Source organism: Thalassotalea algicola (assembly GCF_012932965.1).
Taxonomy (GTDB): Bacteria; Pseudomonadota; Gammaproteobacteria; order Enterobacterales; family Alteromonadaceae; genus Thalassotalea_F; species Thalassotalea_F algicola.
Map to the genome: position 1 here is coordinate 458,623 of NZ_JABBXH010000002.1, position 57,671 is coordinate 516,293.

Here is a 57,671-nt window from a genome sequence, read left to right on the forward strand (position 1 = left end):
CTCGCTAGTGCTGGTGACAGCGCAGCAGAGCCAGAAGTAGACAGTGCGGTTGATGCTATTGAAGATGGCGCGGATGTCACTGACCCAGATGATATCGATGCATTACTCGCTAGTGCTGGTGACAGCGCAGCAGAGCCAGAACTAGACAGTGCGGTTGATGCTATTGAAGATGACGCGGATGTCACTGACCCCGACGATATTGATGCCTTACTAGATAGTGTAGGTGCAGTGCCAGAAGTAGACAGTGCGGCTGATGCTATTGAAGATGGCGCGGATGTCACCGACCCCGACGATATTGATGCTTTATTAGATAGTGTAGGTGCAGAACCAGAGTCAGAAAATGCGGCTGATGCTATTGAAGATGGCGCGGATGTCACTGACCCAGATGATATTGATGCCTTACTAGATAGTGTAGGTGCAGAGCCAGAAGTAGACAGTGCGGCTGATGCTATTGAAGATGGCACGAATGTCACCGACCCCGACGATATTGATGCCTTATTAGATAGTGTGAGTGCAGAGCCAGAAAGTGCGGCTGATGCCATAGAAGACGGTGCCGATGTTACAGATCCGGATGATATTGATGCATTGTTGGCTAGTGTAGGGGGAGCAGAAGAAACTAAACCAGACGATGCCGCTAGTGATGACAATATGGAAATCACAGATCCTGATGATATTGATGCATTGCTCGATAGCATTGGCGTCAATGATGATGACGATATCGGTCAAACCAGCGATGTTGAAGGAGAAATTTCGGCAGCTGATGAGCTTGATGAAACGAGTGAAATTACGGACGCCGCAGACATTGATGCATTATTATCTGAAGCTGAAAACAGTGATGATGAAACTCAAGAAGCTGAGCATAAGGAGCAAATTGAAGCGTTTACCGAAGATTACGTAGCGCCATTTCTTTCTGCCGATTTTAGCGACATTACTAATGAGGCACCAGACAATGCATCAGAGAGTGCATCAGAAGATACTGATACAATTGAAGTAGACATTGAAGAAGCCTCTGAAGAAGAAATAGAAGATATTATTGACGAAGCACAAATTGATATTGATCAAATCGAAGATCGTGGAGAATCTGAACAAAACTCTCTGGGGCATCCAGAGATTGACGAGATGCTGTCTTCAGGTATAGACGAAAATGACTTGTCTGATGAAATTGATATTGATTCTTTGATTGATGATGTTCAAGAAGGAGCGTCAGAAGAGTTACTTGATATTGGTGATGATATTTTAGGCGGATTTGAAGAACCTGAAGAAACCGAGGTATCGGAAGATATTCTCGCCGGTATTGATAGTGAATTTGACGAATCAACATTATCTGAATTATTGAATGATGAAAAAGAAACTGAGACAGCGGTAGAGCTCTCTCCTGATTTTACCGATAGCAATGTTTTAGCGGACTTACTTGCCGAAGGCGAATCAGAGCGTAAAGAAGTAGCAGAAGCAAACGAAATAGATGACATTCAAGAGCTTGATAGTTTAGATTTTGATGAACTACTGGCTAACATTGAAGAAGAATCAAGCACATCAAGTGATGAAGAGGGTTTTGACCTTACTGATGAATTAGATATTGGTGATGATGTATTAGAGGTACCTGAGTTATCAATTACGCCTGAAAATACGCAAGAGCAAGATCAGGTAGAGGACTTTGTTTCAGTTGATTCGTTATTGTCCGATAGTTTAGATACGCCAAATCAAGAAGAACCTTATGAGCATGCGAATATCGATGTCGGGTTAGGCGAATTCCCTGAATTTACATCAGATGGCAATGACGTCGATGTTGATGACGATGACAATGGCGTAGCTGCTAAATTAGATTTAGCTAAAGTCTATTTAGAAATTGGTGACAAAGAAAATGCCGAAGTTATTTTAAATGATGTAGTGCAAATGGGTGATGCGCAACAGCAATTTGAAGCGCAACAATTACTCGACAATTTATAGTAAAGGTAGTGTTTTAAAAAACGTCGCTTATAGCGGCGTTTTTTTATGCCTACAGTTCTCAGGTAAAGCGTTGTGGTATTCAATGTAAAAATTTAGGATAATGCGCGCCTTAATCGCTGGAGGTATAAATGCGTTACGCATTAGGAATTGAATACGACGGTAAAAATTACTGTGGTTGGCAAAAGCAAAATCATTCCCCAAGTGTCCAAGAAACACTTGAAAAAGCTTTGTCGAAAATTGCAGATGAGCCAATAGAAGTAGTCTGTGCTGGGCGCACAGATACAGGCGTGAATGCAACTAACCAGATTATTCATTTTGATACTGACAAACAACGTAAAGATGTTGCTTGGACGTTAGGCGTAAATACTAACCTCCCTAAGGACATTGCTGTTCGTTGGGTAAAGCAAGTAAATGATGATTTTCATGCTAGGTTTAGTGCAACAGCAAGGCGGTATCGCTATGTCATATACAACGCCCGTTTAAGGCCTGCGATTCTAAATAGTGGTATGACGTTCTATCAACACCCTCTTAATGAGAAAGATATGCACCAAGCCGCCCAGGTTTTGGTTGGAGAGAATGATTTTACTTCATTTCGCACAGTGCATTGCCAAGCTCATTCTCCAATTAGAACATTGTCACATTGTAATGTTACTCGTTCAGGTGATTATTTAGTGTTAGATGTTAAAGGAAACGCCTTTTTACATCATATGATTAGAAACATAGCGGGTAGTCTAATGAGAGTCGGCCGAGGAATTGAAACAATTGACTGGGTTGCTGAAGTTTTAGCCGCTAAAAATCGCTGTGTAGCAGGAATGACGGCACCAGCGGCTGGGTTATATTTTGTCGATGTTGATTATCCTGAGCAATTTTCTATTCCTAAGTGCCCATTGGGTCCGCTATTTTTACCTGATTAAGCTGCTAATAGATAACAACACAGACCAGTTTTTTGTAACCCATGTACTGTAAATTATGGTTTAATTCGCCGTTATATTTGTTTTCACTAGTTATTTAGCGAAGGTTGATGCAAAATTGAGCACTTGACCTTCCTGATTTTTGCAATAGGCATTTTATATTTATGAGCTGGATAGAAAAAATTCTCCCGAAAGCAAAAGGGACACAAAAACGTAATATCCCTGAAGGTGTATGGACTAAATGTGGTTCATGTAACGCAATGCTATACAAAGCGGAAGTAGAGCGCCAAATTTATGTTTGTCCAAAATGTGATCATCATATGCGTGTTTCTGCTCGTAATCGCATCGAAATGTTTTTAGATCAGGGTGAACGGTTAGAAATTGGTGGTGATCTAGAGCCACAAGATATTTTGAAATTTAAAGACTCAAAACGTTATAAAGATCGTATTTCGTCAGCGCAAAAAGTAACAGGCGAAAAAGATGCGTTAGTTGTAATGAAAGGTGAACTTAACGGCATGCCAATTGTGGCTGCTGCATTTGAATTTTCTTTTTTAGGCGGTTCAATGGCATCGGTAGTAGGTGCTCGATTCGTTCAAGCTGTGGAACATTGTTTAGAACATAACTTACCGTTTGTTTGTTTTTCTGCAAGTGGCGGCGCTCGAATGCAAGAGGCTTTGTTCTCACTAATGCAAATGGCTAAAACCAGTGCGGCTTTAGCGAAAATGAGTGAAAAAGGCTTACCATATATTTCAGTGTTAACCGATCCTACAATGGGTGGTGTTTCTGCGAGTTTAGCTATGTTAGGTGATATTAATGTGGCAGAGCCAAAAGCATTAATCGGCTTTGCCGGTCCTCGCGTTATAGAACAAACAGTAAGAGAGAAGCTACCTGAAGGATTTCAGCGCAGTGAATTCTTGTTAGAGAAAGGCGCTATTGACCTTATTGTTGATCGTCGTGAAATGCGTGCTACTTTATCTCGTTTGTTGTCTAAGTTTATGGCTGTACCTAGCTTAGAAGCGGCTAACTCAAACTAATATTAAAAGAAGGTTTAACAATTACTTAAATGAGTAAACTACCTTTAGAAAGCCATTGTGATGATTGGTCATTATCACAATGGCTTTGTTATTTAGAAACTATACATACTCAAGAAATAGACTTGGGGTTAGATAGGATTAATCGAGTAGCTAAGTCAATGTCGATTTCATTAGACTTTGCCAAAGTTCTTACGGTTGCAGGTACTAATGGTAAAGGCACGACTTGTGCGTTTATTGAAAATTACTTACTTAGTCGAAATAAAACAGTTTCAGTATACTCTTCCCCTCACATAGAACGCTTTAATGAACGTTTAAGAACAAATCGAGTCGAGGTTGAAGACAAATATTGGATAGCGGCCTTATCAAAAGTTGAAAGGGCTCGCCAATCAACATCTTTAACTTATTATGAATTTACTACATTAGCTGCATTTGTCATTTTAGCTGAACTATCTCCTGAATATATCATTTTAGAAGTTGGTTTAGGGGGGAGGTTAGATGCAACCAATATTATCAACCCTGATATTGCGGTACTCACTAGTGTCGCGCTAGATCATCAAGCATTTCTAGGTAACACACGAGAAGCTATTGGTTATGAGAAAGCTGGAATTTTTCGTTCTGGTATTCCCGCGGTCATTGGTGAGAAAGATACACCAACTACAGTACTTAATCATGCCGAAAATATTGGTGCTCGGGTTATTCAACGTGAATACGATTTTAAAGTAGTGGACGACGAAAATAGTCAACTATGGAACTGGCAGTCAGGCGATATTAAACTGAATGGGCTAGTTACTCCGTTTATACCTAAAGATAATGTTGCAACCGCTATAGCGGTCATATCGAACTTGGGTTTTGAGTTAACTCAATCACAGCTAAATTCGGTAATATCTGAAACCAAAGTGCCTGGTCGAACTGAGTTATTTCACGATAAGTGTGATGTTATGTTAGATGTTGGCCACAATCCTCATGCTGTTAATTATCTAGCGGGCGTACTAAAGCGTCTTAACTACTCTAAAGTGCATGCCGTTGTTGGTATGCTAAAAGATAAAGATATAACCGCTACGTTAAGTACAATTAGCGAGACGGTTGATTACTGGTACTTTGCATCTTTACCTACAGAGCGCGCAGCAACATCGGAAGAAATAAGCCAACTTGCTAAAGTTAATAGTAATTGTTTTGACAATGTTAAACAGGCCTATACAATGGCAAAAAATAATGCATGCTCCGATGAGCTAGTGTTGGTTTTTGGTTCTTTTTTTACCGTTGCTGAAATTAGGCCAATACTGTTGTCAGATTAACCAGTAATTGCGAGGGAATTTCGCTTGTCTACACCGTTCCAGAATCGTTTAGTAGGTACTATTATAGTTGCCGCCGCTGTCGTTATTTTTTTACCTGATATTTTAGACGGCGAAAAAGAAAGTTATCAGGCAGACTTTGAAGCAATTCCTCAAGCGCCAGCGTTTGAAGGTAGTAAAGAGCACAAAAAATTCCCTACTGAAAAGCTTAAAGAAATTCCACAGCAAACCTTAAGTGATGAAACTGCCGCTGATGATCTACTTGTGGCTCAAAACGCTGATAAAGAAAAAGATGCTAATGCATTAGCTAAAGCTACCCCACAAGAAACTGAAAACGTTACTAAAGAACCAGCAGCTAAACCTGCAGCGCAAAAAGTTGATAGCACAAAGGTTAATAAAACCCAGCCTGCTGTTAGTAAAGACAAGTATGCTTGGGTTATTCATCTGGGGAGTTTTAAGCATCAAAAGAATGTTGATGAATTGATGCGTAAATTAAAAAAAGGTGGATATACAGCTTTTACTCAGCCAATTAAAACGAAGAAGGGTGCGTTAACTAAAGTAATTGTCGGCCCTAATTTACATAAATCTGATCTTGAGAAAAAACTTAGTGAATTGAAAGCACTAACAAAAGTACAAGGTAGAATTGCTCGTTTTAAAGTAACAAAATAATAAAAAATCTAGGATAGCGCTCTAGCTTCTGTTAGAATGCGCGCCACTAATTTCTTGAGAATACTCAGTATATGGTTTGGATAGATTATGCCATTTTAACAGTGATCGGCATATCAACCTTAATTAGTTTAGTTCGTGGTTTTGTTAAAGAAGCAGTGTCTCTAGTTGTCTGGATCGGTGCCTTTTTTATCGCGAGCTCATTTTATCCAAATTTGGCTGCTCTGCTTACTAATATCTCTGATCATTTCCTGCGAAATGCCGCAGCAATTGCTATCCTTTTTATCACTACGTTAATTCTTGGCGCTCTGGTTAATTATGTTATTGGCCAACTTGTTCAGAAAACCGGACTGTCCGGCACTGATCGCGTTTTAGGTTTGGCATTTGGTGCGTTAAGAGGTGTGTTAATTGTAAGTGCCTTGCTGTTCTTTATGGACGCATTTACCGCGAGTGCTTCAACGCACTGGTGGCAAGGCTCTACTTTGATCCCAGAGTTTAAGTTAGTGATAGAGTGGTTTTTTGAGTACCTTAAGCAAACTTCAAGCTTTTTAACTTAAGCACATTCGGCGGGGAATAGGTTTATGTGTGGTATTGTTGGCATTGTAGGTAATACATCTGTCGCTCAGTCTATATATGATGGTTTAACGGTTCTACAGCATCGTGGTCAAGACGCAGCTGGTATCGTAACCATAAATGACAATACGTTTCGATTACGTAAGGCTAATGGTCTAGTTAAAGATGTGTTTCACACGCGTCATATGCTTAGATTGCAAGGCAACATTGGGATAGGTCATATTCGCTACCCGACTGCAGGAACATCAAGTTCATCAGAAGCACAGCCATTCTATGCTAACTCACCTTTTGGTCTTGCTTTAGCGCATAACGGTAACTTAACCAATTATGCCGAATTAAAGCAATGGCTATTTGAATCTGCTCGTCGTCATGTAAATACGACTTCAGATTCTGAATTATTACTTAATATTTTAGGTCATGAGCTGGCGCAAACTGAGCATTTAAATTTAACACCCGACGATGTGTTTACATCTATTGCTAACGTACATAAGCGCGTACGTGGTGGTTATGCTACGGTTGCCATGATTATTGGCCACGGTATGGTAGCGTTTCGTGACCCTAACGGTATTCGCCCGCTAGTATTTGGTAAACGAGAAACTGATAAAGGTGCTGAATATATGGTGGCATCAGAGTCAGTAGCTTTAGATGCTTGTGACTTTGAGTTTGTGCGTGATGTAGCGCCTGGAGAAGCTATTTATTTTACAGAAGATGGTAAAATCCATAGTCAGCAATGTGCAGAAGCGCCAAGTTATAGCCCTTGTATATTTGAATTTGTATATTTTGCTCGTCCGGATTCAACGATAGATAAAATGTCGGTATACGGCTCGCGTGTTGAAATGGGTAAAAAGCTTGGTGAAAAAATTGCCAAAGAATGGGATGACTTAGATATTGATGTGGTGATTCCTATTCCTGAAACATCTTGTGATATCGCATTACAAATTGCTCATCAATTAGATATTCCATATCGCCAAGGTTTTGTTAAAAACCGTTATATTGGCCGCACATTTATTATGCCCGGACAGGAAATGCGTAAAAAGTCTGTTCGTCGTAAACTAAATGCGATTGGTGCAGAGTTCAAAGGTAAGAATGTTCTACTTGTTGATGACTCTGTTGTTCGCGGTACAACGTCTGAGCAAATTATTGAAATGGCGCGTGCTGCTGGGGCAAAGAAAGTTTACTTTGCATCTGCAGCGCCAGAAATTCGTTTCCCTAATGTTTACGGTATCGACATGCCAAGTGCAAACGAGCTAATTGCTCATGGTCGTGAGGTTGAAGATATTTGTGAAATTATCGGTGCTGATGAACTGATCTTCCAAGATATTGAAGATTTAGTGGCGGCAGTGCGTATATCAAACCCTGAAATCAAGCGTTTTGAAACATCAGTATTTGACGGTGTTTATATTACCAACGACATTGATCAAGGTTATTTAGAAGAACTTGATGCGGCTCGTAACAATGAATCTAAAGAGCAAACTGATAAGAATGCAGATTCGATTATTGACCTTCACAATGAAGGGGCATAACTCTTAGTTAAAGAGTTAGTATCAGGCATAAAAAAGCACCTTAAGGTGCTTTTTTTGTTTTAAATGTTTGCCTATGTATTTGTTTATTTCTAATAAAAGATATTAAGAAATATATTCAGGACCTAAGCCTAAGCTCCAAAGAATAGCCGTAGCTGCCATAATGCTTACAAGAAGTACTAAGCCGCAAGTAACTACTGAACTTGCATAAATAAACCCCTTTTCTTCAGGAATATTCATCATAATAGGAACCCCTGAATAAAGCAGGTATACCGAATAAGCAATAGCTGCTAAGCCTGCTGAAACGACAAACCATAGCACAGGGAATAGTGCCGTAATGCCCACCATTAATAAAGGTGTTGCAGTATAAGCTGCTAGTTCCAATGATTGAGTAAAGTTAGGTGATGAATCAAATGTTTTTGCCATCCAATGTATTAAATACGCCAATGCAAACACGCCAGCTATCATTGATGCATACATGCCGATAGACATAATCATGGCGCTATTTTGTGTTAACTTTATCGGATCGCCTGCGCCGATTGACCAACCGACATGTGCAGCAGCGTAATAACCGCATATTGAAGGTATTAATGCCACTATCAGTATATGAGCTAAGCTGTACATCAAGCTCTCATGACGTTTCTCTATTGTTTGCCACTCTTCTCGTGGGTGGGCATACAAACCCCAGATATGATTTAGGATCATAGTATTATCCTCTCGCTGTCCCCGATTAATGGTACGGTATTGTTATTTTTGTTCGCCGTACTGCTTAACGTCGGTTATATATTTTTTTAATGCCGACTATTTATTTATGTAATATGGTTAAGCATTCGTCAAGAATAGAATGAAAATTAAGCGAAAAAGATCGGATAATTCTAAATATACGGTCAAAAAGTGTACGATCAGGCGACTTTTACTCTGACAACATTCATCACTTCAATGTCAAAACCCGCGACATTTTCTGTCGTTGGATAATAAGTTAGGTTTACTCGTTGGCCTTTTAAGTTTTGGTAGCGTTTTTTGCGTTTATATTTAAATGGCGCACTAACATCTTCCAACATTAAGGTGTTAATAATCCATTCTCCATCTTCACGCTGAACATGTGAAACAACTTTTACTTCGATTGAATGAGTTAGATTTTTGTGACTCTTTAATAGTTTATCTACGTCAGTTTTCATTTATATGTATATTCTTTTTAATATTCGGTTTTACATAAGGGCGAAGCTTAGGTGGAAACTTAGCAAATATTCATCTTATTTTAAGGTAATTATTGTATAAAACATACTTATCTTCTTTATGTGGTAGCTCCGCGTTTATATGATGAAACGAAAAATCTTATGTTTGTATTGTTAATTACTACCCTGATTTACCAACTTTATTCACATTATGTTGTATGTACATAAGTTTTTGTCTATATGGAATTTTCTAATAAAACAATATGTAAGTACTTCCATAACTTAACAATTTTAGCTAAATTGGTAAACGATATTCATCAAAGGTTTATTGAGCTGATTTTTAAGCATATTTTATGCTAAATATCGCACTTATAATAAAAATAACAGGTGTACTTGAATGTTGAGATTGGTTTTTGTATTTGTAGCAGGTTTAGTAGTACAGCCTTTAATTGTAGGCGCTAAAGGATTTAATTTTCCTGATAATATTTGTACTTCTGATGTGTGCGATGAGAATGGTGATTGTACGAAGGTAAATCAATGTTTATACCTTGATGCAACAGCTGAACACTGTCAAGTTTCCGTTAATAATATACAGGTTAGTTGCGCAGACATTCAAAGCCGAAAACAATTAACTGCAACAGGGCAATGTCAAGACTTAGGTGTAGGTACTTTGGACTCCCCTTGGTGTACAGTCGCGCAAGCTGCTTCCTATGCAACTGCAGGAAGCTTGGTATTAATCGCTCCAGGAAAATATTTAACGCCAGGAGGTACTCATGGTTTACATGATTTTAATTCCGAAGGAACTGAAGTCGCTCCTATAGTGTTTCGTAACGCTACTTTTGATCCATCAAAGCCATCTATACCACAAGAGGAAGTTGTAATAACTCCTTTTACAAGCGTTAGTGGTTGGGCACAGCTTGATGCGGGTGAAGATTATTTAATATGTGAACATAATGGTTTAGTTAACGACTCAACGACGTTTAATGGTATTTCGACAAATATAAAATCTTTGGGAAACGACAAACCTTTCATGAAATTATTTAGTGAACAATGTGGCACAAGAACAAACGCTGATGCGCTAAATTATTTAAAAGATTTGTCATGGTTGCCAAAAACCAGGAAAAATGATCAAGGATATTTCGTTCAAGTTTGGAATGAAGGCATTATAAAAGGAAGTTCCAATTGTCCTGCTTTGAATTCAAGCGAAGGTGGCTCTACAGTTGTTCGAGTAAATAAAACTGAAAATGTCCAGCATTGCAGTGACTTGAGCTTACAAACCACCGGTGTTGGACATACTGTTCATTTACAATCTACGGGGGATATTTGCGGCGATCTAGAAGAAATTTTGTCTCGACAAGGCCTAGATTCTGCGGATGTTAGCTATACTGACGATGAGGCTGATCATATTCGGTTTGAAGGATTAACAATTGATGCAGCGAATTATGGTTTAACGATAGAAACTGATCATATCGATTTATTTTATTCTAAAATTCAGGGCAGTTATAAAGATGCAGTGAAAGCGATTGGCAACGAAGCTTGGGATCATAGAAGACCAAATCATTGTTCAAGAGCCGAGGTTTCTCCTGTCTTAGGTGAGCCAGCCGCCGAATTACAAGACTTAATTAATTATTGTAAAGGTATTTCTGGAGGTAGCTTACTAGTAGGGGATTTGATTTCACCACCTAGTTGTACAGGAAGTACCTTGGATACATTTAGCTTGGAGCCTGACTATTTCTACTGGGATCTTCCTTTAGAGCAAGGTAAGGCGGCAATGTTGGCAGCAAGAGACAGTCAGTCGGACGAGTATTGTGTTGGTAATGAGTGCGTAACTCAAACTAGCGGTACATTCAGCAAGTACTGTAATGAAGTTGTCCCTACATTTAAAGTCGAAGAAAATGGTACTGCAAAGACTATCCCCGATAACTGCAATGATTTCTATTATTTTAATGCCGAAAATGTGAATTTACTTCACAATGAAATTCGATATTTTGGTGAAGATGCTATTGATATTACTGGAGGAGATTATTGGAAAGTATTTGGAAATACTATTCATAGCAGTATTATAACCCATGGTGCTTCTCAAATGCCTTCAGGTGTATTGACGAAAAATCATTCAACTGGAAATAGTATCGAAGAAAATCTATTTTTTAACATTCACCATAGTATTACCGGCATTATTAGCTTAGGTGGCGCCCCCTCAGAAAAAGGATCAGCGTCTGATGCATTAGCAATGAACAATGTAATGATTAGTGTTTCTGGAAACAATATCCTACACGTTCCTAGTTGCGACGGTTGTCTAGTCGCTCATAACTTAATGATGGATGTTACAATCGGAGAAGAGGGAAGTAGAAGCCGCGGTTTTATACATGTTGGTGGAAATAGAAAGAGTTGTCTATCGGCTAATGGAGATAAAATCGATTGCAGTACTGAAAAAAGAGGTGCAGCATACCAAGGTAAAGGTAATTCTATTGTTAATAACGTGGTGGAGTTGATTAAGTGGCGTGATACTGACTCATATAGGTTATTGAGTTTTGGTGGCTTTAAATCAGATGAACAATTAGGCTATGTTTATAATGGTGATAATGAACTCTGTGTTTCATCAAATAATATCAGCGCTGGTGCAGGGATTACATCAGTAACAACGCATGTCACTGATTCAGAAGTGAAAAACTTAGCATGTAAAATAACATCAAGCCAACAATCAAAACCTATTGTATTTCAGAATGTACGTATTAATGAATGTGTAAATAATCAAAAAGTAAATCAAGCGGGTATAAATGAAAATTCATTGTATGAATGTCTACAATACTCGTCTGAAGAAATTTCAGGAAATCCTGTAATCCTAAAGGCTACTTCGATATTCAATGATATTGGTTTTGATTACAATAACGCCGATATTAAATTGGTGGGAAGCTGTTCTGATAGCGGTTCTAATTGTACTAAAGATAGTCAATGTAGTGCTGGGTTTTGTGCTATTGAGCCGAGCTATATTGAACGCTGTAAATTAGGCCCTTTAAATTCAATATCTTCACCTGATCCTGTATGTAGGGACTTATTGGAGGCTCCATTGTCGCCAAATAATTATACCGGAAATGCATATCCTGAATTTACGTGGAGAAATGTTGAAAATGACCTAGAGTACCAATTTTTATTGTATCGCTTTCATCCTGATGGTGGAGTTAATGATGCTGCGTGGTCAGAATTGCTTTCTTACGACAATATAAAATTGACTCAATGTAATCAAAGTGGAATTTGCTCTCATAGAGCTAAAAACCTTTTAACAGACGGTACTTATACTTGGAAATTGAAGCGAAGAGCTAATAGTGGATGGGGAAGTTGGTCAACAACACAAGTATTTAGTGTTTTAGAGCCAGATAGAAAGGGGCATACTCTAAGTTTACCTACAGGGCAAATTTATCCTAAACACGGCGAGCATGTTGGATCTGACCCTAAACTTAATTGGCAATATGATCCTTATGCAAATGCATACTCCATTTTATTTTATCGATATACAGGAAGTTATGAGCTAATGGTCAATTTAAAACTTAACTCTGATCAACTAGCTTGCGATTATCAAACTGGATGTAAGATTTTGGTCAGCAAATTATTGTCGTTGATGAATAGTGACGAATCGGAATTAACCTCTGGCACATATACTTGGAAGACCAAAAAATGGACCAACGGAGAGGCAAGCTCATGGAATAACCCTACTTCGGTACTTTATGTCGATTAGAGGTTTAAGGAGTGTGAATTTGATGATGGCTGTAGACTTATATGTTAAAATTTTTTGATTTTCTAATGAAGAATTTTAATTAATGTCTACAGAACAACTTTTAGCACCGATTAAAAGCTTTCTACAATGCGATACACCACAAGCTTGGATAGATAAAGCAAAACAACCAGAGCAGTTGGAAATTTTGCTAATTGACCATATGATCTGTGAGCTTAAAGCGGCGCAAACCGCTATGTACTTGATCCGAAAGTATGCTGTTGATAAAGAAAGTGGCGATGCGCTTTTAGCGTGGCTTGCGCCATATGAAGAGTTTATTTATCGAAAAAATGGTTCATTAGCGGAACTTGCTGATAAGAACAAGCTATCCAAAAATATTTTGCCAAAGGCGCAATCGGCGTATGGGCAAGATCTAATCGACAAAATGGTGTTATTAATTAAGGAAGAATTACATCACTTTTATCAAGTATTAGAAATAATGGACAGACGTGGCATTGAATATCGCTCAATTACACCAAGCCGATATGCTAAAGGCATGATAAGAAATGTAACAAGTTATGAACCTAATACCTTAGTAGATAAGCTGATTATTGGTGCTTATATCGAAGCGCGATCATGTGAACGATTCGCAAAACTAGCGCCATATTTAGATCAAGAACTTCATGACTTTTACTTATCATTATTGCGCAGTGAAGCCCGACATTATCAAGATTACTTGGCGTTAGCAGAGCAAGTAGCAGGTCAAAGTATCGATGATCGCGTTACGTTTTTTGGTAAACTTGAGGCCGAGTTAATTTCATCTCCGGATAGTGACTTTAAATTCCATTCAGGCCTACCAGGCTAATTTATTCATATAACTACGTAGCTCTACGTAGTTATATTCCTTGCACGGCTTCAAATAAGTTCGTTATTATCGACTGCTAATAATAATGAACATAGGAAGTCAAATGCGTTCCCTAATTTCAATTGCGTGTGCTGTAGCAGCATTATCTGCTTGCCAACCAAGTAATAATCAAGCTGAAAATTCTCAAGCACCTAATGCTCAAGCAGCAAGCCCAGCGATAGAACAATCTGTTATGACAGAATCTGAAAAGCTGAATCAATGGTTTGATGTTAAATATGAAGAGCAACTTCAAACTAGCCCGTTAATGCTTACTTTTCTTGGTCGTAAAGATAAATACGATGAATTTAACTTAATGAATCGTGAAGAAGAAAAGCAGAATTTGGATTGGCAAGCGGCTTCTGTTGAAGAGTTAAAGAGTAAATTTGATTATAAAAAATTAGATGAAGAAGCTAAATCTTCATATGACTTATGGATATATCAATTTGAGGAAGCAAAGGAAGCATTTTCGTTTCCAAATAACGGCTATGTTTTCACTCAAATGAACGGCATGCAGGCATTTCTAACTCAATTTATGATTAATTTTCATAAAGTGGACGAGGCAACGGATATGTCGGCATACAACAAGCGTATTGGTGGTTTAGCAACCGCTTTATCCAATTTGTTAGTGCAAGCAAAGGAAAATGCTGAATATGGTGTAAGACCACCTAAATTCGCTTATCAAGGTGTTATTGAACAGGCACAAAACGTCATTACTGGTCAGCCTTTCGATGACAGTGAGAAGGATGCGCCACTGTGGGCGGATGCTAAAAAGAAAGTAGCAGCATTAAAAGAAGCGGGAAAAATTGATGAAGCAGCAGCTACCGCATTATTAGCAGAAACAGAAAAAGCACTTAAAGAAACATATTTACCTGCTTATCAAAGTCTCGTTTCTTGGTTTGAGCAAGATATGGTAAACGCTGATGAAGTAGCGACAGGTGTAGCTAAGCAGCCTAACGGTGTTACTTATTACAATATGCGACTTAAGCAATCAACGACTACGGCATTAACTGCTGAACAGATCCATGAAATTGGACTAAGTGAAGTTGCTCGTATTACTGAAGAAATGATTGCGATTAAGGAAAAAGTGGGTTTTGAAGGAGATCTACAAGAGTTCTTTAAATTTATCAAAACAGATGAGCAGTTTTTCTATCCAAACAATGATGATGGTCGTCAGGGTTATATTACTGATACTGAAGCCTTCCTTGATGTGATTAATGAAAAGCTGCCAGAGTACTTTGGTATTTTGCCAAAAGCACCATTAGTCGTGAAACGAGTAGAACCATTTAGAGAACAAGACGGCGCTGCTCAGCATTACTTCCCAGGAACGCCAGATGGCTCTAGACCTGGTGTTTACTACGCACATTTATCTGATATGAGCTCAATGCCGAAAAATGAAATGGAAGGTATTGCCTATCATGAAGGCAACCCAGGCCATCATATGCAGATTTCAATAGCACAAGAACTTACCTCTGTCCCTCAATTTAGAACACAAGCTGGCTTTACTGCATATAGTGAAGGTTGGGGCTTATACTCAGAGTTACTTGCTAAAGAAATGGGAGGATATCAAAATGACTTCTCTGATTTTGGTCGTTTAGTTAATGAAATTTGGCGCGCTGTACGTCTAGTTGTCGATACTGGATTACATGCAAAAGGTTGGACAGAAGAGCAAGCATTTGAATATTTTAAATCTAAGGCACCTGTTGCTGAAGATGCAATTCGTTCGGAAGTTCGCCGTTACATTGTATGGCCTGGTCAAGCAACAGCTTATAAAATTGGCATGTTAAAAATACTTGAAATTCGAGCTAACGCTAAAGAAGAGCTAGGCGAAAAATTTGATATTAGAGGCTTCCACGATACGATACTTGGTGGTGGCGCTATGCCATTGCCATTGCTTGAAAAGCGCGTAAAAGGCTGGGTTAATAAAGTGAAGTTGAAAGGGTAATCATCCCTTTTTATTCGCAAAATAAAAAAGCCTGAATTATTCAGGCTTTTTTTATGAGAAATTTTTATAGGAGTTTTTGATGAAGACTAGCCTTCAAACGGTTGACTAAGTAATTGATAACCTTCAGGGGTAAATTTGAGCCATGCTCCTTGTTCGTACCAGTCTCCTAAAACTACCCGTGTCGCACTTTTATCACTCATTGAAATTTGGTGAATCGCAGGTCTGTGAGTGTGACCATGAATCATCAAGTCACAGTCGTATACTGCTAAGGCTTTTTCTACAGCTCCTTGGTTAACATCCATGATTTCAAGCGACTTCATTGCTGTTGATTCAGCACTTTGCTTTCGGTAATTTTCAGCAATTTTTTTTCGAAGAGACAAGGGGAGGTTTTTAATAATACCTTGCCACCACCAACTGCGAGATTTCTTTCGAAATTTTTGGTAGTCAATATCATCAGTACAGAGCGTATCGCCATGCAGTATGATTAGTTCATAATCATATAGAGATATTTTCTCTACATCGCCTAATAGTGTCATACCGCACTTAGCTGCATACCTCTTACCGAGCAAGAAATCTCGATTACCCTGAATGAAGTAAATTTCTGTGGTGCTACTTAACTGCTTTAAAGCGTCTGCGATAGTGGTAACAAATAAACTATCATCATCATCGCCAAGCCAGTATTCAAAAAGATCACCTAAAATGTAGAGTTTGTCTGCTTGAGGTGCGTCATTTGTTAAAAACGATAAAAAACAGGCCGTAATATCTGGCCTGTTTTGCGCTAAATGCAAATCAGCAATAAAGTAACTAATTGGCATTGTGTTGGACTTCGATGTCATTAATAAAGGTTATTCAACAATCGTTGATTCAATAACGATTTCTTCTTTTGGCACATCGTCATGGAAACCAAAGCGACCAGTTTCAACCACTGTCATTTTGTCTACAATGTCCATACCTTCAACGACTTCAGCAAATACACAGTAACCCCAGCCTTGCGTTGATTCGTTTTTGAAATCGAGGAAGTCATTATCTACTAAGTTGATAAAAAACTGAGCTGATGCTGAGTGTGGATCTTGTGTACGGGCCATTGCAAGCGTACCACGCTTATTGCTTAAGCCATTATTCGCTTCATTTTTTATTGGTTCACGAGTTGTTTTTTCTTCCATGCCAGAAGCAAATCCGCCACCTTGAGCCATAAAGCCTTTAATTACACGGTGAAAAATTGTGCCATCATAGAAGCTATTTTCAGCATATTGTTGAAAGTTTTTGGCTGTAACAGGGGCGTTATCAAAGTCTAATTTAATTTTGATATCACCTAAATTGGTTTTGAATGTGATCATTTTTCATTCCTAATCAATAACGATGGCGGAATTGTATATCAAATAATTGGATTTTTCTCGTTTTCTCTTAGATTGACTGGTGAATCATCACTTTTGATGCGTTACAATACGCGGCCAGCATTCAACGCTGTATTGTTAGTTTATATATCAAGGAAAAATTTAGAAATGTTGCAAATATACAACACCTTAACTCGACAAAAAGAAGTGTTTAAACCAATTGTACAAGGGAAAGTTGGTTTGTATGTTTGCGGTGTAACTGTTTATGACTTATGTCATATCGGCCATGCAAGAACCTACATTAGCTTTGATAATATTACCCGATACCTTAGGTTTTCCGGCTACGACGTTAATTACGTGCGTAATATTACAGATGTAGAAGATAAAATCATCAATCGTGCAAATGAAAATGGCGAGTCACCGGAAGATTTAGTCGAACGCAATGTCGCAGAAATGTATAGAGATTTTGATGCGTTAAATTTATTGCGTCCTAATATCGAACCACGTGTAACCACTCACATGAATGAAATCATTGAGATGATTGAAACATTGGTAGCAAAGAATCATGCCTACGTCACTGGAAATGGTGATGTGTGGTTTGATGTATCTAGCTTCAACGATTACGGCAAACTCAGTGGCCAGAACTTAGAGCAGCTACAGGCGGGTTCGCGTGTCGAAGTCGATGACACTAAAAAGAGTCCAATGGATTTTGCCTTATGGAAAAGTGCCAAACCAGGTGAACCTTATTGGGAGTCGCCGTGGGGCAATGGCCGCCCGGGGTGGCATATTGAGTGTTCTGCTATGAATGCGAAAGAGCTAGGTAAGCATTTCGATATTCATGGTGGAGGTTCAGATTTAACGTTTCCTCATCATGAAAACGAAGTAGCTCAAAGTTGCTGTGCACTAGATACGCCTTATGTAAATTATTGGATTCACTCGGGTATGGTGCAAGTGGATCAGGAAAAAATGTCTAAATCGTTAGGCAACTTTTTTACCATCAGAGAAGTTTTAGAAAAGTATGATGCAGAAACAACACGCTTTTTCTTAACCTCTGGTCAGTATCGTAGCCAGTTAAATTATTCGACTGAGAATTTAGATCAAGCAAGAGCATCAGTGGAGCGCATTTATACCGCGTTACGTGATGTTCAAGTACCAACAGATTTCGTTTTAGATAAGACTAACTCGCAAGTGGTAGAGTTTTGTCAGGCGATGGATGATGACTTTAATACGCCTGAGGCAATAGCGGTATTATTTGAATTAGCTAAACAATTAAATGTTGCTAAACAAAACAACGACACCTCTGCGCCGATATTAGCTGGTACATTAAAAGCATTAGGCGGTTTGTTGGGACTGCTACAGTTGAGTCCTGCCGAGTTTTTACAAGGCGGCGGTGATGACGACGAAGTTGCTGAAATAGAAGCGTTAATTGCTCAGCGTAATCAAGCTCGTGCCGATAAAAATTGGGCTCTTGCTGACGATGCTCGTGACAAATTAAAAGCATTGAATGTTGTACTTGAAGATAGTGCAGGCAAAACAACTTGGCGTAAATCGTAAGTTATTTTGTTCTGACGTCATTTATTCAAATTGACACGTTTATAAAGCCAGCAACTTATTGAAGTATGCTGGCTTTTTCCATCTAATAGTTTATTTCCCTTATTCTTTTCTTTACTCATCATACAACTTAAGTAAGAATAACTGTTAATATTTACAGTGTTGGTGGTGGTTGTGATTCAAATACCTGATTCGATGACGTTTGAACTAAGTTTATTATTTGCGACGCTTGTCATAACGTTCCTGAACTTAGTTATTGTATTTATTGTTGTGGCACGAATAAAAAATAACAAAGCAGAACAAGTTAGTGCTACACAAAATCAAGCGCACCTGCTTGAGCAATCCTTTTCAGATATTTATATCAAGCTCGTTAAGCAGCAACATAGTAGCGATCAAAAAACACAACAGATTTTATTTGAAAAATTCCAATCAGTTAACCAGCTTTTAAGTAATAACAATCAACGTGTTGCAGAACAGTTAACGTTAATGGCGAAGGTTAATCGTGAAGAGCAAACGGCAAGCATTGAAAAGCTAACCCAATCAACCGATAAACGTTTACAAGAAATAAGTGGTCAAGTCGATAAGCGTTTAGCAGAAGGCTTTGATAAAACCACACAAACTTTTAACGACATATTAAAACGTTTAGCGTTAATAGACGATGCTCAAAAGAAAATAACTGAGCTATCAAGTAATGTGGTGAGTTTGCAAGAAGTCTTAGCCGATAAACGTTCTCGTGGTGCCTTTGGTGAGGTACAGCTCAGTGCACTTGTCAGGAATGTATTGCCTGAGAGCCAGTTTTCACTGCAACATTCGCTGTCTAACGGTAAAGTGGCGGATTGCTTGTTATTTCTACCTAAACCTACGGGCAATGTCGTAGTAGATGCAAAGTTTCCATTGGAAAGCTATAAAACCATGGCTAATCCACACGAAGAGCAACTTCTTCGTAATAATGCGCAGAAACAGTTTAAGCAAGACATTAAAAAACATATTAATGATATCGCTAGTAAGTATTTAATTGAAAATGAAACTTCAGACGGCGCGGTTATGTTTATACCAGCAGAAGCTGTATTTGCTGAAATTCACGCTCATCATAGCGACTTGGTAGAGTATGCAAATAAACAGCGAGTGTGGCTAGCTTCACCAACTACACTGATGGCAATTTTAACCACTGCAAGAGCAGTGATTAAAGATGAAGCTACCAAACAGCAAGTGCATATTATTCAGGAGCATCTCGCTGTTCTCGCTCAGGATTTTGACCGCTTTAAAGGGCGTTTTGGAAACTTGGCGAGGCATATTGATCAAGCGGCAAATGACGTCAAACAAATCCATACCTCAGCCGATAAAATAACCCGCAGATTTGAAAAAATTGAACAGGTTGAAATTACTGAGCCTGATAGTGCTGAACTTTTAACTTCGCAAGATTAATTTTTCGAGATTAGGCTTCGCTAAATTAATTTAAGCACTTTCTTGATAAAGCTGTACTCGATTTCGGCCAAGTTCCTTTGCTAAATATAGTGCTTTATCTGCGTGAATTAGCACATCTTTCATGGTTTTACAGTGTGGTGACTTACTGGCAATGCCGAAGCTGGCTGTGCATGTAAAATATTGTTCGCCAACAATCGGAATGTTATGGCATTCGATACTTAATCTAAGTTGCTCGGCAATATTATTTGCCTCTTGTTGTGTAGTATCTGGCAGAATAATGGCAAACTCTTCACCGCCAATACGCGCAAATAAGTCCTGTTTGCGACATTGACTAGTGACCACTTTAGTAATTTCAGTTAAACATAAATCGCCAACGAAATGACCGTATTGGTCGTTGATACGTTTGAAGTAATCAAAGTCGAGCAAAACAATGGTAAAAGGTCGTTGATGAGACTGAGCTGAAGAAAATAAGGCTTTACCTTGCTCAAAAAATGAATGGCGATTAGCAATGCCAGTTAATGAATCTGTGGTTGCTTGCCGTGTTAATTTGAGCTCATTTGCTTCGATTTCATTGGCAAAAATGGTTAGTACTAATATGACTTCAAGCATGTTCACTAAGATGACAGATTGATATATTAAGTGATTTAACTCGTCACTTAATTCAATGAGTGGCGTAGTATTTATTGTGTTTTCACAATAAAAATAGAGTATTACTGCGGTTAAGCTAAGTAGGACCTTTTCTTTCTTTTCTTGTAATTCAAATAATAAAAAAGCCCCTGTTGGCACTAGAAAATAGTATAGGTGAAAGCCAGACTCATTAGTTACATATAGGTTAGTGCAAACGAGTAGATGCACCATTAATACGCAGAAAAACCATATTTTACTGCCTTTAAAAGCTTGGTAATGATTGAAAACTAACGTTAAAGCGTACGCCAGGGTAAATAGTGCGTTAATACTCGCTACAATCTGGTTATCTAAAACGAAGACATATGAAAGTGTATACAGGCCAGAAATAACGCAAGTAATAAGTGCTATTAAGTTCATCATGCGAACTTTGTTAGCAACTGAAAACGGTTTAAATGCAGTTCCCAAAGAAATGAGCTTCTCTAACATCCTATACCTATAAAGCGAAATGAATTATGAACAAGCTTAGTTTATCGGAACTGATTTATCTTTGGCAGCTATTTAAGAGAATAAAAAATTTAAAAATACCAAAAGCTACGTGTAAGCAGGTAACTTTTGGCTTTAATTGTAATGCAAGTTCGTATCGTTAATTAAAATGCAACGTTAACGAATACGACAGTAAGTAAAATAGGGCATACATATCTTAAGTAATTGCCCCACACCCAAAGCCATTTATCATTTGATAGTCGTGATTTATCGGTAAGTTTATTACCTCTATTCCATATCCAGCCAACAACGAGGAAATAAAACAGGCAACTTAGTGGCTGCATTATGGTTGTTAACACTTGAATAACAATACCAAAAAGCGCTTCGAAAAATGCGATTAATACCATGCTGGCGGTTAATACGACAGCAGATACTAACCAAGTCGCTTTTTTACGCGACATTGATTTTTCTTCAACAAGGTAGGATACCGGCACTTCTGTTGAAGAAATTGTAGAGGTAAGCGCAGCAATAGAAAGTAATGAGAAAAAGCCCGTAGCGACTAGCAGGCCAACAGTCCCCATCGATTCAAATAAGGTTGGTAGAATTTTAAAAATTAGTTGTCCTTCACCGATTAATTTTTCATCAGCAAATACTTGCTGACCAGCATGTTGTGCAACAAACAACGCTGGAATAATGAGTAAGCCAGCTAAGAAAGCGATGAAGGTATCAAGGGCGCCAATTGAAAGGACTAACTTGCCAATATCTTTATCTTTTTGCATGTACGAGCCATAAACCATCATACCGCCAACACCTATGGATAATGAGAAAAAGGCTTGCCCCATTGCTGAAATGACCAGTGTTGGGTCGGTTACTTGAGTAAAATCAGGAATTAAATACTGTTTTAAGCCAGCCATAGCTCCATCTTGCTGCAATATATAAATTATTAATCCGATTAACATTAATAGCAAAATTGGCATTAAACGAGCCGACCATTTTTCAATACCTGCGTGAACGCCTTGGTGAATAATGGCTGCACCCAACAATACAAATACAGGAGTAAATAGTAAATTTCTTAATGTACTATCGCTCGCTAACCAGTTTGAAAGATCGGTTAATCCGCCAATTGCAGTTACTGCTGAAAGGGCGTGCGATAGCATCCAACCAGCAACAATCGTATAAAAGCTTAGCATCATGATCGCGCCACAAAGACCAGCTTTACCAGCAAAGCGGCCAAAACGAGGTAGGCGATTTTTACATGCCTCACCTAGAGCGCTAACGGGGTTTTTTTGCGCTTGATTACCAATATAAATTTCAGCGTATAGTGCAGGAAGAGCAAGCAACAAGGTTACAACCAAATAGACGAATAAAAATGCGCCACCACCATTATTGGCAGCATTCGTAGGAAAACCCCAAATGTTACCCAAGCCAATAGCGGAGCCTGCAGCGGCTAATACGAAACCTATACGGGAATGAAATGAATCTCTGACCAAAATATACTCTTAGTTCTTATTATTATTTTTGCTTTTGCCGAGCTTACCGACTTCAACTTTGATAGTGAAGTAATTTTTAAATTAGAAAGGTTAATTAAGATAATTTGCTCATGGCTCTTGGCATTGTAAGGCATAGCCCATATGATCTGTTCAATACTAACTTTACGTGAAAAAGAATCAGCTATGTTGCAGTATCAAATTATTCCAGTAACGCCTTTTCAACAAAACTGTACGGTGTTTTGGTGCGACGAAACAAAACACGCGGCAGTGGTCGACCCTGGTGGCGATGTTGAGCAGGTCATTGCATTCATTGATAGCAAAGGCTTAACGTTAGAAAAAGTATTGTTAACTCATGCTCACATTGATCATGCAGGTGCAACAAAAGCGCTTTCAACTCACTACGGTGTAAAAGTCGAAGGACCACAAAAAGAAGATCAATTCTGGATAGATATGATTCCGATGCAAAAAGAGCGTTTTGGCTTTTCTCATGCAGAAGCATTTGATACCGATCGTTGGTTAGAGCAAGGTGACAAAGTGAACTTTGGTAACATAGAGCTGGAAGTTTATTTCTGTCCAGGACATACACCTGGTCATGTTGTGTTCTTCCATCGTGAATCAAAACTTGCGCAAGTAGGTGACGTATTGTTCAAAGGTTCGATCGGTCGAACGGACTTCCCTAAAGGTGATCACGCAACTTTGATTCATTCAATTCGTAAAAACTTATTTCCATTAGGGGATGACGTACGTTTTATTCCGGGTCATGGCCCAATGTCTACTTTTGGAGAAGAACGTCGGAGCAACCCGTTTGTAGGTGATGGAGCGCACTAGCCACAATGAAGAATACAATAATTTTTCGCATGCAGCGACGCTTGAAGGAAGTCGATTCCAGTAAGTGGTTTCAAGGGGTTGTCATCGCGGTCATTATATTATCGGCCTTACTTGTTGGTGCCAAAACTCATAATTTACCTGCTCAAGCTATTGTCGTATTAGCAGCGCTGGATGTAGCGGTTACGGTCTTTTTTGTTGTCGAACTCACTATTCGATTTCTTGCTTACAGAAAAAAGCCGGAATTCTTTAAAAATGGATGGAATATCTTTGATACCATCATTGTTATAGGCTCACTAATTCCATCAGGTGGTTCTGGCGTCTTGATAGCGCGGTTACTGCGTGTATTTAGGGTATTGCGTTTAGTTTCAATGGTGCCGGAATTAAGGCTATTGATAAATGCGCTAATTAAAGCAATTCCTCGTATGGGTTATATCGCGTTGTTGATGTTCGTCATTTTTTACATCTACGCAGCGATTGGTAGTATCGTCTTTAAGGATATCAATGACGTATTGTGGGGCGATGTCTCAATTTCAATGCTTACGCTATTTAGGGTGGCGACATTTGAAGATTGGACTGACGTTATGTATGAAACTATGGCGGTTTATCCAATTAGTTGGATTTACTACCTTACCTTTATTTTCTTAACTGCTTTTATCTTCTTAAATATGATGGTTGGTACTATTCTCGAAGTGATGAGTGAAGAGCATGAAAACTTTCGTGTAGAATCACACGGTGAAAGTAGAGAAGGCGGCGAACCTGCAAGCCGAGCACAAATTGAAGCGTTGCACGACGAAATAGCTGAGTTAAAAGCATTAATTAAGCAAAACACTCGTTAGTTTATTTAGTTAAAATAGATGCAACCCGTTGTTGGAGCAAAGGAATGACATCTTGCTCAAACCACGGGTTTTTCTTTAACCATAAATTATTACGCGGACTAGGATGTGGAAGGGCGATAGTATGCTGTTGTAGTAATACTTGATAATGCTTTACAACGTCGGTGATATTTTTGTATTTAAGGAGTGGGGACTCGCCAGCTAAGTTGGCTAAGTGCCAATCGATAGCATATTTTCCTACTAAAATTGTTAGTTCTATTTGCGGGAGTTTAGCTAGCAAGGGAGCCCGCCAAGTTTTTTCACAAAGTGGAATTGGCGGTAAATCACCTGACTTTCCTTTACCTGGGTAGCAAAAGCCCATAGGCACAATGGCAAGTAGCTCTTCGTTATAAAAGATCGTTTTGTCTACGCCAAGCCAAGTTCTTAGCCGCTCTCCGCTTTTATCATCAAAAGGTCGCAACTTTTCATGAGTGACGACACCTGGCGCTTGTCCAGCAATTAGTATTTTACTGTTAACATTGCACTGTAAAATAGGCCTTGGTGCCAACGGTAATTGGTTTTTACACAGCTGACATTGACTGATCTGAGATAATAGCTGCTTAAGAGAAGTCATTAATGGTTTCTCTAATAGTCCGACTCTTGGTATTGAAAAACATCATTTAATGTAACACCAAACACATCGGCAATTTTAAAAGCAACTTCTAATGAAGGAGAGTACTTGTTTTTTTCAATTGCGACAATGGTTTGCCTTGAAACTTTTATTGCTTGTGCCAAGGCTTGTTGGGTCATTTCACTATGATGAAACCGTAACGTGCGAATATTGTTCGTTATCTCTTTAGCCATAACTAGGCACCTTTATGGTAATGATAGAGTTTTGTAGAAAAACGGATAATTTCTGCCAGTAAAAAACCTACCAATAACATATTTAGTACATTAAATTCCGCACTTAGCGCTTCAAAGTAATAATACGCACCAGGAATAGATTTTAACCATAGCTGTACAACGATGATCATGACCCAAACACTTAATAAATTGTAAGCAGCGTTACTCCCCTTTAAGGCGATCAAGTCATCTCGTTCATCCCTTTGCTGTTCTATTTCATCTTTATTGCTAAAGATTGCGACTATGGTATGAACCGCAATATTAAGAATAACGAGTTGAAAAGCGGTAAAAATTAATAATTCAGTATACCCTTCATTAGTTAACTTATTTGCCTCGTATAAATAGATAAAGCTATCGATGTAGTGATAACCAATAAACAAGGTTATAAAAAATTGAATCCATACACTTTTATGTATAAACGACATGGCTCTTCCTTAAATGTAACAAAATTGAGTGTAAAAAATATTAGACATGGTGTTAATGTAATCATACTTTGTGGTGGTGTCAAATATATTTGTCATTGTGTTTGTTATTTTTAACAATTTAAGGCGTTTCATTTTAATCACATCTGGCTTGAGGCATAATAAGGCTCCATAAACCCTCCTTTAGTTTAATAAAGAACTTTCATAGCAATGCGATTAGATAAATACATCACTAAAAGTACAGAACTGACGAGAAATGAAGCTAAAAGATTGCTGAAAAGCGGACAAATTACGGTTGATGGTGAAATCGTTAAAAATGGTGCGTTTAAGGTTGAAGAAGGTGCTGAAATCAAAGTAGATGGTAGTGTTTTAACCTTGATAGGCCAGCGTTATATTATGATGAACAAGCCACAAGATGTGATTTGTTCTAATGTTGATGAAGTGCACCCATCTATTCTTCACTTTTTAGAAGTTGACCGTGCATTTGAGTTGCATATTGCCGGTAGATTAGATGCTGATACTACAGGGTTAGTATTAATCACTGACGACGGAAAATGGTCGCATAATATTATCTCACCGAAAAAGCAGTGCAAGAAAACTTATCGTGTCTGGTTAAGGGATAAAATTACTCCGCAAGCCATTGCTGAGCTTGAGAGTGGTGTCCAACTTAATAATGAAAAGGGACTTACCTTACCTGCAACGATAGAAGTGATTAATGATGATGAAGTGCTGTTAACGATAATGGAAGGTAAATATCACCAAGTAAAGCGAATGTTTGCTGCGGTTGGTAACTTTGTTGAAGCATTACATAGAGAAAGCATCGGCAACATTATACTCGATGATGACTTAATGTTAGGGGAGTGGCGATATCTTACCGAACAAGAAATCGCATTATTTAGTTAGCAAACCTTTATCACATAGCACTTTAATAGGAAGAGTATGCCACATTGCATAATTGAATATTCGGCTGATGTTGAATCGCAAACGTCAGCGAAAACACTTATTGGACAAGTTCAAGCTGGTGCATTGGCATCGAATTTATTCGAGCCAGAGCACATCAAATTAAGAACTTGCTGTTTTGACCACTCGAGAATTGGTACAAGCGCCAAAGGTTTTATTCATGTTACGGCAAGGGTTTTATCCGGTAGAACGTTAGAACAGCGGCAACATTTATCAAACTGTTTATTGAAAACGTTACAAAATATGTCTTTGCAGGAACTTTCGCTTACCGTTGAAATCATAGAAATGGAAAGAGAAAGCTATAACAAATGTATCGTATAGCTTTTTATATTAAACGAAATATAAAAGGAATCTATGATGATAGGAAAGTTTACTAAGCTAGCAAAGGACAATCGCGGCTTTATATTATTTCTTGTGTTAATGAGTGTTTTTCGCAGTGCCGTTGCCGATTGGAATGATGTTCCTACTGGTTCAATGAATCCGACTATTGTTGAAGGTGATCGTATCTTTATCAACAAAATGGCATACGATGTGCGCCTTCCGTTTACTCATATTTCCCTTATGCAAACAGGTGAACCATCATTAGGTGACGTGGTGATCTTTGACTCAAAAGCTTCGGATAAGCGTTTGGTGAAACGAGTTATTGGTGTACCGGGTGATGTTATTGCAATGAAAGATAATACGCTTCTTATCAATGGGCAGCCTGCAGAATATGACATAATTGATCATGCTGAGCAAAGCATCGATTATCTAGAAACAACTCAAGGTGTTAGCTATCGTGTACGTAAATCAAATGCTAACCAACCTTATGATTCATTTTCTGAAGTTGAAGTGCCTCAAGGGCACTATCTAGTGCTAGGTGACAATCGCGATAACAGTGCCGACTCTCGATTTATTGGCTTTGTCCCTAGAAACGAAATAGTCGGACAAAGTCAAAGTGTCGCATTCTCTCTTGATTACGACAATTATTTTTTACCGCGAGTAAGTCGCTTTTTTAGCTCGCTGGATTAGTTTACAGGAACAGCCATTTATGACTAATTTTACACGGTTTACTGTATTGATTTTGTTAATCGTCGTAGCAATTATCTGCTACGGGGTGGGAAGTAGTTCAGGTATGGCGCTGTTCTTTATTCTCGGCGCATGTTTCGAACTAGCCTTTTGGTTTGGCATATTTTCCTCCAATGAAGAGTTGGGTGAAAGAAGTAAGTAGAGGCTGTTTAGACAGCCTTTTTAGCAATGTTTCTGTATTTAACTTCGCTTTAATTAACTAAGCTTTTCAATTAAAGATGATTTATCAATCTTACTATAGGTTTTTGAAACGTTGTCAGCCAAAAACGTGGAAGTAATACTAGCGATGCGCTTTAGTTGATTTAAATCTTTTTCTGTCCATTCAGTTTTATTCCCCGTTCGTTCACAGCAAATAATCCCTAAAGGCTTAAAATCATGTTCGAAAGTAATATCTAACAGCGAATGGATATCATAAATATCAAAGTAACCTAGGTTAAAACACTTTGCTATGTCGCAGTTCTTTGCATCTGACGATACCAGAAATTGATTATTTAATATGTGGTCAAAATAATCGCTATAAGTATCGCTAAAAAGTTCTTCACCGGCGGAAATAGTGTTGGTTTCATCGATACACATGAGTGATGTCATCTCACAATAATCATCGCTAAATAACCAAATGCTCACTCTATTACACGAAGGAATAGCTTTATCGATGGCATGACATAATTTTACCAGTTTGTTATGGAGTGTGAGGCGAGGGTTGCTTAGCGCAATTGATAATGATGAAACAATGTTATCCATATAGGTACCCAGAAGTAATCGTCACTTTAAATAATAGCAGAGCGTAATTGAAAATAAGTTTTTTATGCGTATTAATGTTTTATTCAAAACATGGGGTAGTTTTTGGTAGACTGCTCGATAATTTAAAAATACCTATACTGTCGAGTTATCCCGCTTTATGAAATTCAGCCCATTAGTTCAAGAACTTATCGAATCGTTTAAATGCTTACCAGGCGTCGGTGGGAAAACTGCGCAGCGTATGGCATTTCATCTATTAGAGCGTAACCGCCAAGGTGGAACTAAACTCGCTACAACGTTAAACAAGGCGATGGAAAACATCGGTCATTGCCAAAAATGTCGAAATTTTACTGAGCAAACTTTATGTGAAATTTGTGAAAGTCCACGTAGGCAGCAATCAAAACTATTGTGCGTAGTGGAAAATCCTGCTGATGTAATTGCCATTGAACAAACAGGAGAGTTTCAAGGTCGATATTTTATTTTAATGGGCCACCTGTCACCTATAGATGGAATAGGGCCAGATGATTTAGGTTTAGATTTGTTAGAAAATGAACTTAATCAAGGACAAGTTAAAGAAGTTATCTTAGCAACTAATCCAACAGTAGAAGGTGAAGCAACTGCCCATTTTATTGCAGAAATGGCTCACTCGATGGACGTAAATATCTCACGAATTGCTCATGGTGTACCTGTTGGTGGTGAGCTTGAGTATGTTGATGGCAATACTTTATCTCACGCACTAACAGGCAGAAAAAACTATCAGGTCTAAAACTTGTTAGGGTTACTTTCTTGGTGTCGAAAGGATCGGCCAGTAAACAATAACAAAACATGTAAACGCTATTGCCCAAGCGATAGCGCTTATATTCCAACCATATAGTGGTAAACCTACTAAAGGCAAAATAACACGGACGAAAGCCGCTACTGCCATTAATATAAAGGCAAATGTTATTATTGGTTTAACTTCGAGTGCTCGACCTGTATGACCTAAAGATACACGACTGATCATTGATAATATCATTAAGCCTATGGTACCAACGGTAATCACGTGCAAGCCTGTCGTAAATGGTAATTCAGGCAATAAGTAGCTAAAGCCAACTAAAACTAAACCAAGCCCCATGGCAAAGTACGATAGGTGTAGTGTCCACAATAGCGGTACCTTAAATGTCTCTAACCCTCGCCATCTTGCTTGCCTGATAAAGTGTATAACACCTGTTGTGATAAATACTGCACCAGTAAGGTACTGCAGCGGTTCATTGCCTGCCCACGAAGAAAAGAAGTAACTTACAATATAAAGTAATGCTGTAATTATAGAAGCCGGTAGTATGAGTGATTCGACTTTTTCGCTGGGCGCTATTGCTTCAGTTTTTGCACCTCTTACCGTGAAAAAAGGTATTACTCGACCACCAATTAAGGTAATAACAACGGTAAATAATAAAACAGAAGAACGAGTTAAATGTATTGCTAGATTGTGTTGTTGAAAGTAGCTGGCAAGCAATATGGTTAGCTGCACACAGGCTAAAACAGTAAATAGCGGAATAAAAATATAATTGCGTTTATTATTTGAATTTATAACCAGTTTGGCAAATATGCTAATTACTATCACCCACCAAATTAACTGCATTACAGTTGCTGCAATTAACGAATACTCATTGTTTACCCAAAGCGATAATCGAATTAATAGCCAAAGGCTGAGCAATGCTATTACAGGCGATCCCTTTATGCTTGGCAGACCAGTCCATGTTTGTACGGCAGTTAGTATAAATCCCGCCGCAATAGTGATACCAAAGCCAAAGATCATTTCGTGAGCATGCCAAGTAATGGGTAGTAGTCCTTGGCTGTTTAAGGTTAAATAACCATTTAGTGAGGCGAACCAAGCTAGAATGCTAAATACAGAGGCAAGTGAAGCGAATATGAAAAAAGAACGAAATGGTAATTGCCAAAAAGGGTGGTTTTTAAAGCCATTTGTACTTTTCGATGATTCTGGTTCTGAAATTTGTATCATAAGCCTGTAAGCGTTAACAGTAGAGTCGTTTGATTGTATGTTACTGCTGCAAAACGTAATAAGCTAGCTAAGTCTCTTTCATTAAAATGCCTATTTTTGATGCGTGTCAATGACGAGGCTATTAATTACCTTTATAAACAATTAGCATCGTCTTTATTAATATAAACTTGCAGTAGTAAGCTAAGCATATAAATCTAGCCTTAAGCATAGATAAACTTAGTTCTATGGTTAGTAGTTAAAAGAGTAAACAATTACGTGAATGGATTTGCCAAAAAATTAACGTTGTTAATTTTTATTCTCATACCTAGTGTAGAGGCTGAACAGTCGCTACAGGTTGTCACTGAAGGTTGGTGGCCGTTTAATTACGTGGATGAGACTGGAGAATTAGTTGGATCGTCAACAGTTTGGGTAAAATCAGTACTGGAAAAAGCCAAAATTCCATACCATTTAGATATGTATCCTTGGCATCGTTCATACAACTTAGCTCTCAAACGTAAAAACGTTTTAATTTATTCTATCTTTAGAAGTCCTAAAAGAGAGTCATTATTTCATTGGGTGTGTTCATTACCTGAAAAGCCTGTAAACAAAATTTATAAACTGAGTTCACGAAGTGATATTGTGGTGAAAAACAACGAAGATCTACACAACTACTCAGTTAACGTTATTCGTGGTGCTTATACTCATGATTATTTATTAAGCCTAGGTTTAACGGAAGAACGCAATATACACTTGGCAGCAGATAACGATGCGAATGTGAATAAGTTACTTCTTGGCCGTGTTGATTTGATCGTAGATTTTGATCACTCTATCCAACGAATACTAAAAGAAAATGGACTTCAAACTAACCATGTTGAAGTTGTACATACCTTTAAAAAAGATCCTAAGCTTTGTATGGCAATCAGTAAAGGTACACCTCAGACGACTGTTGATAGGATAAAAAACGCACATCAAGCGTTGCTTGAACAAAATCCTCAATAAATATACTTGAATTGAAAATCACTATCCCCATATCTGAATTATCGTAAGGCAAAAGCCTTAAATTTTGTAAACAACGTATTCAGATAGGAGATGTTTCAGATGTCTGAGACAGGTCAAAAAGAAGTTCATGGCTTTCAAACCGAAGTAAAACAATTACTTCAATTAATGATCCACTCACTTTATTCAAACAAAGAAATTTTTCTTCGTGAATTAGTATCAAATGCGGCTGATGCATCAGACAAGTTGCGCTTTAAAGCATTGTCAGATGCTAATTTGTTTGAAGGAGATGGCGAATTACGTGTTCGCGTGAGCGCAGATAAAGAAAATAATACGGTAACTATTTCAGACAATGGTATTGGTATGACTCATGATCAAATCGTTGAGCATTTAGGTACTATAGCAAAATCTGGTACAGCCGAGTTTTTCTCTAAGCTTTCTGGTGATCAAGCTGCTGACTCACAATTAATCGGTCAATTCGGTGTTGGCTTCTATTCTGCATTTATTGTTGCTGATAAAGTTACTGTTCGTTCGCGCGCCGCAGGTGTTGCAGCATCTGAAGGTGTTGAATGGCAAAGTGAAGGTGAAGGTGAGTTCACTACGAGCAAAATTGAAAAAGCGAATCGTGGTACCGATATCATCTTACATTTAAAAGAAGATGAGAAAGAGTTTGCTGACGATTGGCGCTTAAAGTCAATTGTGACTAAATACTCAGATCATATCTCTGTATCTGTTGAAATGTTAACACCAGAAGTGCCTGCCGTAGAAACTGTTGCTGAAGAAAAAGACGAAGAGGGTAACATCACTCGCCCGGCAGTTGAAGCACGTGATGCGGTTCCTGCTACATGGGAAGCAGTAAACAAAGCAACTGCGCTTTGGACGCGAGAAAAAGCGGATATTACTGAAGATGAATATAAAGAATTCTACAAGCATGTCTCACATGATTTTGCTGACCCTATGCTTTGGGAACATAACAAAGTAGAAGGCAAAACAGAGTACACGTCATTACTTTACATCCCAAGTAAAGCGCCGTTTGACATGCATAATCGTGAAAAGCAACACGGATTGAAATTATATGTTCAACGCGTATTCATTATGGATGACGCTGAGCAGTTTATGCCGACGTACTTACGTTTTGTTAAAGGTTTATTAGACTCAAACGATTTACCATTAAACGTATCACGTGAAATTTTACAAGACAGTAAAGTCACACAAGCCATTCGCAAGGGTTGTACTAAACGTGTACTTAAAATGCTTGATAAAATGGGTAACAAAGATAAAGAAAGTTATCAGTTATTCTGGAATGAGTTCGGCCAAGTATTAAAAGAAGGCCCAGCTGAAGACATGGGTAATAAAGAAGCTATTGCTAAATTATTACGCTTTGCCTCAACTAACGAAGATTCAGCGGTTCAAAACGTATCTTTGACCGAGTACATTGAGCGCATGAAAGAAGGTCAAGATAAGATTTTCTATGTAGTGGCAGACAGTTTTGAAGCGGCTAAGAACAGCCCTCATTTAGAAGTGTTCCGCAAGAAAGGTATCGAAGTTCTTTTGCTTTCAGATCGCATTGATGAATGGTTAGTAAGCCACTTAACAGAATTTGATGGCAAGCAATTGCAGTCAGTAGCACGTGGTGGTGTTGACTTAAGTAACATGGAAGACGACGAATCAAAAGAAGCGCAAGAGAAACTTGAGCAAGAATTTGATTCAGTAGTTAAGCGCATGAAAGACGCGTTAGGCGATAAAGTGAAAGAAGTTAAAATTTCTAACCGTTTAACTGACTCTCCTGCGGTAATTGTCACTGCTGAAGATGACATGAGCATTCAAATGCAAAAGTTAATGGCGTCAGTTGGTCAAGAAGTGCCAGAGTCTCAGCCGATTTTTGAAATTAACGCAGAGCATGAGTTAGTTAAGCACGTTGCAGATGAACAAGACGATGACAAGTTCGGCCAGTGGGTTGATGTGTTATTTGAACAGGCAACATTAGCAGAGCGTGGTAGCTTAAAAGATCCAGCATCTTTTGTTGCTCGCTTGAATAAATTGATGTTAAGCCTTACAAAGTAAACCAGTAAAGCAAATGTATAAACTTAAAAAGGCACCTTTGGGTGCCTTTTTCGTAATAACAATTAAACATGTTGATCAAACAAAATCGCATTACCGTCAGGGTCTATAATAGAGAAATTACCTGGACCGCTATCGTTTTCTAATGATTGATTAACAACCTCTATCCCCTCATTTGTTAATTGCTGTTTCAATGTGCGAACATCATCAAAATCGTCTAAAGGTTGTGCGTTGCTATCCCAACCAGGATTAAAAGTAATAATGTTGCCTTCAAACATGCCTTGAAATAAGCCGATGTTTGTACCGCCATTTTTCATTATTAAAAAGCCATGAGCCATTTCTCCGGCATAAACGCTAAAGCCCAACTTTTCGTAAAAGCTTTTTGACGCTGATAAATCTTTCACAGATAGACTGATAGAAAAGCAACCAAGTGACATCACGTACTCCTTATTATATTAAATTGTTTAATCACTATTAATCATAGTTCAATTTTTAATATTATAACCTTCTGTTTACACTATTAAATTTAAGCAAAATCAACTGAATGTTCTACAATTGATTCATATGTCATGTATCACTAACTCAGATGAATAGAGTAATTCTTGTATTTTTCACCGTAACTTTGTTGTTGTCTACTCGCGGCTATACGAAAGACGAAAAGCTGAAAATTAATGCGCTTTATATACCGCTTGCAGATCATTATGCCGCAATTATAGCCTATGAACTTTATCGTTATGATATGGAGTATGCAGATTTCTCAATAGAAAGAGTGCCAAATTGGGACCTATTGAGAGCCAAGTTTTTAAACGATAAAGCTGATATGGCGTTTGTTATGGCGCCATTGGCGATGTCTATGTATCAGCAATCGCAAAGCTTTAAATGGGTTGGTTTAATGCACCGAGATGGTAATGGTTTGGCTATAACACACCAACTGGCCGAGCAACTGGCTTTACCCGCAGAAAGAAATGCCCGCTTACCTCAAAAAAATCTTGCGCAAGCTGTTAAATTGGCAGACCAAAACCAGAATAAAATCATCGTTGGCGTACCACATATATTGTCGACGCATTCTGTGGCGTTATTTAAATATCTAAAAGATAACAATCTTACGTTAGGTATCACACCCAATGATGATGCCGACGTTTTTGTAAGAACGGTTTCTCCACCAAGTTCCCCTGCGTACTTACTTGGCCAAGGCAATTTGTCTCAGGTTGCGGGCATAGAGCAGTCTTTGCCTTGGATAGATGTCGTAGAAACCGAAAATTACGGGCGCGTAGCGTGGTTTTCTAAAGATATTATTACTTCAAATAATGGTCATGTAGAGTGTATAGCGTTAGCGACTAATTATGCGTTAAATAACAAGAAGCAGGCAGTTGATGAAGTGTTTCTTGCCATTAAAAAAGCAGGGAAATATATTGAAGAAGCAAGAGAACAAGGCGGAGATAACTTAAATAAAATTGTTAAGCTGATAAGAAAGCACATTCCAGCGCATACTGAAAAAGCTATTCGCCAAAGTCTTAACCCCGAATTAAGAGTTATCAACTATCTAAATTTGGATATCGATAAGCCAGGTTTACAGAAAATAATGAATTTAGCAATTGAAGCCGGGGTATTAAAACAAGTAATCGACATTGATGAGTTTGCCCATATAGATAAAGCATCAGATAACGAGATCGAACAAAAATGACAAAAAGTAAAACGATCCAACAAAGCTTTATTCAGTGGTTTTTATTCATTAGTCTGATACCTGTTGTTTTCACTGCGGGAATTATTTACACCGTTGCCAAAAAAGATGTTGAAAGTGAAATTATTGATTACTTGGCAACCGAAGTTGCAGCGCAAACTATTTTTATTCAAAACTGGTTTGACTATCGTTTTATGGACCTTAAACGACTGTCTAGCAGTGAAGCGACAACGTCCACTTTAGCGACGTTACAAACGGCTTATAAAAGCTCGAACCAAACATTAGCTGGCTTTGTCGAAAGCGTGGAATGGGAAGAATTAAGTAGTAAAAATCGCCAGCATTTTATGAATCAATGGTACTTGTATGATTACATTTACGACCTATTTATTATCGATAACGAAGGCAATGTACTATTTAGTGTTGCTAAGGAAAACGAGCTTGGTACTAATTTATTTCATGGACAGTACGCAAACACCAAATTTGCTTTAACCGTTAAAGCATCATTTCAAGAAGGCCAAACGTTATTCTCAGATTTGGAACGTTACCAGCCCTCTAATTCGGGTATTTATGGTTTTGTAGTCACGCCGATTTTGGATGATGCTGGGGAGCGTGCGGGTGTTTTTGCCATTCAAATTAAATTAGACAGAATTAACCAATTACTTGAAACAATAAAAAATGAAGATGGCTATAATTTTTTAGTAGCAGCCAACGGCGAGTATCGCTCAGCTATTCATGACAGTGAAGAACAAATACTGCGTGATAAGACACCTCCAATTAAAAAAGATGAGCAAGTTTTATTAAGTGTTAAACATCAAAACGTGACAGCATACCGGACATTAGATGTCGATGGTCATGAGGTGATATCGGTAAGGCATCCCTTATCAATAGGTGGTGTTGATTGGTTCGTTATTAATGAAACTCATAATGTGGATGCTTTTGCTTTCTTAGAAGATATTCTTATTTCGTCATTATTTGTCGTGATTGTCACCATTTTGGTTGTTAGCTACGTCGCTTATATTGCTTCATCAAGGTTAACGACCCCAATATTAAACCTAACCCAAGTTGTCAAAGCTGCTCAAAAGGGCAACGTTATTCCTCAGCTACGTGAAACCAGCGAATTAGAGTTAAAAGAACTTGGTAGTGGATTGTTGAATATGATTGAAGTAAGGAAATCGCAAGAGCTCAGCTTAAAAAACCACGTCGATTTTCAACAAGCGGTGCTGAATAATTTAGGTGAAGCGCTAATAATTATCGATCGACAAGGCATTATTCGACGTTTTTCAACGGCAGCAGTGACTTTATTTGGTTACCAGGAAAAAGAGCTTATAGGCAAGAACGTTAAAATGCTAATGCCTGAACACTTTGCAAAGCATCACGACGGATATTTAAAAAATTATAAAGGTGAAAGAAAAGACAACATGATAGGTAAGTCGCGTGAATTACTAGGCCTGCGTAAAGATGGCTCAGCGTTTCTTATTGAATTGATTGTTACCTCAGTATTTAACCAAAAAGAAGAGTTGTTTGTTGGCCTAGTTAAAGATATTTCTGAACGTATGCAGACACAATCGGCTTTGGTTAAAGCATTGGAAAATTCTGATGCCGCAAATCGAGCTAAAGGTGAATTCTTGGCGAATATGAGCCATGAAATTAGAACCCCAATGAATGGTGTTTATGGCTCCTTACAAGTGTTGAAAAAACAAGTTAAAGAAGCCTCTTCCGTCGAACTTATAGATAAAGCATTATTTTCTTGTAAAAGCCAATTAACCATAATAAATGACATCTTAGATTTTTCTAAGGTAGAAGCTGGCATGTTAACGCTAGAGGAAGTGCCATTTAGCTTCAGTGAGTTAGTCCATGTAGTCATTTCAGAAATAAACCCAATAGCAGTGCCTAAAGGTATTGAAGTGCAGTACCAGTTAGATGAAGGAGCACATGACAGTTGGATAGGCGACCCTGTAAGAGTCAAGCAAGTGTTAGTTAACTTGGTGTCAAATGCAGTTAAGTTTACCCAAAAGGGCAGCGTCACTATTGCTATTGCTAAAGAAGGTATAACCGATGGCCAGTTGATTTTTACCATACAAGATACAGGGATTGGTATGACGTCAGAGCAAATATCTAGATTGTTTAAACGTTTCGAACAAGCTGATACTTCAACTACGAGAAAGTTTGGCGGTACAGGTTTAGGAATGGCAATTACTCATGCATTAGTTAGTTTAATGCATGGCCGTATTGAAGTTGAGAGTACGCTTGATAAAGGAACCAATTTTGAAGTGAGTTTACCGCTCACAAAAGCCGATGATAGTTTGTCAACAGTAGCAGAAGAGTTTGAAGTAATTACACCAGAGTTATCTGATAAGAGAATTTTGCTTGCAGAAGATAATCGTATTAATCAGAAAGTGTTCTTAGCAATGATAAAGGCAACTAATGCCGAGGTTGAAATTGTTGAGAATGGTAAACAGGCCGTTGAATTAGTGGATGAATATAGACCAGACTTTGTTTTTATGGACATACAAATGCCAGAAATGGACGGTATGGAAGCGTGCCGTTTGATAAAAAGAAAACATCGTACATTACCTATTGTTGCTCTGACTGCTAATGTAATGGAGCAAGATATAAAGAAATATCAGATGTTAGGGTTTGATGATCATGTTGGTAAGCCAATTGAAATCCAAGCTTTATTTCGCGCCATTACTACTCATCTTAAATAAGGCATTAGACATTGGTCTAAAAATGGCGCTAAATCGCGCCTTTTTTGATCCGAGCAGTTAAATGTTACTTGTTTGCATACATGTGAAAATGTATAGTGTGACACTTTAATAAAACAGCAGAATTCAATAGCACTTTGGTTGGCTAATTTTGTTAATAACTTAGGTAAGTTAATCAACCAAATTGGTATTTTATAATTCATAGGGCAGACTTTATGCGCATTATTTTGTTAGGTGCTCCAGGCGCTGGTAAAGGCACACAAGCACAATTTTTAATGGCTAAATACGGTATTCCACAAATTTCTACTGGTGATATGTTACGTGCAGCAATTAAGGCAGGTACTGAACTAGGGAAAAAAGCAAAAGAAGTAATGGATGCTGGTCAATTAGTTTCTGATGAACTGATTATTGGTTTAGTAAAAGAGCGTATCGCCCAAGACGATTGTAAAGAAGGCTTTTTATTAGATGGATTCCCTCGTACAATTCCTCAAGCAGATGCAATGAAAGAAAACGGTGTCGATGTCGACAGTGTGATTGAATTTGATGTAGCAGATCAAGTCATCGTTGAGCGTATGGCTGGTCGTCGTGTTCATCCTGGTTCTGGTCGTGTTTATCACATTGTTTACAATCCGCCAAAAGCAGAAGGCAAGGATGATGACACTGGTGAAGACCTAGTCGTTCGTCCAGATGATGAAGAAGCTACTGTACGTAAGCGTCTTGCGATATATCACGAACAAACTAAGCCACTAGTTGATTACTACCAAGCAGAAGCTGGTAATGGAAACTGTAAATACTTAACGTTAGATGGTACGCAACCAGTTGAAGAAGTTAGCGCCAAACTAGCTGCTGAACTTGGTTAAGTTGAAATTCTTTTGAAAGAGCCCGCTTTATGCGGGCTTTTTTATTGGCGGGAGAAATAAATGAACAAGGTAGTTATTGTTACTGGTGCAAGCCGAGGCATTGGCGCAGCTGCTGCTAAATTACTGGCTAAACAAGGTTATGCCGTTTGTGTAAATTATTTACATGCAAGCGAGCAAGCGAAAATTGTTGTAGAAGATATTATTAAAGGTGGCGGCAAAGCTATTTGCTTTCAAGCTGATGTGTCTCAAGAGGCTGATGTAAAACGACTTTTTGAGGAAACGAATAAAGCGTTTGGCCAAATAACACACTTAGTCAACAATGCAGGTATTTTATTTAAACAAGCTAGTCTTCAAGACATTGATGTAGATCGATTTCAGAAAGTCATGAACACCAACGTATTAAGTTGCTTTTTATGTGCAAAAGAATTTATTGCCCAAATTAAAAAAAATGGCGCAATTGTTAATGTATCTTCTGCAGCCTCCAGAACAGGTGCGCCTTTTGAATACGTAGACTATGCGGCATCAAAAGGTGCAATAGATTCATTGACCAAAGGTTTGTCCCTTGAGTTGGCGGAAAGAAATATTAGGGTGAATGGTGTCAGACCAGGGTTTATCAAGACGGATATGCATGCTGACGGCGGTGAGCCTAATAGAGTTGAGCGACTAACACCACAGATACCACTAAAACGTGGCGGTACAGTGGAAGAAGTAGCCAATGCGGTTGTATGGCTGCTTTCTGAACAGGCTTCATATGTTACAGGAACATTTATTGATTTAGCTGGCGGTAAATAAGCGCTTTATTGTAAAAAGCGCTCTTTTTCGCTGATAACACATTCTTCAATATTGGCTGGAGCGTTTTTGCGGTCGATTAACCAACATTCGTCATAAATCGAGCAATAGCATATGTCTATGCTAACATATTGTGATTCAGTATTAATAAAGTCGATCATTGAACTAGCTGTTGTGGCTTTTATAGGATTCACCACTTGTAGAGGTGATATTATACGGTTGCTAATAAATGACTGAGTAAAATTTACATCTTTTGCTGACAATGCATCAATATCTCGCCAATACTGAATTGCTTTGTCATTATATTTTATGACTACGTATTTAATTTTTGCGGGCCCAGTGCCACTATTGGTGACACCGTATTCAAACGTTTCAGCTTTGCCACTATAACTTCTAAATATTTCAAGTCGCGGCCATACTGAAGCTCTTGCGTAGGCCCTATCGATATACGCTGAATATATGCCTACAAAAACCGCGACAAGGCTCACCGTTAATGCCGATAGACCTACAATCATTTCGGGTGACTTGTACCAAGCTTTATTTTCCATGTCTCTGCTTTGATTTGTTAATTATTTACGCGTTAATCTATATGGATTTAGTCATAATATCAAAGCTTTAAGTGATTTTAAATCGTTTGTCTAACGAAGCGTCCCCTGAGCCAAATAGCGTTATCATAAGCATTAATGCACCCCAAAATATATGTTGATTTAAGGCTGCCTGTGTCATGTCTAAATAAGCAATTACTGCAACAAGGTTAATCACAAATAGACCGAGAGATGATAGCTTTGTTAGCAAACCTATTGTCAGCAAAATGGGTAATATCAATTCACCAGCTGTAGCTAAATAGGCCGCAATCTCAAAGGGTAATAAGGGTACTTGGTATTCGTATTCAAATAGCATCAGGGTAGAGTCCCAATCTCTTAATTTTACAAGGCCGGCCTTAAAAAATATCCAACTGATGTAGACCCTTGCTAACAATAAAGCAGGAGTATGTAAATGTGTGGTTAAACCAAAATATTGGTTGTAATAATCCCTAAGCAGGGCAAGTGTGCTTGTCATAAAAACCTCTAGTAAATGGTGTGTTGGTATTGCTTATTTACGTTAACTTACTGTGGCAATACCTAATAAAATATGGTGTTCAATAGCATGTTTAAGCCAGTCGCTTAAATCTGCAGTTGGTGTTTGAATTGCCGATAAACCATCATCAAGTGTATCGTGGCTTAAAAGTTGTTGATAATAAGCAACTAGCTCTTCCGGCAGTAGTAGTGAATGTGACTGCAAGTCTATTCGGTAAACAGCAAAGTGGTAGACCTTGTCCTTTTTATCCGTTAATTCTGTCAGTAAAACATTCAATGCTTCATCGTCGTTATTAATTATATGTGTTCTAATTTCAAGCAGAGGGTAATTGCTGCTAATGATGGTGAACCCTGGCGCAAATATTGGTGATAAGGTATCGATAGCATGATGTTCTAGCAAAGCTAAGCTAGCTAACGAACTAATATTATCGCTTGCACGTTCGGCACTGAATAGTGCCATTTCCATGACGGCAAGATCTGATAAATATGGCAATTGTCTTAAGGCCGCTTCTTGGGCAAGATAATGAGGAAATTGCTCGCCAATTTCAGCCCAGTCAGCATTGGTGCGAAGAACTTTCTCGGTAAAGTGACTAGCGGCAACATCAAAATTGTCTTGCAACAATAACTTTATTGCTGGAAAACTATTTGCTAATGAACGCTTAACTGACGCTAAATAATTGTTGCGATATATTGCTATGCCCGTTTGTTCATGGTCACTAGCTTTAAAATCTTGTCTAGATTGTAAAATCTGACTAAGTAGTGATGATTGGTATTGCTTAAGCATGGCTTAATACCTCACTAGCTATTTCACGGGCTCTATCTGCTTGTTCAACTAGTTCATCCCAGCTTGGTAAATCAAGGTCCCACTCTATGAGTGTTGGTATAGCACCAAAACGTTTGAGTGCGTAACGATAAAGCTGCCAAACTTCATTTGAAACTGGTTGTGCATGATCATCAATCATGATCCCTAATTCACCTATAGGCGAGCAACCAGCTAAATGAATCTCCCCGACCAAATTAGTAGGGATATTCGCCAACCAGCTAATGACAAAGTCCAACGGGTGTTCGACGTTTTCATTAGTGGCATTAACCATTAAGTTATTTAGGTCGAGTAATAGCTTGCAGTTAGATTTTTGACAAAGCGATGATAGAAACTCAGTTTCGCTCATCGTCGAGCCAACAGGTGTAATATAAGCCGACAAATTTTCTACTAATATTTGTTGATTAAACGCGGTTTGTACTCGGTCCACGTTAACAGCCATAGCTGTTAACGATTCCTCATTAAATGGCACTGGTAGCAAATCGCCTGCATGTACGGTTAAATCTTCAAGTTGTCCCCAGCTAAAACACGCATGGTCTGATAACAATATTGGTTTAACGTTGTTAACTAGCGATTTTAGTTTCTCAAGGTGCTTTTCAGGCATTTCATGTGCCGATCCCAGTCCCATCGATGTAGCGTGTAAACTTATACGGTATTTGTCCTTAATATCCTCAAGTAATACTTGAGTAATCCCACCTTCAGCAAAAAAGTTTTCTGCGTGAATTTCAACAAAATCAATATTGGAAACGGAAGCCAGCGCCTCACGATAATGAACATGACGAAGACCAACACCAATCAATGGTAATTTTACTTTGCTATGTGCATTACGCATGGTTGTACTTCCTAACATGATGAATCGTTGAACTAGATTATCGAAATTTATTAACTATTTTTCGATGCTTTAAATTTAGCTTTCGCCTCTTTGCGTAACATGCCACCTAATGAGTTACATGAACCTTTGTTAACTAATCGCCACTCACCAGGGTCGTTATCAATCGTTGATTGCCCTGCACAAGAATGAGTGCCGGCCAAGTTACCACAATCATTTTGCCCTGCTGGTGTAATGCCATAGCATCGCTCTTTCGCTACTTTTTTACGCTCTTTGTCAGCAGCTTCCGCGGTGTCGATAACACCCAGTGAAACGACAGTTGCTAGTGCGGCTGATAATGCGATTTGATGTTTCATTTAACTTCCCCTTAATTAATCGAAGTAGTATATCTTGTTAGTTGTTGAGTCTGTTTGTAAATTAAGCAACCAATTGTTTTAATGCTTGCTCTGAAATCAGACCTGAACTCTGCGCTTTTATTTCACTATTTTCTAAAACAATTACTGTTGGAATGGTTTTAATGCCAAATTTTTGGGCCAAAATAGGTAACTCGTCAACATTTGCTTTGAGTGCTTTAACATTACTCGGCAGTGTTTTAGCTATTCTGTCAAATAGTGGTGATAGTGTGTTGCAGGGCGCGCACCAAGGCGCCCAGAAATCGATCACTAACTTGTCATGGTTGATGGTAATTTCAGCAAACTCTTCTAATGAACTTAAGTTTTTTACTGTCATTACTCTGCCTCGCTAAGCTCTTGTACTGTTTTACCTTTAATGCCTGCCCAGTTGCTGTCAGATTGCGCAATATAGTGTTGCGTTTGTTGTAACCACTTTTTCTGTACCTGTTTATTTAGGTTGAGATAAAGCTTGTCAGCAATAATTTTCCATGCAGTAGGGTCGGTATCGAATTTTTTATCCATTGCCACACCAAAGGCACAGTAGCCACCATATTGTGGTGCGAACTTTTCAGGATTAGTTTTAAATAAATTGCGATGTTGTTCTGAGCTAAAGCGATAGATGGCACCTTTGTAAGTTGTCGTATAGTTAACATCGCCGGCCACAGCTTTACCTTGTGTAAAATAAGCAACTGGGTCGTATCCTTTGATTGCTAAATCATTAGCATCAGCGTTCATATCAATGTCTGCTGCAAAACTTAAACTGGCTACCGATAATAATAGACCAGTTAAAAGTGATTTAAGTGTAATGTTTGTCATGTTATTTCCTTAAGTTGGGTAAACGTTGTTGATAGGGAAATAATACTTAGGAAAACATTGGGCTTGGGCTACAATCGTCCATAGTTTCGTGCAAATCGTCCAAAGAGAGCGTTATGGATAAACTTTCTGCAGTTATTCAACAATTTACTATTCAAGCTGGCGTATTTTATACCGGGCAAGTGTGTGGCTTTTCTCCATTTGAAGATGAAAACAGTATTGAAGGTCATATTCATATATTAAGAAGTGGCCAATTGACCATCAGCCAACCAAATGAATCCAATATTGTACTTAACGAACCAAGTATTGTGTTTTTTCCGCAACCTAAATCTCATCGTTTGCAGGCAACAGAGTCTGACAATGCACAATTAGTCTGCGCGGCAGTTAAATATGGCATAGGAAAGCAGAACCCTATTACTCAAGCGTTGCCAAATATAGTCGTGTTGCCAATATCTAAAGCGCCGGGCTTAAAAGAAAGTCTTTCTTGGTTACTTACAGAGGCGCAAGGTGAAAGCTTAGGTAAACAAGTTGTGCTTGATAGGCTAATGGAGGTATTTATTATTTATCTGCTTCGCCATTTAATGACACAAGGGAAAGTTGAACAAGGTTTGTTGGCAGGCCTTGCACACCCACAGTTAAGCCAAGTGTTGATTAAGATTCATGAAAACCCTGAACATTCTTGGTCGCTAGAGGAAATGGCAGAGCTAGCGCTGATGTCTCGTTCTAAGTTTTCTCCGCTTTTTAAAGAGGTTGTTGGGCAAACTCCGAATGACTATTTAACAAGTTGGCGAGTTAATGTAGCTAAATCACTATTACTAGAAGGTAAGGCGGTTAGTTTAGTCGCTAACTTAGTGGGTTATGACAGTGGCTCAACGTTAAGTCGAGCATTTCAAAAGTTAGTAGGGGTTTCTCCTAAACTTTGGCTAGAGCAAACATTAGCTTAATTACAGCCCCATTTTCCAAACTTAGAACTAAATTTCAACCCGCATTTCAACCAAACTTTTTTTAAAGCCTAGCTTTTCATACGCTTTTATTGCAGGTGCATTATCGTTATAAACGTCTAAAAGCACCTCTGTGACACCATGTGTTTTTCCCCAAGAAAATAAGGCTTGGATTAGCTGTTGACTTATACCTTGACCTCTATATTCAGGTTGTAAAAATACAAAGCCAATATAGCCATGTCGATCAAATTTATGATGGGCAGGCGAGGGCTTTATTTTCATATAACTGCTGCCGATAAGTGTTTTTTCGACTTCTGCAACTAGCAGTTGGCACTGAGCATCGGCAATAAGCTGAATAAGGTCGTAGTAGGTAATTTCACCTTCTCTTAAGTTTTCTGCAACAGGCCGTTCAGCGGCGATAACGCCTTGTTCAAACTCTTTTAAAGCATCGATATCAGCTAGTGTTGCTGGCCTTATTTGTAAATTCGTCATCTTTTGTCGTCACAGGTGTTATTTTTTCATAAAGATACCTGATTATATCTTTAGTGGTGATAATTCCTACTGGTTTGTCTTGCTCATTCACAATAGGGATACAGGTCACTTTATGTTGATGAAAGATCTTAACCGCTGATGCTAATGAGGCATTTTTAGGTAATGAAATTACATTACGGCAAGCGACTTGATGAGCGCGCTTATTTAATGTGGCAATATCTCTGGTTGTTTCGGCAGCAAGGCCAATGTGCGGGCTGATTGCTTTTAGTAAGTCACGATCAGATAAGATACCAGCAAGTTTATTATTGCTATCCACAACAAGGATATGATGAAATTTATGTTCATTAAAAATCTCGCGAACAAGTGCAAGCCTATCATCTAAATGAACAGTGCTAACAACTGTTGTCATAAGATCGTTAACTTTCATAGACCAGTCCTAATATTGTTAACTTATTATTATTAAAGCTAATATTATATAATTTGTATAGTAATAGTGTGTTCTATTGTGTGATCAAAAAAGCGGTATAACCTTGAAGATTGATACCGCGTAAATTACTAGAGTAGAGTAATGACTAGCTATGCCGCTTGCTCTGCATCATTCTGATCTTGTTCAACTTGCCTTATTAAGTGATCAAAAGCTGATAAACTAGCGGTTGCACCAGCACCCATGGCAATAATGATTTGTTTGTATGGCGTGGTCGTAACGTCTCCAGCAGCAAATACACCTTCCATTGATGTTTCTCCTTTATCGTTAATGATAATTTCGCCACGATTAGTTAAGTCGATATCACCGTCTAGCCATTCACTATTTGGCATCAAGCCGATTTGGACAAATATACCTGAAAGTTCAATCTGATGGCTGCTGCCTGTTGCTCGGTCAGTATACTGTAAGCCGGTTACTTTACTACCATCACCTAATACTTCAGTAGTTTGAGCTTGGGTAATAATGGTAATGTTGCTCATAGAGTTTGCTTTACGTTGTAGCACTTCATCTGCACGAAGTTTGGTATCAAATTCAAGTACCGTAACGTGTTCAACGATGCCTGCTAGGTCAATTGCCGCTTCTATACCTGAATTACCACCACCGATTACAGCAACTTTCTTGTTTTTGAATAACGGACCGTCACAATGCGGACAATAAGCAACGCCTGAGCCTGAGTATTGGGCTTCACCTGGCACATTCATTTTTCTCCAACGTGCACCCGTTGCCAAAATTACACTTTTACTGCTTAATGTCGCACCATTATCTAATTCCACGTTTATCATGCCGTCTTTTGATATCTTGCTTGCTTTGGCTCCGGTCATAATGTCTACATCATAGTCCTTTACGTGCTCTTCAAGGCTAGCAACTAATTTTGGACCTTCGGTTTTCTTTACCGAGATAAAGTTTTCAATGCCAACGGTTTCCAGTACTTGTCCACCAAACCTGTCGGCAACAATACCTGTTTTTATACCTTTACGTGCGGCGTACACCGCTGCTGAAGCACCTGCTGGCCCGCCACCAACAATAAGTACGTCAAAGTCATCTTTTTCATTTAACTTTTCTGCTTGGCGAGCATCTGAGTTGCGATCTACTTTTTTCAAGATATCACTTAGCGTTATGCGACCTTGTGAAAAGCTTTCGCCATTTAAGTAAACACTAGGTACTGCCATAATATTGCGTGATGAAACTTCTTGTTCAAATAACGCACCGTCTATCATGGTATTGGTAATGTTTGGGTTTACGGCTGCCATTATGTTTAGCGCTTGAACAACGTCGGGGCAGTTTTGACAGCTTAATGAAATATAGGTATCAAAATGAAGCTCGCCTTCAAGTGATTTAATTTGTTCTATTTCATCTTCAGTAATTTTTATTGGATGACCACCGCTATGCAACAAGGCCAATACTAGCGAGGTAAATTCATGCCCTAAAGGGATGCCTGCAAACGCTAATTTCGAACCTGATTCTGATACAACAGTCATTGAAGGCAATCGAGCACTGTGGTCAGTATTCGTTTTAATATTTATGAGTGGTGATAGCTTTACAATTTCACCGGCTAATTGACTTAATTCATTAGATTTTTTGCTGTCATCTAGTGCAAGGCTCAAGGTAACTTGCTTGTTGATGTTAGCTAAATAAGTTGTTAATTGTGCTTTTAGTTGTTCGTTTAACATAAAATACTCCTACATCGAACAGATGACAGATAAAGTGTTTGAAAAGAGGCCTGGCGTGACTTTAGGAAAAGAAGAATGCACGCCAAACCTAAGTTGAACATATGAAACTAGGAGTATCAGGAGAACAATACGCTCTCCTTTTACCTTTGGTTCACTATTTTCTAGGAAAATTAATTAAATTTTACCTACAAGGTCTAATGATGGTGCTAATGTCTCTTCACCTGGTGTCCAAGCCGCAGGACAAACTTCACCGTCGTGTTCTGCTACATATTGTGCCGCTTGTATCTTGCGCACTAATTCTGATGCAGAGCGGCCTATACCTAAGTCGTGAATTTCCGCTACTTTGATTTCGCCTTCAGGGTTAATCACAAACGTACCGCGAAGTGCTAAACCATCTTCTTCTATCATTACACCGAAGTTGCGAGAAATGCGGCCAGTTGGGTCACCAATCATTGGGTAGTTAATTTTTCCTATTGTGTCTGAACTGTCATGCCATGCTTTATGCGTGAAATGTGTATCTGTAGACACTGAGTAAACCTCAACACCCATTTCTTGTAACTTCGCGTAGTGGTCTGCCATATCACCTAACTCTGTAGGACATACGAAAGTAAAATCTGCTGGGTAGAAGAAAACTACCGACCATTTGCCTAATAGGTCTTGTTCACTTACTTCTACAAAGTCACCTTTGTGAAATGCAGTTGCGTTGAATGGTTGTAATTGTGTGTTGATAATTGATTGAGTCATTTTATTTCTCCAATAGTTTGTTGACTAAGTTCTTTTCTTAAATAAAAGGTTAAAAAGTCTGTTTGATTGCTACGGGAGAAATAATAAAAAACTTTAGAGTATTATTAAAATTGCTTAATTAGATTGTTGTAATCGATAAAATCGATTAGCTGGCGAGATAGGCAAGATTGAACCTTGCTTGCGTTTAATCCTTTGTCGCATACACTTATATTCAGAGTGTATTAAATTGCGTAATACCGATGAATTTTAACTACTTACAGATAGTAATTGCTTTGATTATTTGTGTATGCCCAATACAAGTTATAAGCAAAGAACATGTAACGCTTGGGATTAATAGTTCGACGAGTAAAGGGTTTTATTACCAAGATAATAAATTACATGGAGAATATGGTGGCCAGTTACAGTGTGTATTAGATAAGCTGTCTATCCATTTTGAACAAAAGTTATTACCAGTTGCTAGATTAGTGGCCTCTATAGAGACTGGCGTTGTCGATGTCGCGGTTGGTTTAGCGCGCACCGTTCAAAGAGATAAAAGTGGTCATTACTCAGAACCGGTAATGACAGTGCCTTATGCTTTAATTAGCGGAGCGGTGGTATTTAGTTCATCGCATGATATAAGAGGTAAGTCGTTAGCTGTACTCAGATCGTCGAATATGGTACCCATGGCGATAGAGTATGGTGGTAAACCACATGAGTTGAGTAATTATCCGCAAATTATAAAAATGGTACTAAGTAAACGTGTTGATGGCGCTTTAGTACCTGAGAATGTAATTTCTTCGCTAAATAAAGAACAATTAGATTCGATTAAGTTTTTTATATTAAAAGAAGAGTCAGTAGGGTTTTATGTTTCTCGCAAGTCACCACACCGTCAACAGTTAATTAACTTAATCAATGCCAATGTTCAAGCATGTAAATAAAGTTTTATCAGTACTAAACATACAACCACATCATAAAGTAATGACAACTTGCCCCACCTAATACAAACAAATGCCAGATAGCATGATTGAAAGGGATCTTTTTCTGTACATAGAATATAACGCCTAATAAATAAACTGCACCACCTGCGGCTAGCAGTGCTAATCCGCCACCAGAGAGTTCTTGGTATAGCCGATGAATAATCGTTAGCGAAATTAATCCCATACCAATATAAGTGATAAGCGACACCGCTTTATATTTATGACCGCAGATTACTTTAAAGGCTATGCCTCCTATGGCTATTGACCAAACAATTGCTAGCATGCTGTAACCAAGCGTACCTTTAAGAGTGATAAGCAATAGAGGAGTATAAGTACCGGCAATTAATAAATAGATTGCGCAATGATCAAATAATTTAAAGAGCTTTTTAGCTTGTTCATGGACAAAAGCATGATAAAGAGTCGATGATAAAAATAGTAAAACTAAGGTTGCGCCATAGATGGCAAAGCTAGTGATTCGGGTTGGGTCTTGTGAAATTGTCGCATAGGTAACTAATAAGGTTAAGCCTGCAACACTGAGTAAAGCACCTAAGCCGTGACTTACTGCGTTCGCTATTTCTTCAGCTATGCTGTATTGGTTTAGTTCAGCCATGATTAGTTTTCTTACTTACTTAATTTTGAGTGTACATGTGTACGCTGAATTTTAGCAGAGGATGAATAATTATCATAGAGGTCTGACCATAAAATTACCATTGATTTTATTTTTACGTGCAATAGACATAAAAAAAGGAGCTTATTAGCTCCTTTCTCTATGATGTACTTAGAATGTTTACCAGATTTTCACACGCTTTTCAGGCGCGATATACATAGCATCGCCTTCTTTGACGCCAAAGGCTTCATAGAATTCATCCATGTTTGACAATGAGCCAATAGCACGAAACTCTGCAGGCGAGTGTGAGTCTGTTGCTACACGGTTACGTAGTGCTTTTTCGACATATTTAGCACGCCAAATTTGTGCAAAGCCCATGAAGAAGCGTTGATCGCCTGTTAAATTGTCAATCACAGGTGCCTTCTTACCGTTTAATGAAGCTTTGTAGGCTTTATACGCGATAGTTAAGCCTGATAAATCGCCAATGTTTTCACCTAATGTCAGCTTGCCATTGACATGCAAATCTTCAAAGACTTGATAGCCGTCATATTGCTTAACAAGGTTGCCTGCACGTTTAGTAAATTCCGCTAAGTCTTCTTCTGTCCACCAGTTCTTAAGGTTGCCTTCTGCATCGTAACGACTACCTTGATCGTCAAATCCATGGCCCATTTCATGACCAATAACAGCACCGATTCCGCCATAGTTTACTGCGTCGTCTGCTTCCATATTGAAAAATGGTGGCTGAAGAATAGCAGCAGGGAATACAATTTCATTTACTGTTGGGTTGTAGTATGCATTTACAGTTTGAGGTGTCATACCCCATTCCCACTTACGAATTGGGCCGCCTAATTTCTCGACATCTTTATGATGAGAAACTTTACCTGAACGCATGATATTGCCAATTAAATCGTTTCCTTTAATGGTTAGTGATGAATAATCCTCCCATTTATCGGGATAACCAATTTTTGGCGTAAAGGCTGCAAGCTTAACGTGTGCTTGTTTCTTTGTATCTGCAGACATCCATTCTAGTTCGTCAATTGAACTGCCGTAAGCACTGCGTAAGTTCTCTACTAAAACACTCATACGAGATTTTGCTTCTGGCGTAAAGTGGCGAGAGACATAAACCTTACCAATAACTTCGCCTAAATTGCTGTTTACTACGCTTACTCCACGTTTCCATTGAGGGCGTTGTTCTTTACGGCCGTTTAACTGCTTAGAGAAAAATTCAAAATTTTCTTTATCTAAATCTGTAGTAAGGTAGCTAGCAAAAGTACTTAACGTGTGGAATTTTAGATAAATTTTCCAATCAGCTATGGAAGTGCTTTTAATAATTTTACCTAAGCCTTCTACGAAATCTGGTTGGTTAACAATTAAATCTGTTTGTTTAGCGACGCCTTGAGCGGCTAGGTATGCTTGCCAATCGATATTCTCCGATACACTATCTAATTCGCTAACGTCAAATTTGTTATAACGTTTTTCGCTGTCTCTTGATTGAACTCGTGTCCAGTGATGGTCAGCCATTTGAGTTTCAAGTGCTAAGATAGCTTCTGCAGCCTTGTCACCTTCAGCAAAACCTGATAATTCAAACATCTTGGCGATATGTGCTTTATAGCCAGCGCGTAAGTTGGCAAAGCGTTCAGCTTCATTAAAGTAATAATCTTTGTCAGGTAAACCTAAGCCACCTTGCCAAACATGTGTGGCATAACGTGAAGAATCTTTTGCATCAACGCTTATATATAAATAAAGCGGAGATGTTACACCAACTGATTGATATTTACCAAAAAACTCCATTAAGTCTTGTTTGGATTTTAACGCGTTAATATCCGTTAAGATTGATTGAATTGGTGTGATGCCTAGACCATTACGTGTCTCTTGATCCATGTAAGAGCGGAATAAATCAGCTACCTTTTGTTCGTCGCTACCACTTTTTAAATTTGGCGTAGAGGCAAGCTCTTCAATAATCGCTTTTACATTTTTATCAGCGTCGTCACGTAAGTCATAGAATGATCCAATAGTTGTTTTATCACCTGGAATTTCATTGCGTTTTAGCCAGCCGCCGTTTACGTAGCGATAAAAGTTATCTTGTGGGCGTATGGTTAAATCCATGTTGGCTTTGCTAACACCAGAAGCCAATGCTGTATGTTGAATACCTGTTTCTTGTTGAACTTTTTGCAGGGCTTGATCAGTGCTATTACAGCCTGATAATAACAGTAGAGAAGAACATACTGCGGTTGTTAAAATTGTTTTCATTGTCATACTCATGTGTGAACTCTATCGCACATGATATTAACGACATGCCTAGCACAAAGCTAGTTTTGTTAACTTATCATTAACATTTGCTGACATTTTATTGTATCAATACAATTACACTAGCTAGGAAATAAAATTATTGTCTGTTCGCTGCTGATAAAAACACATTCACCGCACATTCGCACATTTCTTCAATGCTACTAGCATCGGCATAGACACCATCTATTAATAACCTAGCGATGCCATGCATGGTGCCCCATGTTACTTGAGCTAATCTCAACGTGTTTTCCCCTTCGGGTAAAATGCCATTTTCTTGCCAAGTTTTGGTCATTTCTACTTGGTGCTGAAAAACAGGGTAAGCGACATCGCGCAGATCTTGGTTAGACTTGTCGTGTTTCCATAGTGTCGAACCAAACATTAAGTCATAAAGTGCAGGGTTATTAGCAGCAAAATCAATATAGCGAAAGACGAATTGGCGATATCGCTCATTAATGGCAACATTAGCGTTATTGAAAATTTCTTGTTCGATTTCACGCCAAGTTACGAAGCCTTGTGCGGCCACAGCACACAGTAAATCATGTTTATCTTTAAAGTGGTGATAAGTTGCCGTTCGCGATACTCCCACTTTCTCTGCGAGTTTTCTTAAAGAGAGTGCTTCAACGCCGCCTTCTTTGATAGTTTCTGTCGCGGCATCTAATAAGCTTGGTCTTAAGTCACCATGATGGTATTTATTTTTTGTAGTCATTTTATAATGTTTTTCTTGATCTAACCGCGACATTTGCAAAGATTAAACCTGCAACTAACGACATGAATATTAAGAAGGTTTGCGAACCTATATTCGTGGTATTAAGAATATCTTGTCCTGAGACTGCAGAGTTAAGCCCAATATACACTTTACTACCAGGCACTAAAACGACTAATCCAAGCAACATTACAATACTACTTGGTAAATTCATAAGTCGAGAAAACAAGTTGCTGTAAACACCTAAAGCAAAAGCGCCAGCAAATGCACCTAAAGCAAAACCTAAGTATGGAGTTGCCAACAAGGTGGCACCATAAGCTACATAGCCAGAGATAATACCCCATGGAGCATCTTTCTTACGTACTTGGAATAAAATTACTAAGCTGATTGATAAGGTGGTTACTGCCACCCATGAAGTCCAACTTGGTGTCGCCTCAGGTTGAATGTATTCTCCTGTGCCCCAGAGCAATGTACCTAGTGCAATACCAAGTGCTGCGCCAAAATATAGTTTAAATAACACCATGATGGCATCCATAATGCGCGCTGTACCCGAGATGAGGTGTCTAGCGGCTAGTTCAGATAAGCCAAGCGTTAGTGACAAACCGGGTATAAAAGCGATTATTGCCGAGAGAATAATTAATGGCATATTCACGTAAGGATCGAAATTGGAAATTAACGAAGCTAACATTGCACATACTAATGCAGACATGGGTTCTAACATTTCGGTAACACGCTTTGAACGCTCTGACCAAAACACAAATAAGCAAACGATAAAGCCAAGCAGGGTTGCCCAGAATACGTCGTTCCAGCTGGTATGCATTAACATGGCAAATGCGCCACTTGATGCGCCAAAGGCAAAAAAGCTGAGCGCTTTGCCATATGGATTAGGTTTGTTGTATATATCTTCCAGGCGTTCGTTAGCTTCTTCCAATGAACGGGTACCAGAACTAAGCTCATCGACTAATTCATCGGTACGAGCCAACGAGCCTAAATCTAAATCTCCGGGTTTAACGCGAACCAAATAGTTATGTTCATTTAGCTCTTCATCAATAAGTACGAAAGTCAATGCTGTAGGGGTGATGATAAACGACGCTTTTATGCCTAAAAAGCTAGCTACATTTTGCAAATGCGCTTCAGAGCGGAAAGAGTTGGTTCCAAACTTATGAAGTGCTTTGCCCAAGCTAATGATAAAGCGTCTTTTCTGTTTAAATTCTGCACTTTGTATCACTGGCTTTTTATCCTTATTTTCAATTACTTTGACTATGGTAAACAATTATTGATATTTTTAAAGGTAAATGTGAATTCAGTAAATTAATTGAATAGAATTCAAGCGAGTGTGGAGTTGAAATAATGGCGTTATTGGTAATATTACTATGTGTATTTGCTGTGGTTGCGTTGATGGTAGTTTTCGGTGAAAAATTTGGTAAGCCGATCGATGTGAAAACACAAAACAAATATAGTAAATGGATAATGATATTAGTATTTGCTTCGTTGTTTATTGCGCTTTTTAAAAATTTATTGGCTTAACCAATTAAAGTTATTTTGTTGAATAAAGTTGCCGTTAGCTGAATAAGTTATTTCGGTCACCTTAAATTTTCCTTTACTATCTAAAGTAATTACACAAGAGGAACGAGTTCCATAGCCATCTCCTTGGATAAATATGGCGCTTAGCTTTCGTTCCCATTCTAATCCTATGCCAGTAGAAGGGAGTAAGTCATCTGAAGCTTGTTCTTTATCTTTTAATAGCATCAGTAGCTCTTCATGTGATATGTCATTATTGCTCGTCACATAGTGTTCCAGTGCTTGTTCTCCTTTAGCCATTTTCGGCCATTTATCGTCGAGAGAGCCATTACACAAACTAAAAAAGCCTGAAGTTAGCGTGGTAAATTGATGCTTTGTGCTGTCGAAGCAAACAAGCCCATGCTGATCGCCATATAGCAAATTAAATCCTTGGTATTGCGCTGCTTGTTTGTCTAAATGATTTACAAGTGACTCCATTGGGTCAGTTAGTGCTTTTAAGACAAGTTCTCCACGACTTTTAAATTCTCCTACTTTTAAAGGTAGTTTTCGGTAGTTAGTTAATGCTGAGAAATGGCCATTTTTGGTGAGTCCTAACCAAGTGCCTAGCCCTTGTAAATCTTTACCGGCTAATATTTCAGTTTGTCGCCACCAATGCATTTCTTGTGTAGGTCTTTCATGAAATTCATCACGGTTTGCGGCAATAATTAGCGGATAGTTTGGGTGTTGATTTAACGCAACAAATAAAATGCACATTGGCTTTAAATAGGTTTTTCGAATAATTACTTATAACTTAGCGCAATCAGCACTTTAACTAAAGCAGTGGCTAGGCTAAAGTTAGCGGCATAACCAATAAGAGAATTGAACATGTTTGAACTACCTACTATAAGCTTAAAAGGCAAGGTGTCTGAAACTGAATGGCAAATGCGTATCGATTTAGCTGCGTGTTATCGATTAGCTTATCTTTACGGTTGGGATGACCTAATTTATACCCATATTTCAGCTCGCATTCCGGGAACTGATGAGTTTTTGATTAATGCATTTGGATTGACTTTTGATGAAATAACGGCGTCAAATTTAGTAAAAATCGACATTGATGGCAATATTTTAGATATCGAAAGCCCATATGAAATCAACCCTGCTGGATTTACTATTCATAGTGCAGTGCATGCGGTAAGACATGATGCGATTTGTGTAATGCATTTACATACCAATGAACTGATTTCAGTAGCTTCATTAAAGGAAGGATTACTACCATTAAGTCAGTATTCTGCGTTTGCACTGGCCTCATTAAGCTATCATGGCTATGAAGGGTTAGCAGTTAATGAAGACGAAAAAGCTCGTCTACAAGCTGATTTGGGTACAACTAATTTTATGTTATTAAGAAACCACGGTGGTTTAACGTGCGGTCAAACTATAGGTGATGCGTTTATGCATATGTATGATCTAACAAGAGCCTGCCAGGTTCAGTTGCAAGTGATGGCAACTGGTGCAGAAGTTATTGAAGTGGAACAAAGTATCGTCGACGGCATAAAAGCCCAAGCTAATGTTGTACATACCGGTTTAACCGGTGGTCAAAAATCTTGGCCGTCGATGTTAAGAAAAGTTTATCGCATGGACCCTAGTTTCGCTGAATAAGCGTCGAGTGATCAACTTAGTAAAAAACTAAAGCAATTTAAAGTAAGAACAGAATAAAGAGATAATAAATGAAAATTACCCACGTAGAAATTTTTGATATTCATTGTCCTGAGCGCCCACCGTGGAACCCTGTATTTATCAGAATTCATACCGACGAGGGTATTCATGGCGTTGGTGAAGCGGGTCTTGCTTATGATTGGGGACATAGCGCAGCAGCGGCAATGATCAAAGAAATTGCTGAAGCGGTACTTATAGGTTTTAATCCGTTTAATACGGAGCAGTTATGGTCTCGTATGCTTAGGGAAAGCTTTTGGGGGCTAGGTGGCGGTCCTGTGCTATATGCAGCAATGAGTGCCATAGATACCGCTTTATGGGATATCAAAGGTAAAGCGTTAGGCTTACCTGTTTATCAATTACTTGGTGGTAAAACCAACGGTAAACTTCGAACTTATGCTAGCCAATTACAATTCGATTGGGATAAAGAGTGTAAGAAACTTATAGAGCCTGCTGAGTACGCTGAAGCGGCACTTAAAGCCATAGCTGAAGGCTATGACGCTGTAAAGGTTGATCCAATCGTTTATGACGCCAACGGCGAGTCTTCTTTTGATCGCACAAAGTTATTTACCAAACCGCAAATGCGTTTATTTGGCGATAGATTAAGGGCAATTCGTGATGCGGTAGGAGAAGATGTTGATATTATTTTCGAATCTCATTCACTGATGGGCGCGGCTTCTGCTATTCAAATGGGTGAAGTTATCGAAGAAGTCGGTTGTATGATGTACGAAGAGCCGGTTAACTATTTAAATTCGAAAGTGCATAAAAAAGTATCAGATAGAGTGAATGTTCCGATAGCAGGTGGTGAGCGTTTATACCATCGTTGGGATGTTCGTCCTTATTTTGAGGACCAAAGTATTGATGTGCTCCAGCCTGACGTTGGCTTATGTGGTGGTTTTACCGAAGCTAAGAAAGTGTGCGATTATGCGGATACATACGATATTCGTATTCAAGCGCATGTTTGTGGTGGCCCAGTAGCAACAGCGGCATCACTGCATTTAGAAACTGCCATTCCGAATTTTTTAATTCATGAACACCATACATATGCAATTAAGTCATGGAACCGTGAACTATGTATTCAAGACCCTCAACCCAAAGATGGCTTCTTTGAAGTATCAGAGGAGCCAGGTTTGGGCATTGAGCTTAACGATGACATCGTTAAACGTTCGCCAAACGTTACGGTGAAATAATGTCTGTTATCCAAGAAAATAGCTTTGGTAAAGTAAAGCAACTTCCATTGGGGAGCGAATTAGAACAATTAGTCATTGAACATAATGTCTGCCAAGCTCGGTTGAGTTTGTACGGCGGGCAAGTGCTGTCATGGCAACCTGTTGACCAGAAAGAAGTGTTTTGGCTGTCTAATGGCGCTCTTTATCAAAACGGTAAAGCCATTCGTGGTGGTATTCCTATTTGTTGGCCTTGGTTTGGTGGCTACGAAAGTGCAGGTAATCATGGCTTTGCACGGCAAGTTTTATGGCAGTTATCTCGACTGGAAATTAGCGAAGAAACTGTGCTTATAGAAATTGTTTGGCAAGGAGAAGCTCAACATGAATTATGGCCTTATGCCGCAAAAGTTACGCAACGTTTTGTTTTTGGCCTGCAGTTTGAACAACACTTTACCATTGAAAACCTCGGTCTGAAAGAGTTTGCGTATACTGGCGCTTTGCATAGTTACTTTTCGGTTAGTGACCCTGAAAATGTTACGGTTCCAGGGTTAGATGGCGCAGGCTTTGATTGCAAGATTACTGGCAATAAGCAGCAAAAAGATAAACTTAACAATGTCACTGGCCCGTTGGATCGAATTTATTACAGTAGTGAAGCTATGACAATTGTTGATAGGCAAGCTGGGCGCTCAATTGTACTAACACCAATTAACGTGAATAACTGGGTATTGTGGAACCCCGGAAGAGAAACTGCACAGACAATGAATGATATCCATGATGGTGGCGAAAACGAATATGTTTGTTTAGAAGCGGCTAATACCGATTGGCAAAATGTTAACGCAGGGCAATTGGTTAAATTTGGACAGGTAATATCAATAGAGTCTATTTAATCTCACGAAAGTCATTTACTTCAAAAGAGTCTGAAGCCATTTCATTGCTTCGGACTTTTCATTAAAGCTTTTAGTGGTTTGTTGGTTTACTGATGGCGAAAGTGATTTAATCAAATTGGTAGTAACTTCGGATCGCACAACAAAAGCTTTTGCTACCAGTGATGTTGAATTTAGCCATTGATTATGTTGTTCGACAATTTGATAGGCT

Annotated in this window: 60 protein-coding genes (1 of these 60 running past the window's edge); 31 read left to right on the forward strand and 29 right to left on the reverse strand. The window is 38.6% G+C overall.

The window, feature by feature from the left end:
• The 7 genes from HII17_RS06750 to purF all read left to right on the forward strand — a co-directional run.
• Positions 1 to 1,947 (forward strand): FimV/HubP family polar landmark protein (locus HII17_RS06750; protein ID WP_169074580.1); only part of this gene is annotated, 1,947 nt, incomplete at its 5' end.
• Positions 1,948 to 2,075: 128 nt separating this feature from the next.
• Entirely contained in the window at positions 2,076 to 2,861 is a 786-nt protein-coding gene (gene truA, locus HII17_RS06755) for a tRNA pseudouridine(38-40) synthase TruA (RefSeq protein ID WP_169074581.1), read from the forward strand.
• A gap of 161 nt (positions 2,862 to 3,022) precedes the next feature.
• Complete coding sequence (gene accD, locus HII17_RS06760) at positions 3,023 to 3,892, forward strand: acetyl-CoA carboxylase, carboxyltransferase subunit beta (RefSeq protein ID WP_169074582.1); 870 nt, start codon at positions 3,023 to 3,025, stop codon at positions 3,890 to 3,892.
• A 29-nt stretch (positions 3,893 to 3,921) separates the two neighbouring features.
• Positions 3,922 to 5,187 (forward strand): bifunctional tetrahydrofolate synthase/dihydrofolate synthase, encoded by a 1,266-nt coding sequence (gene folC, locus HII17_RS06765; RefSeq protein WP_169074583.1) that lies wholly within the window; start codon positions 3,922 to 3,924, stop codon positions 5,185 to 5,187.
• A 24-nt stretch (positions 5,188 to 5,211) separates the two neighbouring features.
• Positions 5,212 to 5,853: an SPOR domain-containing protein gene (locus tag HII17_RS06770; RefSeq protein WP_169074584.1), complete on the forward strand. Its 642-nt coding sequence runs from the start codon at positions 5,212 to 5,214 to the stop codon at positions 5,851 to 5,853.
• Between the two features lie 71 nt (positions 5,854 to 5,924).
• On the forward strand, positions 5,925 to 6,407 hold the full coding sequence (locus HII17_RS06775) for a CvpA family protein (protein ID WP_169074585.1): 483 nt from the start codon (positions 5,925 to 5,927) through the stop codon (positions 6,405 to 6,407).
• 24 nt (positions 6,408 to 6,431) lie between these two features.
• Positions 6,432 to 7,946 (forward strand): amidophosphoribosyltransferase, encoded by a 1,515-nt coding sequence (gene purF, locus HII17_RS06780; RefSeq protein ID WP_169074586.1) that lies wholly within the window; start codon positions 6,432 to 6,434, stop codon positions 7,944 to 7,946.
• A 102-nt stretch (positions 7,947 to 8,048) separates the two neighbouring features.
• Here purF and HII17_RS06785 read toward each other — a convergent pair whose 3' ends face one another.
• On the reverse strand, positions 8,049 to 8,648 hold the full coding sequence (locus HII17_RS06785) for a Yip1 family protein (protein WP_169074587.1): 600 nt from the start codon (positions 8,646 to 8,648) through the stop codon (positions 8,049 to 8,051).
• Between the two features lie 197 nt (positions 8,649 to 8,845).
• Positions 8,846 to 9,121: a hypothetical protein gene (locus HII17_RS06790; RefSeq protein ID WP_169074588.1), complete on the reverse strand. Its 276-nt coding sequence runs from the start codon at positions 9,119 to 9,121 to the stop codon at positions 8,846 to 8,848.
• Positions 9,122 to 9,515: 394 nt separating this feature from the next.
• Here HII17_RS06790 and HII17_RS06795 point away from each other — a divergent pair, with 394 nt between their 5' ends.
• The 3 genes from HII17_RS06795 (at position 9,516) to HII17_RS06805 (ending at position 15,673) form a co-directional block, all read left to right on the forward strand.
• Positions 9,516 to 12,851, forward strand: coding sequence for a hypothetical protein (locus HII17_RS06795; protein ID WP_169074589.1), 3,336 nt, complete (start codon positions 9,516 to 9,518; stop codon positions 12,849 to 12,851).
• 82 nt (positions 12,852 to 12,933) lie between these two features.
• Entirely contained in the window at positions 12,934 to 13,692 is a 759-nt protein-coding gene (gene miaE / locus HII17_RS06800; RefSeq protein ID WP_169074590.1) for a tRNA isopentenyl-2-thiomethyl-A-37 hydroxylase MiaE, read from the forward strand.
• Between the two features lie 103 nt (positions 13,693 to 13,795).
• On the forward strand, positions 13,796 to 15,673 hold the full coding sequence (locus HII17_RS06805) for a DUF885 domain-containing protein (RefSeq protein ID WP_169074591.1): 1,878 nt from the start codon (positions 13,796 to 13,798) through the stop codon (positions 15,671 to 15,673).
• Between the two features lie 86 nt (positions 15,674 to 15,759).
• On the opposite strand, the gene HII17_RS06810 is transcribed toward HII17_RS06805, so the two are convergent.
• The gene (locus HII17_RS06810; protein ID WP_408033878.1) at positions 15,760 to 16,509 is read right to left on the reverse strand and encodes a UDP-2,3-diacylglucosamine diphosphatase; all 750 of its coding nucleotides are present in this window, start codon (positions 16,507 to 16,509) and stop codon (positions 15,760 to 15,762) included.
• A gap of 9 nt (positions 16,510 to 16,518) precedes the next feature.
• The gene (locus tag HII17_RS06815; protein WP_169074593.1) at positions 16,519 to 17,010 is read right to left on the reverse strand and encodes a peptidylprolyl isomerase; all 492 of its coding nucleotides are present in this window, start codon (positions 17,008 to 17,010) and stop codon (positions 16,519 to 16,521) included.
• Positions 17,011 to 17,175: 165 nt separating this feature from the next.
• Here HII17_RS06815 and cysS point away from each other — a divergent pair, with 165 nt between their 5' ends.
• Positions 17,176 to 18,561 (forward strand): cysteine--tRNA ligase, encoded by a 1,386-nt coding sequence (cysS, locus tag HII17_RS06820; protein WP_169074594.1) that lies wholly within the window; start codon positions 17,176 to 17,178, stop codon positions 18,559 to 18,561.
• A gap of 171 nt (positions 18,562 to 18,732) precedes the next feature.
• Entirely contained in the window at positions 18,733 to 19,983 is a 1,251-nt protein-coding gene (locus HII17_RS06825; RefSeq protein WP_328824489.1) for a DNA recombination protein RmuC, read from the forward strand.
• Positions 19,984 to 20,013: 30 nt separating this feature from the next.
• Here HII17_RS06825 and HII17_RS06830 read toward each other — a convergent pair whose 3' ends face one another.
• On the reverse strand, positions 20,014 to 21,096 hold the full coding sequence (locus HII17_RS06830) for a GGDEF domain-containing protein (RefSeq protein ID WP_169074595.1): 1,083 nt from the start codon (positions 21,094 to 21,096) through the stop codon (positions 20,014 to 20,016).
• 161 nt (positions 21,097 to 21,257) lie between these two features.
• Complete coding sequence (locus tag HII17_RS06835; protein WP_211185278.1) at positions 21,258 to 22,583, reverse strand: sodium-dependent transporter; 1,326 nt, start codon at positions 22,581 to 22,583, stop codon at positions 21,258 to 21,260.
• A gap of 186 nt (positions 22,584 to 22,769) precedes the next feature.
• Here HII17_RS06835 and HII17_RS06840 point away from each other — a divergent pair, with 186 nt between their 5' ends.
• A complete protein-coding gene (locus tag HII17_RS06840; RefSeq protein ID WP_169074948.1) occupies positions 22,770 to 23,411 on the forward strand; it encodes an MBL fold metallo-hydrolase in 642 nt (213 codons plus the stop codon).
• Positions 23,412 to 23,416: 5 nt separating this feature from the next.
• Positions 23,417 to 24,247: an ion transporter gene (locus HII17_RS06845; protein WP_169074596.1), complete on the forward strand. Its 831-nt coding sequence runs from the start codon at positions 23,417 to 23,419 to the stop codon at positions 24,245 to 24,247.
• 1 nt (position 24,248) lies between these two features.
• Here HII17_RS06845 and HII17_RS06850 read toward each other — a convergent pair whose 3' ends face one another.
• From HII17_RS06850 to HII17_RS06860, 3 genes are read right to left on the reverse strand one after another with little or no spacing between them, the layout of a single operon-like run.
• Entirely contained in the window at positions 24,249 to 24,857 is a 609-nt protein-coding gene (locus tag HII17_RS06850; protein ID WP_169074597.1) for a uracil-DNA glycosylase family protein, read from the reverse strand.
• Positions 24,858 to 24,868: 11 nt separating this feature from the next.
• The gene (locus HII17_RS06855) at positions 24,869 to 25,087 is read right to left on the reverse strand and encodes a helix-turn-helix transcriptional regulator (RefSeq protein ID WP_169074598.1); all 219 of its coding nucleotides are present in this window, start codon (positions 25,085 to 25,087) and stop codon (positions 24,869 to 24,871) included.
• Between the two features lie 2 nt (positions 25,088 to 25,089).
• The gene (locus HII17_RS06860) at positions 25,090 to 25,551 is read right to left on the reverse strand and encodes a hypothetical protein (protein ID WP_169074599.1); all 462 of its coding nucleotides are present in this window, start codon (positions 25,549 to 25,551) and stop codon (positions 25,090 to 25,092) included.
• 207 nt (positions 25,552 to 25,758) lie between these two features.
• On the opposite strand from HII17_RS06860, the gene rsuA reads away from it, so the two are divergent.
• From rsuA to HII17_RS06880, 4 genes are read left to right on the forward strand one after another with little or no spacing between them, the layout of a single operon-like run.
• Positions 25,759 to 26,451: a 16S rRNA pseudouridine(516) synthase RsuA gene (gene rsuA, locus HII17_RS06865; RefSeq protein WP_169074600.1), complete on the forward strand. Its 693-nt coding sequence runs from the start codon at positions 25,759 to 25,761 to the stop codon at positions 26,449 to 26,451.
• 36 nt (positions 26,452 to 26,487) lie between these two features.
• Entirely contained in the window at positions 26,488 to 26,829 is a 342-nt protein-coding gene (locus tag HII17_RS06870) for a 5-carboxymethyl-2-hydroxymuconate Delta-isomerase (RefSeq protein WP_169074601.1), read from the forward strand.
• A gap of 36 nt (positions 26,830 to 26,865) precedes the next feature.
• Complete coding sequence (gene lepB, locus HII17_RS06875) at positions 26,866 to 27,519, forward strand: signal peptidase I (RefSeq protein ID WP_169074949.1); 654 nt, start codon at positions 26,866 to 26,868, stop codon at positions 27,517 to 27,519.
• Between the two features lie 19 nt (positions 27,520 to 27,538).
• On the forward strand, positions 27,539 to 27,718 hold the full coding sequence (locus HII17_RS06880; protein ID WP_169074602.1) for a hypothetical protein: 180 nt from the start codon (positions 27,539 to 27,541) through the stop codon (positions 27,716 to 27,718).
• Between the two features lie 53 nt (positions 27,719 to 27,771).
• On the opposite strand, the gene HII17_RS06885 is transcribed toward HII17_RS06880, so the two are convergent.
• Positions 27,772 to 28,317 carry a GAF domain-containing protein gene (locus HII17_RS06885; protein ID WP_169074603.1) on the reverse strand — a complete coding sequence of 182 codons (546 nt, stop codon included), beginning with the start codon at positions 28,315 to 28,317 and terminating at the stop codon, positions 27,772 to 27,774.
• A 157-nt stretch (positions 28,318 to 28,474) separates the two neighbouring features.
• On the opposite strand from HII17_RS06885, the gene recR reads away from it, so the two are divergent.
• The gene (recR, locus tag HII17_RS06890) at positions 28,475 to 29,080 is read left to right on the forward strand and encodes a recombination mediator RecR (protein WP_169074604.1); all 606 of its coding nucleotides are present in this window, start codon (positions 28,475 to 28,477) and stop codon (positions 29,078 to 29,080) included.
• A 12-nt stretch (positions 29,081 to 29,092) separates the two neighbouring features.
• Here the strand turns inward: recR and HII17_RS06895 are convergent, their stop codons facing one another.
• Entirely contained in the window at positions 29,093 to 30,313 is a 1,221-nt protein-coding gene (locus HII17_RS06895) for an NnrS family protein (RefSeq protein WP_169074605.1), read from the reverse strand.
• A 255-nt stretch (positions 30,314 to 30,568) separates the two neighbouring features.
• Between HII17_RS06895 and HII17_RS06900 the strand changes: the two genes are divergently transcribed.
• Positions 30,569 to 31,291, forward strand: coding sequence for a substrate-binding periplasmic protein (locus tag HII17_RS06900; protein WP_169074606.1), 723 nt, complete (start codon positions 30,569 to 30,571; stop codon positions 31,289 to 31,291).
• 99 nt (positions 31,292 to 31,390) lie between these two features.
• Positions 31,391 to 33,352 carry a molecular chaperone HtpG gene (gene htpG, locus HII17_RS06905; RefSeq protein WP_169074607.1) on the forward strand — a complete coding sequence of 654 codons (1,962 nt, stop codon included), beginning with the start codon at positions 31,391 to 31,393 and terminating at the stop codon, positions 33,350 to 33,352.
• A 62-nt stretch (positions 33,353 to 33,414) separates the two neighbouring features.
• Here htpG and HII17_RS06910 read toward each other — a convergent pair whose 3' ends face one another.
• Complete coding sequence (locus tag HII17_RS06910; protein WP_169074608.1) at positions 33,415 to 33,786, reverse strand: VOC family protein; 372 nt, start codon at positions 33,784 to 33,786, stop codon at positions 33,415 to 33,417.
• A gap of 149 nt (positions 33,787 to 33,935) precedes the next feature.
• On the opposite strand from HII17_RS06910, the gene HII17_RS06915 reads away from it, so the two are divergent.
• From HII17_RS06915 to HII17_RS06930, 4 genes are all read left to right on the forward strand, one after another.
• Positions 33,936 to 35,033 carry an ABC transporter substrate-binding protein gene (locus HII17_RS06915; RefSeq protein ID WP_169074609.1) on the forward strand — a complete coding sequence of 366 codons (1,098 nt, stop codon included), beginning with the start codon at positions 33,936 to 33,938 and terminating at the stop codon, positions 35,031 to 35,033.
• Complete coding sequence (locus HII17_RS06920) at positions 35,030 to 37,738, forward strand: ATP-binding protein (RefSeq protein WP_169074610.1); 2,709 nt, start codon at positions 35,030 to 35,032, stop codon at positions 37,736 to 37,738. The genes HII17_RS06915 and HII17_RS06920 overlap by 4 nt, the downstream gene beginning before the upstream one ends.
• Positions 37,739 to 37,950: 212 nt before the next feature.
• The gene (gene adk, locus HII17_RS06925; RefSeq protein ID WP_169074611.1) at positions 37,951 to 38,595 is read left to right on the forward strand and encodes an adenylate kinase; all 645 of its coding nucleotides are present in this window, start codon (positions 37,951 to 37,953) and stop codon (positions 38,593 to 38,595) included.
• 60 nt (positions 38,596 to 38,655) lie between these two features.
• Entirely contained in the window at positions 38,656 to 39,387 is a 732-nt protein-coding gene (locus tag HII17_RS06930) for a glucose 1-dehydrogenase (protein ID WP_169074612.1), read from the forward strand.
• A 5-nt stretch (positions 39,388 to 39,392) separates the two neighbouring features.
• Here HII17_RS06930 and HII17_RS06935 read toward each other — a convergent pair whose 3' ends face one another.
• The 7 genes from HII17_RS06935 to HII17_RS06965 form a co-directional block, all read right to left on the reverse strand.
• A complete protein-coding gene (locus HII17_RS06935; protein WP_169074613.1) occupies positions 39,393 to 39,932 on the reverse strand; it encodes a hypothetical protein in 540 nt (179 codons plus the stop codon).
• A gap of 67 nt (positions 39,933 to 39,999) precedes the next feature.
• Entirely contained in the window at positions 40,000 to 40,443 is a 444-nt protein-coding gene (locus tag HII17_RS06940) for a DoxX family protein (RefSeq protein ID WP_169074614.1), read from the reverse strand.
• A 42-nt stretch (positions 40,444 to 40,485) separates the two neighbouring features.
• Entirely contained in the window at positions 40,486 to 41,244 is a 759-nt protein-coding gene (locus HII17_RS06945; RefSeq protein ID WP_169074615.1) for an HvfC/BufC family peptide modification chaperone, read from the reverse strand.
• On the reverse strand, positions 41,237 to 42,112 hold the full coding sequence (locus HII17_RS06950; RefSeq protein ID WP_169074616.1) for a DUF692 domain-containing protein: 876 nt from the start codon (positions 42,110 to 42,112) through the stop codon (positions 41,237 to 41,239). Before HII17_RS06950 ends, HII17_RS06945 begins: the two co-directional genes overlap by 8 nt.
• Positions 42,113 to 42,162: 50 nt before the next feature.
• Positions 42,163 to 42,465 (reverse strand): BufA1 family periplasmic bufferin-type metallophore, encoded by a 303-nt coding sequence (locus HII17_RS06955; RefSeq protein WP_169074617.1) that lies wholly within the window; start codon positions 42,463 to 42,465, stop codon positions 42,163 to 42,165.
• Positions 42,466 to 42,526: 61 nt separating this feature from the next.
• Complete coding sequence (locus tag HII17_RS06960) at positions 42,527 to 42,838, reverse strand: thioredoxin family protein (protein WP_169074618.1); 312 nt, start codon at positions 42,836 to 42,838, stop codon at positions 42,527 to 42,529.
• Positions 42,838 to 43,317, reverse strand: a complete 480-nt coding sequence (locus tag HII17_RS06965) for a YHS domain-containing (seleno)protein (protein WP_169074619.1) — start codon at positions 43,315 to 43,317, stop codon at positions 42,838 to 42,840. The genes HII17_RS06960 and HII17_RS06965 overlap by 1 nt, the downstream gene beginning before the upstream one ends.
• Before the next feature lie 113 nt (positions 43,318 to 43,430).
• Between HII17_RS06965 and HII17_RS06970 the strand changes: the two genes are divergently transcribed.
• The gene (locus HII17_RS06970; RefSeq protein WP_169074620.1) at positions 43,431 to 44,258 is read left to right on the forward strand and encodes an AraC family transcriptional regulator; all 828 of its coding nucleotides are present in this window, start codon (positions 43,431 to 43,433) and stop codon (positions 44,256 to 44,258) included.
• Between the two features lie 27 nt (positions 44,259 to 44,285).
• Here HII17_RS06970 and HII17_RS06975 read toward each other — a convergent pair whose 3' ends face one another.
• The 4 genes from HII17_RS06975 to ahpC form a co-directional block, all read right to left on the reverse strand.
• Positions 44,286 to 44,747 carry a GNAT family N-acetyltransferase gene (locus HII17_RS06975; protein WP_169074621.1) on the reverse strand — a complete coding sequence of 154 codons (462 nt, stop codon included), beginning with the start codon at positions 44,745 to 44,747 and terminating at the stop codon, positions 44,286 to 44,288.
• Entirely contained in the window at positions 44,710 to 45,174 is a 465-nt protein-coding gene (locus HII17_RS06980; protein ID WP_169074622.1) for a CBS domain-containing protein, read from the reverse strand. The genes HII17_RS06975 and HII17_RS06980 overlap by 38 nt, the downstream gene beginning before the upstream one ends.
• A gap of 149 nt (positions 45,175 to 45,323) precedes the next feature.
• Positions 45,324 to 46,901, reverse strand: coding sequence for an alkyl hydroperoxide reductase subunit F (gene ahpF / locus HII17_RS06985; RefSeq protein ID WP_169074623.1), 1,578 nt, complete (start codon positions 46,899 to 46,901; stop codon positions 45,324 to 45,326).
• 174 nt (positions 46,902 to 47,075) lie between these two features.
• A complete protein-coding gene (gene ahpC / locus HII17_RS06990; protein WP_169074624.1) occupies positions 47,076 to 47,645 on the reverse strand; it encodes an alkyl hydroperoxide reductase subunit C in 570 nt (189 codons plus the stop codon).
• Between the two features lie 239 nt (positions 47,646 to 47,884).
• Between ahpC and HII17_RS06995 the strand changes: the two genes are divergently transcribed.
• Positions 47,885 to 48,562, forward strand: coding sequence for a substrate-binding periplasmic protein (locus tag HII17_RS06995; protein ID WP_169074625.1), 678 nt, complete (start codon positions 47,885 to 47,887; stop codon positions 48,560 to 48,562).
• Between the two features lie 13 nt (positions 48,563 to 48,575).
• Here HII17_RS06995 and trhA read toward each other — a convergent pair whose 3' ends face one another.
• The 4 genes from trhA to HII17_RS07015 all read right to left on the reverse strand — a co-directional run bounded on the left by trhA (position 48,576) and on the right by HII17_RS07015 (position 53,425).
• Positions 48,576 to 49,211, reverse strand: coding sequence for a PAQR family membrane homeostasis protein TrhA (gene trhA, locus HII17_RS07000; RefSeq protein ID WP_169074626.1), 636 nt, complete (start codon positions 49,209 to 49,211; stop codon positions 48,576 to 48,578).
• A 177-nt stretch (positions 49,212 to 49,388) separates the two neighbouring features.
• Positions 49,389 to 51,458 carry a M13 family metallopeptidase gene (locus tag HII17_RS07005; protein WP_169074627.1) on the reverse strand — a complete coding sequence of 690 codons (2,070 nt, stop codon included), beginning with the start codon at positions 51,456 to 51,458 and terminating at the stop codon, positions 49,389 to 49,391.
• A 136-nt stretch (positions 51,459 to 51,594) separates the two neighbouring features.
• Positions 51,595 to 52,203 (reverse strand): TetR/AcrR family transcriptional regulator, encoded by a 609-nt coding sequence (locus HII17_RS07010; RefSeq protein ID WP_235938664.1) that lies wholly within the window; start codon positions 52,201 to 52,203, stop codon positions 51,595 to 51,597.
• A 1-nt stretch (position 52,204) separates the two neighbouring features.
• Positions 52,205 to 53,425, reverse strand: coding sequence for a threonine/serine exporter family protein (locus tag HII17_RS07015; protein WP_169074950.1), 1,221 nt, complete (start codon positions 53,423 to 53,425; stop codon positions 52,205 to 52,207).
• Between the two features lie 125 nt (positions 53,426 to 53,550).
• Between HII17_RS07015 and HII17_RS07020 the strand changes: the two genes are divergently transcribed.
• Positions 53,551 to 53,727 (forward strand): hypothetical protein, encoded by a 177-nt coding sequence (locus HII17_RS07020; RefSeq protein WP_169074629.1) that lies wholly within the window; start codon positions 53,551 to 53,553, stop codon positions 53,725 to 53,727.
• On the opposite strand, the gene HII17_RS07025 is transcribed toward HII17_RS07020, so the two are convergent.
• Positions 53,716 to 54,474, reverse strand: coding sequence for an NRDE family protein (locus HII17_RS07025; protein ID WP_169074630.1), 759 nt, complete (start codon positions 54,472 to 54,474; stop codon positions 53,716 to 53,718). The genes HII17_RS07020 and HII17_RS07025 overlap by 12 nt on opposite strands.
• 111 nt (positions 54,475 to 54,585) lie before the next feature.
• Here HII17_RS07025 and HII17_RS07030 point away from each other — a divergent pair, with 111 nt between their 5' ends.
• The 3 genes from HII17_RS07030 (at position 54,586) to HII17_RS07040 (ending at position 57,463) form a co-directional block, all read left to right on the forward strand.
• On the forward strand, positions 54,586 to 55,356 hold the full coding sequence (locus tag HII17_RS07030) for a class II aldolase/adducin family protein (RefSeq protein WP_169074631.1): 771 nt from the start codon (positions 54,586 to 54,588) through the stop codon (positions 55,354 to 55,356).
• A 68-nt stretch (positions 55,357 to 55,424) separates the two neighbouring features.
• Entirely contained in the window at positions 55,425 to 56,600 is a 1,176-nt protein-coding gene (locus tag HII17_RS07035) for a mandelate racemase/muconate lactonizing enzyme family protein (RefSeq protein ID WP_169074632.1), read from the forward strand.
• On the forward strand, positions 56,600 to 57,463 hold the full coding sequence (locus HII17_RS07040; RefSeq protein ID WP_169074633.1) for a D-hexose-6-phosphate mutarotase: 864 nt from the start codon (positions 56,600 to 56,602) through the stop codon (positions 57,461 to 57,463). Before HII17_RS07035 ends, HII17_RS07040 begins: the two co-directional genes overlap by 1 nt.
• Positions 57,464 to 57,478: 15 nt before the next feature.
• Here the strand turns inward: HII17_RS07040 and HII17_RS07045 are convergent, their stop codons facing one another.
• Positions 57,479 to 57,671, reverse strand: partial view of a DUF7793 family protein gene (locus tag HII17_RS07045; protein ID WP_169074634.1) — the 3' portion only. Its footprint extends 194 nt past the window's final position; the window shows 193 of its 387 coding nt (coding positions 195-387); the start codon falls outside the window, past its right edge; it ends in the stop codon at positions 57,479 to 57,481.

Bases quoted from the DNA above. Each gene is read 5' to 3' on its own strand.
- HII17_RS06855 (WP_169074598.1), bottom strand. From the start codon at position 25,087: ATGGCTAAAGAGATAACGAACAATATTCGCACGTTACGGTTTCATCAT.
- adk (WP_169074611.1), top strand. From the start codon at position 37,951: ATGCGCATTATTTTGTTAGGTGCTCCAGGCGCTGGTAAAGGCACACAA.
- HII17_RS06965 (WP_169074619.1), bottom strand. From the start codon at position 43,317: ATGACAAACATTACACTTAAATCACTTTTAACTGGTCTATTATTATCG.
- accD (WP_169074582.1), top strand. From the start codon at position 3,023: ATGAGCTGGATAGAAAAAATTCTCCCGAAAGCAAAAGGGACACAAAAA.
- HII17_RS06850 (WP_169074597.1), bottom strand. From the start codon at position 24,857: ATGACTTCTCTTAAGCAGCTATTATCTCAGATCAGTCAATGTCAGCTG.
- HII17_RS06815 (WP_169074593.1), bottom strand. From the start codon at position 17,010: ATGATCACATTCAAAACCAATTTAGGTGATATCAAAATTAAATTAGAC.
- HII17_RS06935 (WP_169074613.1), bottom strand. From the start codon at position 39,932: ATGGAAAATAAAGCTTGGTACAAGTCACCCGAAATGATTGTAGGTCTA.
- htpG (WP_169074607.1), top strand. From the start codon at position 31,391: ATGTCTGAGACAGGTCAAAAAGAAGTTCATGGCTTTCAAACCGAAGTA.
- HII17_RS07030 (WP_169074631.1), top strand. From the start codon at position 54,586: ATGTTTGAACTACCTACTATAAGCTTAAAAGGCAAGGTGTCTGAAACT.
- truA (WP_169074581.1), top strand. From the start codon at position 2,076: ATGCGTTACGCATTAGGAATTGAATACGACGGTAAAAATTACTGTGGT.
- cysS (WP_169074594.1), top strand. From the start codon at position 17,176: ATGTTGCAAATATACAACACCTTAACTCGACAAAAAGAAGTGTTTAAA.
- folC (WP_169074583.1), top strand. From the start codon at position 3,922: ATGAGTAAACTACCTTTAGAAAGCCATTGTGATGATTGGTCATTATCA.
- ahpC (WP_169074624.1), bottom strand. From the start codon at position 47,645: ATGACTCAATCAATTATCAACACACAATTACAACCATTCAACGCAACT.
- HII17_RS06870 (WP_169074601.1), top strand. From the start codon at position 26,488: ATGCCACATTGCATAATTGAATATTCGGCTGATGTTGAATCGCAAACG.
- HII17_RS06790 (WP_169074588.1), bottom strand. From the start codon at position 9,121: ATGAAAACTGACGTAGATAAACTATTAAAGAGTCACAAAAATCTAACT.
- HII17_RS06805 (WP_169074591.1), top strand. From the start codon at position 13,796: ATGCGTTCCCTAATTTCAATTGCGTGTGCTGTAGCAGCATTATCTGCT.
- HII17_RS06930 (WP_169074612.1), top strand. From the start codon at position 38,656: ATGAACAAGGTAGTTATTGTTACTGGTGCAAGCCGAGGCATTGGCGCA.
- ahpF (WP_169074623.1), bottom strand. From the start codon at position 46,901: ATGTTAAACGAACAACTAAAAGCACAATTAACAACTTATTTAGCTAAC.
- HII17_RS06960 (WP_169074618.1), bottom strand. From the start codon at position 42,838: ATGACAGTAAAAAACTTAAGTTCATTAGAAGAGTTTGCTGAAATTACC.
- HII17_RS07040 (WP_169074633.1), top strand. From the start codon at position 56,600: ATGTCTGTTATCCAAGAAAATAGCTTTGGTAAAGTAAAGCAACTTCCA.
- HII17_RS06830 (WP_169074595.1), bottom strand. From the start codon at position 21,096: ATGTTAGAGAAGCTCATTTCTTTGGGAACTGCATTTAAACCGTTTTCA.
- HII17_RS07025 (WP_169074630.1), bottom strand. From the start codon at position 54,474: ATGTGCATTTTATTTGTTGCGTTAAATCAACACCCAAACTATCCGCTA.
- HII17_RS07020 (WP_169074629.1), top strand. From the start codon at position 53,551: ATGGCGTTATTGGTAATATTACTATGTGTATTTGCTGTGGTTGCGTTG.
- miaE (WP_169074590.1), top strand. From the start codon at position 12,934: ATGTCTACAGAACAACTTTTAGCACCGATTAAAAGCTTTCTACAATGC.
- HII17_RS06975 (WP_169074621.1), bottom strand. From the start codon at position 44,747: ATGACGAATTTACAAATAAGGCCAGCAACACTAGCTGATATCGATGCT.
- purF (WP_169074586.1), top strand. From the start codon at position 6,432: ATGTGTGGTATTGTTGGCATTGTAGGTAATACATCTGTCGCTCAGTCT.
- lepB (WP_169074949.1), top strand. From the start codon at position 26,866: ATGATAGGAAAGTTTACTAAGCTAGCAAAGGACAATCGCGGCTTTATA.
- HII17_RS06950 (WP_169074616.1), bottom strand. From the start codon at position 42,112: ATGCGTAATGCACATAGCAAAGTAAAATTACCATTGATTGGTGTTGGT.
- HII17_RS06860 (WP_169074599.1), bottom strand. From the start codon at position 25,551: ATGTCGTTTATACATAAAAGTGTATGGATTCAATTTTTTATAACCTTG.
- HII17_RS06795 (WP_169074589.1), top strand. From the start codon at position 9,516: ATGTTGAGATTGGTTTTTGTATTTGTAGCAGGTTTAGTAGTACAGCCT.
- HII17_RS06915 (WP_169074609.1), top strand. From the start codon at position 33,936: ATGAATAGAGTAATTCTTGTATTTTTCACCGTAACTTTGTTGTTGTCT.
- HII17_RS06945 (WP_169074615.1), bottom strand. From the start codon at position 41,244: ATGCTTAAGCAATACCAATCATCACTACTTAGTCAGATTTTACAATCT.
- HII17_RS07005 (WP_169074627.1), bottom strand. From the start codon at position 51,458: ATGAAAACAATTTTAACAACCGCAGTATGTTCTTCTCTACTGTTATTA.
- HII17_RS06880 (WP_169074602.1), top strand. From the start codon at position 27,539: ATGACTAATTTTACACGGTTTACTGTATTGATTTTGTTAATCGTCGTA.
- HII17_RS06775 (WP_169074585.1), top strand. From the start codon at position 5,925: ATGGTTTGGATAGATTATGCCATTTTAACAGTGATCGGCATATCAACC.
- HII17_RS06885 (WP_169074603.1), bottom strand. From the start codon at position 28,317: ATGGATAACATTGTTTCATCATTATCAATTGCGCTAAGCAACCCTCGC.
- HII17_RS06910 (WP_169074608.1), bottom strand. From the start codon at position 33,786: ATGTCACTTGGTTGCTTTTCTATCAGTCTATCTGTGAAAGATTTATCA.
- HII17_RS06995 (WP_169074625.1), top strand. From the start codon at position 47,885: ATGAATTTTAACTACTTACAGATAGTAATTGCTTTGATTATTTGTGTA.
- rsuA (WP_169074600.1), top strand. From the start codon at position 25,759: ATGCGATTAGATAAATACATCACTAAAAGTACAGAACTGACGAGAAAT.
- HII17_RS06920 (WP_169074610.1), top strand. From the start codon at position 35,030: ATGACAAAAAGTAAAACGATCCAACAAAGCTTTATTCAGTGGTTTTTA.
- trhA (WP_169074626.1), bottom strand. From the start codon at position 49,211: ATGGCTGAACTAAACCAATACAGCATAGCTGAAGAAATAGCGAACGCA.
- HII17_RS06980 (WP_169074622.1), bottom strand. From the start codon at position 45,174: ATGAAAGTTAACGATCTTATGACAACAGTTGTTAGCACTGTTCATTTA.
- HII17_RS07035 (WP_169074632.1), top strand. From the start codon at position 55,425: ATGAAAATTACCCACGTAGAAATTTTTGATATTCATTGTCCTGAGCGC.
- HII17_RS06785 (WP_169074587.1), bottom strand. From the start codon at position 8,648: ATGATCCTAAATCATATCTGGGGTTTGTATGCCCACCCACGAGAAGAG.
- recR (WP_169074604.1), top strand. From the start codon at position 28,475: ATGAAATTCAGCCCATTAGTTCAAGAACTTATCGAATCGTTTAAATGC.
- HII17_RS06845 (WP_169074596.1), top strand. From the start codon at position 23,417: ATGAAGAATACAATAATTTTTCGCATGCAGCGACGCTTGAAGGAAGTC.
- HII17_RS07010 (WP_235938664.1), bottom strand. From the start codon at position 52,203: ATGACTACAAAAAATAAATACCATCATGGTGACTTAAGACCAAGCTTA.
- HII17_RS06955 (WP_169074617.1), bottom strand. From the start codon at position 42,465: ATGAAACATCAAATCGCATTATCAGCCGCACTAGCAACTGTCGTTTCA.
- HII17_RS06940 (WP_169074614.1), bottom strand. From the start codon at position 40,443: ATGACAAGCACACTTGCCCTGCTTAGGGATTATTACAACCAATATTTT.
- HII17_RS06810 (WP_408033878.1), bottom strand. From the start codon at position 16,509: ATGACATCGAAGTCCAACACAATGCCAATTAGTTACTTTATTGCTGAT.
- HII17_RS06895 (WP_169074605.1), bottom strand. From the start codon at position 30,313: ATGATACAAATTTCAGAACCAGAATCATCGAAAAGTACAAATGGCTTT.
- HII17_RS06970 (WP_169074620.1), top strand. From the start codon at position 43,431: ATGGATAAACTTTCTGCAGTTATTCAACAATTTACTATTCAAGCTGGC.